This is a genomic window from Laspinema palackyanum D2c (genome assembly GCF_025370875.1).
GTDB classification, from domain to species: Bacteria; Cyanobacteriota; Cyanobacteriia; order Cyanobacteriales; family Laspinemataceae; genus Laspinema; species Laspinema palackyanum.
This window is the reverse complement of sequence record NZ_JAMXFD010000006.1, coordinates 205,802-263,472: the sequence shown is the minus strand read 5'-3', so window position 1 is coordinate 263,472 and position 57,671 is coordinate 205,802. Positions and strand designations below refer to the sequence as shown.

The window sequence follows — 57,671 nt, the reverse complement described above, 5'->3', positions numbered from 1 at the left end:
AACTGGTCAATATAGAAGGGTCTGGATTATGTTTCCGGTTCCCTTTACCTGAACCCGCCTCCACCGTCAATCCGACTCGGGCAAGCTGGGGTGCAACGGAGCAAACCGTGGTGTTTATGTCCGGTGCCAACTTCTACAAAATTATTCCCGAACTCACCGAAACTTGGGCCAAAATTCTCGCCGCCGTTCCCCATTCTATTTTGGTGTTATATCCCTTTGGTCCGGCCTGGAATTCCGCTTATCCGGCGATGCCGTTTTTGGAACGACTCCACCGAATTTTTGCCCAACATGGCATTGATAAACGGCGGTTAGTTCTGATTAATACTTTACCGAGTCCAGCGGATATTAAAGAATGCGTCAAACTCGCCGATGTTTATTTAGACTCCTATCCCTATAGTGGGGCAACTTCTTTGCTGGATCCGTTACAACTGGGAATTCCGGCGATCGCCTGGGAAGACAGTACCTTAAGGTCCCGCCAAGCTTCTGCACTCCTGCGGGAAATCTCCCTGGGTGATTTAATTGCCCAGGACGAACGGGGTTATATCCAATTAGCGATTAATCTGGCAACCAATCCTCAACTGCGCCAATATTATTGCCAGCAAATCCAGGGACAAATGCAGCAGAATCCTCCCTTTTTAGATAGTGCTGCTTACGGCCAAAAAATGGCGAATTTGTTTGAGCAATTGTTTCAAGGGAGAGAGAATTCGGGGACAATGGCGAGTGCTACCTCCACTCCCACTCCCGCTACACGGGTCTCTGTTTCTCAGGAATTTCTCAATCGCCTGGTTGGTTGTGCCAATCTGTATTATATTGATCCGTCTGATGAATCCATTCAACGTGAATTGCTCCAACTGCGGCGAGAATTTGCTGAGTTGTGGTTGCAGATACCTAGCGATCGCCTGCGCGAATGCTATAGCAGTGACTTGGGTAAAGCTCATCAAAGTGTCCTCAACAGTGGCATTCAAAATCATCCCTTACTAGAGACAGAACAGCCCTTTGTGCAAGAGTTAATGGCTAAATTGACCCGGGGACTAGATGCGCCATTAGGAATGAATGCACTCCTCGCGGTTCTGTTATATCAACATCGCGATCGCCTCCCTCTCTCCAACCAACCTTTACCGGATTGGGTGAATGGTTAATCGGAATTAATCGTCCCCCACTATAGAACCCGGGTTTCTTGACAAAAACTCTGCTCATTAGCAACAAATTCCGCTAGAAACTCGGGTTCTTGTCCCCGATGATTGACCTCATTGAATACTCTACCGATGTCCTCAGATTACATCCAATCTTCGCTATCACTATCTTGCGCTCGATAGACTCGCCCTTTCCGGTGAATCTCGCGGGTTTTTTCAAACAAATCCTCTTCAGTCATATTCCAACGGAATAACACTTTGTCAATGTCACTCCAGACATCCCGCGACCCTGGAAATCCTCGATAGCGAATTCGCAATCGAGCTAATTCTGCCAGATTATATTCCGTCATATCTCCGGCTAAAATTTTGTCCAGAGTCTCGCGATCCTTACGAGCTTGAGGATGTTGTTGTTCCTGTTTGATTTCAGACATAATTCTGGAGATCCTCCTTTATTAATTTAATGGATACGAACTTGCTGTTTTTTTAGGGCTTCAAAAATTTCATACATATCTTGAGCAAATTTAGCGGGATTCCACAAGGGAGATAGGTGTTTGGGTTGCTTAGACCGGATTAATTGATGGCGAATGTCTTGGCGAACTTTCAACTCCTGACCCAAGCGAACTCCCCACTGGATATACTCGTCCCAACTCCAGGCAATTCCACTCTCAATGCCTAGGGTGTTAAGAAAAGAATATCCCATCCGAGCCAAACAGAGTTCTCCCACTCGGGTGACAAGGGGCAGGTTAAACCACAAGGCTTCTAGGGTATGGGTGCCGCCATTGTAAGGATAGGAATCTAATAAAATATCCGCACATTCGTAGATAGTCCGGTGCTGTTCCTCGGTTTTACTTCGGGATATTAGGATAACCCGACTGCTGGGTACTCCCAACTGAGTACAGGCTTGTTGATAGAGCTCCAAAATCGCCGATCGCTCTCCTTCGCCTTTATGGATTAACACACTATTGGGGACCTGTTTAAGGATTGTAATTTGGGCTAAAACCAACTCCCAATTCAGTTTTTTACCCGGGGCGACACAGAGGTAAGCAATCTGTTTCCAACTGATTCCTAGGCTCAAGCGCACCACTTCTCGCTCGACGGATTGACGCTTAAATCCAGAAACCGCCACAAAGGAATCGGGCATTCGGAGTAACTGCTCGATGTACTCGGCTTCAATGCCTGGGGGATGGGTGTGCCGATCGCCTAAAAAGTAATGGGCTGAAGATAAAAAAGGCGCGTCAAATCCCAGCCAAGAGAGGCAAATCGGGGCAGGTTGACGGTACAAAATTTCTAACTGCTCATAACAGGTGACTGAATCTAAGTCTATTAAAATATCAATTTTGTCCTGGCGAATTTGCTCAAAAATCTCTAATTTGGCAGATTCAAAATTAGCACTTTGCGGTTGATAAAATTGGGTGGCTAGGTTTTTAAACTCTTGAGTTTTATCATCCGTCCCTTGATATTGAGTCACATACAGATAGAGTTCAGCCGATAGGGCCGCTAACTCGCGCAGAATATCTGCACTACACCATCCGATAGAATGGCGGCGGAAATGAGGAGAGAGGAAGCCGATTTTTAGATGGGGGAGAGTGGGGGGATGGGGGGGATGCGGGGAGGAGATTGGTTGTTGGTTGAGGCGGGCTTGATTTTTAGATGCGAGGCGTTTCGCCAAGGTTAGATTAGCCCTAGCATCATCGCGTAGATGGGGTTGAGAAAACATCAGGCGAGAATAAAGCAAGGCGATCGAGTCGAGGTCTAGGCGATCCAGGTCAGACTGAATCTGTGTTTCTAGGGTAAGAAAGGTTTCCAGGGCTAAATTGCTGTATCCCCCATGTAAACATAAGGAGAGATAGGGGAGGGCCGCTAACAGTCTGGTGGGGCCTTGGGCCCGGCTTAAATAGTCTTCAGCCGCTTGTCGCAGGGAGTCAAAATCGATGCCGAAGGGGTCTCGGGAGCGAATCAGATAGAACAAGGCATGGTGTGCTGAGATTAAGTTGGCATCGAGGCCGATCGCCTGAAGAAAGCAGTCCACGACCTCTTGCCATGCTGATCCACTGAGATTTTTATGCTGATGCCCTTGTTGTAGAAGGGCTTGACCTAAATTGTAATGAATCCCTGCTAACTGGGGGCTGAGGGATTGGGCAGTTTTCAGGGCCGCAATCCCACCCTCTAAGGCTCCCTGTTGGATTAGGGCGTTGCCGAGATTAGAATGCGCTTGGGAGAAATTGGGTTCGAGGGCGATCGCCTGTTGGTAGTGGTGAATCGCCTCCTCAACTCGGGCCTGGGTTAAGAGAGTATTTCCGATGGTTAAATGCCGTTCTGCGGTTCCCATAGACGGTTCCAGGCGTAAGGCATCTTGCCAGGACTCTAGGGCCTCCCCGAACCGGCCTAGATCCTGATAGAGCCTCCCCAGGTTCCAGTGAATACCCGCTTGGGAGGGTTCCAGGGAGAGGGCTTTTTGATAGCAGGCGATCGCTCGTTCCGACTCCCCCCGGTGATAGTAGAGGCTGCCCAGATTAGCATGAGCTGCAACAAACTCGGGCAGAATCAGCACCGCCTGTTGATAAGCGCGTTCCGCCGCTGCCCATTTTTGTTGGGATTGGAGGATATTACCCAGGGTCTTGTAAGCCTCGGCGGATTGAGGGGCCAGTTTGAGCGCCCCTTGACAGTGGGCGATCGCCTCAGTTAGTTGGCCCTGCCGCCAATAGATGTCTCCCAGTTGACAATAAGCCTCCACCGCATCCGGGTTAAAGTTTAGGGCTTCTTGATAAAGGGCGATCGCTTCGGACCACTGCCCCTTTGCTCTCAACTGATGGCCCCGCTGGATCCAAACCCCCGATTTTTCCAGATCACTCACTGACATCTCCTTGATCCCCACCGATTTTCGGTCTTGACTCCCATAGCAATCCTAAATCAAAACTGCTCCCTACCTCTACTTTGCCTTATGCAATGCAAGGGATAGCATCGTCTGGGTCTAAAGCAACAATTACAACTTCGTAATAATTAGCCGAAATTTATCCTATTGATAGCAATTCCCTATAGAACCCCTTCGGGGATCGTATAGAAGATTACAATAAAATCCCCTTCCGTAGGCTTTGCGCTCTTTTAGAATCGGAGTAGAGATCACAAAGGGTGGAGCGGTTAAACCGCTCCAGTTGAAACAATTAATAGAGAGAAAACAGATTTCGGGTCTGTTTAATCAATAATGTAGAGACGAGAGATTTGGGTTTTCTAAATCAAGCGCAGGGAATGGCCCCTAGGAGCCGAGCTGTCCAGCTTTGATGGTGTTGGGAGAAAAGAGGCGATCGCTTCTGGGACCCCGGGTTCCCTCACCCACCCGTCCCTGAATCCTTCCTACCTCCGTTAACCGGAGGATTGCAGGTCACAGCGATGATTTTCACTGGGTTCCCCCCATCTAGGCTTGGCCGACTGGCCCCCTATTTGATAAACTTTCCTCGGATCTGCCGGGTCCGAAAAAGAAAACGCAGAATAGAGGAATAAGAGCTGCCTGGGTAAGCATTTTGAGCCATTTTAAGGAAAGGGAACTCTCGGATTGGTATCATAGTCGTGCACCCCAGCATTGTCAAGCTAAAATCAATGAGCCATGCTAATCGGTCACAGTTGGAACAGCTAAAATTTTGCCATCTTGCCAGACTAGACATTAGCACCCAATTGGGCTAGACTTGCTGCTGACAGAAAGTCCAGACGACTCAACCAAAGTCAAGGGTTTCCTAGGTTAGCTGCCTGAGCAGACTTGACAAGGACGACACGAAACAGATGAGGAGTGAGAAACTGAATGGTTAGAATACTCGATACAAACCCGATAAACCCGAACGATACCCTAGATCTACTTTCGTTTGCCCTAGGCGCAGATACGGTTCTGGGCAGAACGGGAACCGATTTTATTACCACCGATACCCTCGGTGGGAGTTTAATTTTTGGGAATACCGAAAATGATTCCCTGACCTCTAGCGGCCCGGGAGATACCCTTTATGGGGGTAAAGACGATGACTTTTTGGTGAGCAAAGCCGGAGGAAGCGTCTTCTTTGGCGACTTAGGCCAAGACCGGTTTGAATCTCGCGGAAATACTCACAGAGGGGCCGACACAGTTTACGGTGGCACCGACAGCCAATCCGAGAACCGAGAACAAGATGGCGACGATATTTTCAACTTTGGTAACGGTCGGGGGGGCAACTTCGCCTTTGGAAATGGCGGCGATGACTTCATCAGTGGCTCCGGCTTCGGTGGAGATACCCTCTACGGTGGTATAGGCGACGATACCATCCAGGTGATTGAAATCGCTGGAGAGGGCGCGGGTGCCTCAGGTGGTGGCGCGGCCTTCGTCCCCGATACCGTTGCGGGCATTGGCTTCATTCCTCCGTCCACATCTGGCGGTGGATCGGGTGCAGGAGTGGGCGTCGTTCTCGAAGCAGGCGTACCTGTTCCCAGAAACCCCGGACGCAACTATCTCAGCGGTGACAAAGGCAACGACGTCATCTTTGGGATTGGCGATCGCGATAGCCTGATTGGGGGTGAAGGAAACGACTCCCTGTTCATGCTCAGTGCCAAAGCTACTACAGAACTCGGGTTATCTACCGAGGGGCAGAACACCGTAGTCGGTGCGCGAAGCGCACTCGCAGGCTTCCCTCGCAACAACTTGTTAGATGGCGGGACCGGGAACGATTACATCTACTCCTACGGCGGCGATCGCGGACGCCAGACCATGATGGGGGCGGAGGGAGATGATTCCCTGTTCAACCGAGGCAGTCAGGTCCTGGTATTCGGTAATACAGGCGTAGACTACTTAGAAACCCAGGGGTTCAGTCGGAGTACCTTATATGGTGGACAAGATAATGACACCGTGGTTTCCGGTCTCTCCCTGGTCACGGGTATCACAACCCTGGGTGGCGGCACCAACCTCCTGTATGGAGATAAAGGCAACGATACGATGCTCAGTACAGGTGTCCGCGATACCTTATATGGTGGCAACATCGAAGACAACGACACGATCGCCGGAAACAATCTGGACCGCATATCCCTAGGTGGAGCTTCCAGCATTGGCTTTGGTAACCAAGGTAACGACACCCTGATTGGTGCAGCAGGCTTCGTGTCTCTGTACGGTGGTCAAGATAACGATTTCATCACCGCATCGGGAGCCAATTCCTATCTGTCCGGGGACAAAGGGCTTGATACCCTGGTCCTGGGATTGACTGGCACAAACAGCACCTTAATCGGTGGCGAAGGCAATGACTCCCTCTATGCCCGGAACGGTGGCGGTAAAAATCTGCTCATGGCCGTCTCCGGCGATAACGTGCTGGTTGCTGGTAAGGCTGATGACACCCTGATGGGCGGTAGCGGGAATGACTTCCTCGTGGGGAGTGCAGATGTAATTGGAGATACCCTCCGGGGAGATAGTCCCGGGATTGATACCCTGGAAGGGTTCAAAGGGGCTGACAGCCTGATTGGAACTGTAGGAGCAACCGATGGCTTCCTCTATGCCAGCTTTGAAGATGGTGGTGGTATTGGTGCTACCGGAGACACGATTACTACCTTCGAGAAAGGTACCGATAAGCTGTACCTGAGTCGTTCCGGCTTCGCGTTTGTCCCGGAAGCTGCTTCCGGACTGCGGACGGGTATTGACTTCTTCTCCGTCGGAACCGATGCGGCTTACGGTGGTACATTCACGACCATTGCCAGCGGTCAGCAGACTCCTGCGATCATCTTTGATGCTCAGAATCAAGGTGGCTTCTTGCTCTGGGATTTGTCTGGCGCTGCACCTGCGCCCGCTGGTGCCACCCTTGATATTGTTACCCTTGCCGTTGTGGCAACCGGAACAATCACCCGTGACGATATCGTGATTTTCTAAATTTCAGTTAACTGAATCCAATAAAAAGAGCTAGAGATTTTGATCTCTAGCTCTTTTTGTTAGGGGATAGACTTTGCTCGGGGATAAATTGATACTAAATCCGGATTCCGTAGGAACTGTTCATTCTATCCGGGAGAGATATTAATGCCTCGACCGATTAGGTTGAGAAATGCGGTGCCAAAATGCTGAATCTCCAGGAAACTGGCATAAGCGGGACCGGGTTTATAGATTCTAAAAGTTCGCATGATGCCGAGAGTGGCTACGCTTTCCAAGGGGCCGATAAAACTGGTATCGCGGTCTAAAAAATAAGGCTGAGACGCCCAATAGGCCATCTGTTTGGCATTCAGAAAAAAGCATCCCGAATGAGGATTGAGCGCTCGTTGGAAGACTACAGGTTGCTCCATGATATTGCCCTTCAACTCTGGGCGGTCCTCCACCTTCTGAAACTGGGCCGTTGCCCTAGGTAATAAATCCCCATCAATATAGACCTTACCTACCCGACCGGGAGGCGAAATTTCATAGCGATTGGGTTGCAACAGATTCAAATCTCCCGCTTGGGAGGAAAACCAGTTTAATTTAATAAAAAACCAGGGGTCATGGAGGATGAGGTCATCTTCCAAATAGCAATAATAATCATAGCGACCCAAACTATCCCGCAACAGGGCGTGACATTCAAACCCCAGCATCAAGGGTTCTGCTTGGGTGGCGTGATGGTGGTAAATCTGATGGGGAACGGGCAACTTGTCTAAAACATGGCGGTTTTGAGTGGTACAAATCACGATGTCAATATCTAAGCCTTGACCCTGATTCGCGGGGATTGCTACAGATTTAGCGATATCCAGCAGACCTTGATATTTCCCTAAAATTGCGCCCAAGTGGGTTAAAGACTGACTCAATGCCACAATCCGCGATCGCGGGTCTTTGCTCAGAGATCCATGTTTCCCTCCGCCATCGGGATTGAAATAATGCGCGATCGTGACCAGTATTTTCATAGATATCAGTTGAGATGGGGGTGATGGGGAGATGGGGGAGATGGGGGAGCAAGTGGCAACACCCGCTGGGGGATTTATCCCCCACCCGCTGGGGGTTTTAACCCCCAGCTAATAGCTAAAGTCGGTTAAAACCGACTAAAAGTGTTATCCCGTGGTGTTTTCAGTCGGTTTTAACCGACTTTAGCTATTAGGTTTTAACCCCCGCCGGTTGGTGTTACCTCAAACAACTCCGGTAGCCGATCGCGCAATTCTTGATTCAACTGGGGGAGGCGATCGCGCAGGGACAAATACCACTGGTGACGTTCCCGATAATGCTGAGAAAGCAAGCGATTTTCAGCCACCCACTGATAAGCATTCTGCCCTAAACCCCTCCGCAAATCCACTTCTCGGATTAAAGATTCCAACGTTTTACCAAACTCCGCTTCTGAGCGATAAATTAACCCCGTTTCTCCCTCAATAATCGTTTTCTCATAGACCGTCGGACTTGCAACCACTGCCACCCCATGACCGGCACATTCCAGAAACTTTAAATCCGACTTCATACTATTAATCCGAGTCGGCGTCAAAGGCAGCAATGCCACATCACAGCTATGCAACACCTCCTGATAAGTTTCATAAGGAGAGAAGGGTAAAAACTCCTTATTCTTGACCTGTAGTTGCTCAAAAAACTGGCGATCGTGCAGCACTTTTACCCGGACTTGTTTCTTATATTTTTGCAGAACCCGATTCAACTCCGGCATAATCGGTTGCCAATCCGCCTCACGATTGAGCGCCCCAAAAAAGATAGTACAAGTCTGCTCATCAGAATAAGTTCGTTTCGGGGGTAAATAGCCCAATTGATTTTTAAAGACTGCCACATTGGGATTATATTGGCGTAAAAAATCCGCCAAGGGCTCCGTAGAAGTTTGCACGCCGTGACAACCTCGATAACTTAGAAACAGATTCTTTTCATATTCCGGACGACGCAGGGGATCATCATCAATTTCGGCTATAATTAAATAGCCGAGTTGCAACAATTGTTTGAGTTTGACCACATCTTCGGGATAGTCCATAATGGTCCGCTGCCAGATAAAGACTTTTTCCTCTTGAGGGAGTGCTGCATTCAAATTAGCCGATCGCACCTCGGAGATTGTTCGCACCCCTGGAATCGTCGCACTGAGGCGATCGGGTTCCAACACCCGGGGGCGATCGCACCCCGTTGGGGCCATAATAATCGTCTGAATTAATAACCGTCTCGGCGGCACTTCCGACTTAATCCCTCTCACCACATATTGAATCGCCCCCGTTTGAGTTTCAAACGTTTTCGGGTCAATTCCTAACCCTTGAACCACCGGGGCCATTAACTGCTGGAACTGCTGAAACGCCGGAGGTTTTCGTCCGCGAGTTTGGATTTCATAACTTTGTAACCCCGCCTGAAGGAATAACTTTTTCACCTCATCTAACGTAAAAAACCGTAAATGAGTGCGATCGAGCAACCCTTGGTCCTGATACTCCCAACTCCCTCGCAACAAATTAACAATCGCCGTCCAATGTTGAATATTTGGAATACAAGCCAAAACTTGACCCTCATCCTTCAACCATTTCACATGATGCTGGAGAACCCGCCAAGGATCACGCAAATGTTCCAACACATCCCCATATACCAAACAATCAACTGACCCTTCTTCAAACTTGAGCCGCCCATCCTCAAAATCCTCCACATTCGCAACAATTACCTCATCCAAACGTTGCCCCGCCACCGCTGCCGCTTCCTGATTAATTTCTACCCCAATATAACGCCCATGAGGATTAATCCGCTTATATTGCGCCCCCATCGCCCCTGCACCACAACCCACCTCAATAATCACCGCCGCATCTGCCGGTAAAACTTTCAACAAATCTGGATTCACCCGGTCATAATAATCAAAATCCGTCATAAAATCATCAATCCCTTCTTTCTATAAATCTCTTCCGTGAAAATTCGTGAAATCAGTGTTTCAAATATCCCCCTGCCACCTCACCAACTGACTAATTTTTTCACTCCAAACCCTCCCAAAATGCTGCACCTCCAAAAAATTAGCCATCGGAGGTGCAGGTTTATAAACCTTAAATGTCCGCATAATTCCCAGAGTCGCCGCACTTTCCAACGGACCCACAAACCGGGTATCTCGGTCTAAAAAATAGGGTTGCTGCACCCAGTATTCCATCTGGCGAGCATTTAAGAAATAACAGCCAGAATGGGGATTGCAAGTGCGATGAAAGGTGACTGCTGTCCCCATAATCATGCCGGTGAGTTGAGGGTGTTCGTGAACATTTTGATAGGATGCGGTAATTTTGGGGTGGAGTTCCCCATCGATGTAGGTTTTGCCGATGCCGGGGTGGGTGGATTGTTCATAGCGGTTGGGTTGGAGGAGATGGCGATCGCCTGCTTGTTGGGTAAACCAATTCAGCTTGATAAAAAACCAGGGGTCCTGCAAAATCAGGTCATCTTCCAGAAAACAGTAATAATCATACCCGCCTAAGCGTTCTCTCAAAAGGGCCTGACATTCAAATCCCAGCAGCAGGGGTTCGGCATTTGTGGGGTGATGGGTCCATAAATGGGAGGGGAGGGGCAGGCGATCGAGAATATGGTAGCCTTGGGTCGTGCAAATCACAATCTCAATGTCAGTCTGTAGGGATTGATTGGCGCTGATCGCAACCCGGTTGGCATAATCCGTGGCATACTGGGAGTTTCCAAATAACTGGTGCAATGCAGTGAGGTTTTGGGTGAGTGCTTGAATGCGCGGTGTGGAATCGTCGCGTTGAGCACCATACTTGCCAATCCCATCCGGGTTGAAAAAGTGAGCCAGGGTAAATAGGATCCGCATAGAAATTTTAGGCTTTAATCCGATGAAGTTTGAGGCTTGTTCAAGACAGTTAATGACGACCTTTGCCACAATTTTAGATCCAGAACGTCAGGGGACGGCGATCGAAATTGGGGTAGGAACCCAAGATTATTATTTTGTAGATTTTGTCAAAGCGGGGTTTCCCACCTTGGCGGTGGAACCCGCCCCAGCAGAGGAACTACAGGTCACTTGTCAGCGGTTGAATGTCCCCCTGGAACAAGCGGCGATCGCTGACAAAAATGGGGAAGTCACCCTGTATTTGGGGGAATACCAAGGTCAGATTAATGTCAATTTGAACTCCTTAAATCCAGATTGGTGGGGAGTGGCAAACCCTCAACAGTCGGATTCTCCCAGTCAGAATAGAACCCCGGCCAGCCTGAATGTGCCTGCTTTCACCTTAAAAACTTTACTACAAAATCGCGGAATTGAACGGCTTTCTATTTTAAAAGTGGATACAGAAGGCAGCGAATTTGGAATTATTAATGGACTGCGGGAGATTCCTGTCCAAACGTTACCGAGTTTGGTGCAATTTGAATATGGCGGGGGAGGCGATCGCGAGAGTCAGGAAGGGGGATGGAACCCTAAATATTTTCAGAGTACCCTGGATTGTTTAGAGGTACTAAAAGCCCTAGGATATGAATGGTTAGTGCTGATTGATCGGGATTTGCCGCGTCCCTGCTCCTTTGCACTTCAAGAGATTACTAACTTTGAAGAGATATTTCATCCTTTGTCCCATGTTGGCAATGCGATCGCCTGTAAAACTCACCACATCACCTCCCAAATCAACCTAGACTCTCTCTGTCAGCCTTATCTCAATTATTCTAACAAATTAGGCCAAAGTTTGGTCAATGTAGAGTCTTCTAACATTGTCCATTCCTTTAAATATATTCTGCCTTATGTCATCATTCATCAGTATAAAATCAAACGTCGTCCTTTACGAGTCCTAGAGTATGGGCCGGGATGTAACACCTCGCAGTTTATCAAATCATTAGTCTGTCAGCAAATCGTCTCTGTCGAACACAATGCCGACTGGTATGAAAAATTTACGCCCATCGTCAAATCGGCTCAAGGCATAGATATTGACTATCGATTAATAGAGGTTAAAAGTCAAGAAGGAAAAGCCTATTTAGGGGGACCTTGCTGGACTGAATCCGAGATTTTAGAGTATTGCAAATATCCCTTGAAATATGGCCCAGGCTATTTTGATATTATCTTTGTCGATGCAGGCGATCGCCAGGACGAAGTAACCATTAAAGATCCCACTTATCCCGGTTGTCCCGTTCGCCATCTCTGTTTAGAATTGGCCCATACCCTCTTAGCGGATCAGGGAGTGGTGGTTCTCCATGATCTAGCCGGTTCTTTTCCTACAATGAATCGGTCCTTAGTCGAACCCCTCCAAACATTTTCCGGGGTTAAAAGTTTCCCGAAAGTTTGCACAACTATTTTATCTAATTCCCTGAATTTGGATGAATTGGAAGGGTTTATTTCTAGTCTCTCTCCCCAGACTCTTCCCCAAGACTCTGTAAAAACGGAGATTCCCTCTAGTCGGAAGAGTTCCCCTCCTGACCCAAAAATGTTGGATTTATCCCAACTCTTAGAGGAGCATTCTATCACCCCTCGGGGAGTCATTCATGTGGGAGCGAATGAAGGCGAAGAACTCAAAACTTATCACGAACTTGGCATCAAAAAAGTCTTATTTATTGAAGCCAACCCTGCCGTTTTTCAGGTATTAAAAGGCCAATTGAGTGACGTTCCTAACCTGATCGGCGTAAATTGTGCAATCTCCAATTTTAATGGAACTGCAATCTTGCACGTCACCTCAATGGATGCAGCCAGTTCTATTTTACCCCTGAAACGGGTTAAAGAGTATTATCCTGAGATTCGAGAAACCCATCAAATTCAAGTCCAATGTAAAACCCTAGATACCCTTTTGGCAGAATTAGGGTTAAATCCAGCGGATTTTAATCTATTGAATTTAGATATCCAAGGTGCAGAATTTTTAGCCCTTCAAGGGGCAAAAAATCTGCTGCAACATATCGAAGCAATTAATACCGAAGTCAATTACGAGGAACTGTATGAAGGGACACAATTAATTGACCAAATCGATGAATTATTAGCCCAATTTGACTTTGAGCGCGTGGCAACAGTGACCCCCTATCATCCGTCCTGGGGGGATGCGTTTTATGTCAAAAAACCTTTAATCACCCTCTCCACCCTGGGTACTAATGGACGGTTTGCCAATCAACTGTTTCAGTATGGGTTTTTGAAACTTTACGCTCAAACCCACGATCTGCGAATAGAAACTCCGGAATGGATTGGACAGTATTTGTTTGGACATCAAGACCCCCCCTTATCTAAAAATTTACCTGAAGTTAAAGATATCAGTACCCAAGCCGATGACTCGCCGATTTTGCAACGGCAAACTCCTTTAAAAAATGTCGATATTTGGGGCTATTTCCAGTTTAATACTCAGTATTATTCTCAATATAAAGATGAATTTTGTCGCCTGTTTCAACCTGTCCCCGAGGTAAAACAACAACTCGACCCGGTACGCGATCGCCTGCTTGCTCAAGGCAAAACTATTATTGGATTGCATATCCGACTCAAAGATTATGGCTTTTCCTACTTTTTCATCGCCCCCCTTATCTGGTATAAAACCTGGTTAGCCCAAATCTGGAATACCCTGGATCAACCTGTCTTATTGATTGCCAGTGACGAACCGGAAAAAGTCCTACCTTATTTTGCCGAATATCAACCTGTTACCGCCAAATCCCTGGGGGCCAACTTACCGAAAGCCGACTTTTATCCAGATTTTTACTTATTAAGTCACTGCAATATTCTGGCGATTTCTAACAGTACCTTTTCCTTTGTTGCCTCCATGCTCAATCGGCGGGGAACCTGCTTCATGCGGCCCAAATTGTCCGCTCAATCTCTTATTCCTTACGACCCTTGGAATAGTGAACCGATTTTGCATGATGCCAAAGTGCCGAGGAAATATGAACCCGCCTGTTTGCGACCCTTGCGAGAGCAAATCGCCGATCGCTGGTTGAGTTTAACCGGCGATCAACTTAAACTCAGCTATTTGAGTGGCGTGGGTATCGACGCGAAAATCCTGCTCGATAAAGGGGTAAAAAATGAACCCTTGACGGACAGTGAAAGAGAGTTAGTCCAACAGTTAAAGTCAGAAATTACCCCCCGATTGGATCAGCCCAAAGCGATGCAATCTTTTCTCGTGGCGATGTTGTACCGGGATGCCTATCAACTCCCTTTCCCCTATAACGGCGCAGCAATTCCCAAGTGGTTTTTCGCGGATTTTTGGCAATTTTTATTTGCCGCACCCAGTACCTTTTCCGAACCCGGAGAACCAGAACAATACTTTCACTACATTCAGGGATTGGTCAATTATCTCCATTCCCATCTAGTGAAAAATCCCCATTCAGACCTATGGCGGTATATTGCCTTATGTTTTATCCAATCCCATAATTTTAAAGCCCTATGCGCTTGGGAAGGGAATGGGTTGAAAATTACCCAGAAACGGGGGGAAATTCTGGAATTGACCCTCAAAACTTTGGGGCAAACCCTGGATTATGACTTTCCCCCTCGTCCTCCTTATCGGGGTAAAATTCGCCTGGGAATTCTGCAACATAACTTTTTTGCGGCGAAGGAAACGGTGGTCACTTTGGCCGCCTTTGAGCATTTAGACCGACAGAAATTTGAGGTCCGGTTGTATGCGATCGCATGGCAAGAGACCCCCTTGCAACAAACCTGCCAAAATTGTGCGGATAGCTTCGTGAATCTGCCTCAGAAATTGAGGGACCAAGTGGAGAAAATTCGCGGGGATGATTTGGATATTCTGCTGATTGGTAGCGACATTTCCAGCAATACCAATGCGATCGGCTTATTAGCTTGCCACCGCTTAGCGAGGGTGCAATGTACCGGGGCCTGGGTGACAACTACCACGGGACTGCGCCAGATGGATTACTACATTACCGGGGATTTGATGGTAGGACCCCGGTTCCAAGACTACTATCAGGAACGAGTCGTGACAGTGGAAGGGTCCGGACTCTGTTTTAAGCGACCCCAACCCGGGGAACGAGCGCGAATCCAACCGACGCGCCACCGTTGGGGGGTTCCCGAGGAAACCATCATCTTTATTTCCGGGGCCAGTACCAACAAAATCGGTCCTCAGATTCGGGAAACCTGGGCCAAAATTCTGGCGGCAGTGCCTAATTCGATATTGGTGTTATATCCCTTTGGAGCAATGGGGGCCAAGTTTTATCGCACCAGTCCCTACGACAATCAGACCCAGATAGTATTCCAGCGATATGGAATTGACCCGACGCGGTTCGTAGTAATGGAGCAGTTGAATTCTGTACAGGAGCTAAAAGACAGTTTGCACCAAGCGGACCTGTATTTAGATGCTTACCCGGATACCGGGGATTTGTCCTTAGTGGATCCCTTAGAAGTGGAACTGCCGATGGTGGTGCGGGAGGGGGAAGCCCCTCAAACCCGGCGATCGTCGGCCCTATTGCGAGAGTTGCAGCTTGGACAATGGATTGCCCAGAGTGAATCTGCCTACATTGATTTAGCGGTGTCCCTAGCGACCAATCCGAAGCAACGGGAACAGTATCGGGAGCAACTTCACCGGAGTTTCCAAAATACAGTTCCCTGCCTGGATACCCGAGCTTATTCCGCCAAAATCGGAGCACTCTTAGAAAAACTGGTTCAAAACCAAATTTGAACCCAGTTCAAGGAAAAATAGCTCAGGGGGACATAAAGTTAGGATGACAGGGGTGAGTTGGGCAACCTGTTTAAAGAAACCAATCCCGGTTGACTAGCGTCCCCGGTAGTAGAGAGAACTCAACGGCGTATCTACTAAGATAGTAAATAGCTGTAAAATTTTTTTTCAGGGCAGCAACGGCAATGGGGAAGGGTCAGACAACAACAGGATCAACGATCAGCCAGAGGATGAGCTATGGACGGAATGTTCTGGGTGCAGTTAATCCTTCATCCTAACTAGCTTCCTTCATCTTGCCCGAAGGGGTAAGTTGATATCGACCGTTCCAAGAGTGCCATCAAGCGAGAGTTTGACCCGCTGTTTATGATGGGAGAGCATCACCCAATTGCCCGAAACCCAAACCAAAACTCAATTCAGGAAACAAAAAGTGCTGGCAATGCCAACTAGGATTGGTTATATTTGTGGTCTTGTAGAGGTTGAACATGAGTGACCTTTTCCAAGTTGGCGACATAACGATTAAAGCCGAAGACATACCGGCCTTATTAAAGCGGTATCAGTTAGATCTGCAATTTTGTCGGGGTGTCGTCCTAGATCAAGGAATAGCCGAGGCGAAGATCACGGCAAGCGATGAAGAACGCTTAAGAGCGCTTGAAGACTTTGCGGTGCAGCAAAAGCTCACCTCCCCTGAAATCCGGGAGGCGTGGCTCAAAAGCCAAGGCATGACGGAAGAACAGATGCAGGAGTCTGTGGTGCGACAGATATTGATAGAAAAATTCAAGACAACAACCTGGGGGCCAAAAGTTCAAAGTTATTTTATGACCCGCAAAAGCGACTTGGATAAAGTGGTTTACTCCTTAATTCGCACTCAGGATGCGGGTCTAGCCCAAGAAATCTATTTTCGGATTTCTGAAGGGGAACAAAGCTTTGCAGATGCGGCTGCCGAATACTCAAAAGGTCCAGAAAGCCGAACTGGGGGATTACTGGGACCTGTTGCGGTCTCTCAACCCCATCCCCTGATTGGTAAACTGTTGTCGATTAGTCAACCGGGGCAACTTTGGCCGCCTCGACAATTGGATGTATGGTTTGTGATTATTCGATTGGAAAAATTTATTCCAGCCCAACTGGACGACAGTATGCGTCGGCAATTAATCGACGAGATGTTTGAAAATTGGTGGCGAGAACAGGTGCAAAAAGTCGGGTCATTGCAGTCTATCGCGGGTTAGGCGCTTCGGAACGTTTCATCATGACATCAACAATCGATCTCTCTCAAATTTCAGAATTTTTAGGGAAAACGGCCCCCTTTAATCGCCTCAGCGATCGGGCCTTGGAAAATCTGGCCACCCATTGTGAATTGTTGCGGTATCGGACGGGTCAACCGATTTTTGAGCTGGGCAAAATGCCGACGCAAGTGGCGGTGATTTATGAGGGCCAGGTGCGGGAATTGGCCCATGACCAACGTAGCCAAACTATGGTCAGTTTGCGGTTAGCCGGTCCGGGAGAAATTCTCGGGTGGGGTAGCTTGGTGCGAGGAGTGCCTGTAGAGAGTGCGATCGCCTCTCGGGAAGTGATCTGTGTCTGCATCCGGGCCAGTACGTTCTTAGAACAGGTGAAATCGGAAAAAATCTTCCGAGAAGCCTTTGAGCAACAGGCCGCCTTGAATGAGGTATTTGAGCTACTCTCCGGGGAACTTCAGCGCCGAGCCGATGCGACTACCAATGCCAAAGACTTGACCCTGCAATTCCAACCCCGGGCAGTCGTCATCAACATCCCCAAAGGGAAAGCCAATCTAACTGAACTCGATCGCGAGCATCTCTGGTTTCTCAGTACCGGAACCATCGGCGAATTTAACAGAGGCAGCCGCCTGATGGTGGATGCCAACACCATTGGCAAGCTTCCTTGTCCGGACGGGGCCAGAGTTGTGGGCTTACCCCTGTTTGATATGGCGGGAACTCCGGTGACTCCCCAGGAGAATGGGGGTGCGATCGCCGATTCCCATAGCGCGATCGCCCCCACGCCGACCATCACCCCCACGGTGGTGGACCCCATCCCCTACGCCCCCGATCGGCCCCCAGAGATTGAAGCCGAAGAGAGCACCCCAAGGGGCAAAGTTAAATATCCCTTCATCCGGGGAAGAGGCCCGATTCAAGGGTCTTTAGCCTGTTTTCAAATGTTGGGGAAACAATACCAGATTCGGGTGCGCCGTGACGTCGTGCAGCGCGTCTTGGAAAATCAATATAACTCCCACGGCAAACTGACCCTACAATCCTGTGGGTCCGTAGCCGCCATGATGGGATTTAACGGACAGTTAGTCACCGTCCCGATGGAAGTCCTTCCCCGACTCAAAGCACCGGCGATGATTCGCTGGGAAAATAGCTTTGCCCTCTTATTCAGCGTCAGCGATCGCGAAGTCGTTGCCGCCATCCCCTCCAAAGGCATCATTCGCCGTAAACCCCAAAAATTCATCCAGGAGTGGCAACTCGTCACCCCCACCGAAGAAGGAAAAGAAGGCGCCGAACAGGTCCTCCTCCTCGTTCCTCCCGCCGAAGACAAACAAGACACCTTTAACTTCTGGTGGTTCCTCCCCGAACTCGGCAAATATAAAAGTGTCCTAGTCCAAGTCTTCCTCGCCTCCTTCTTCGTTCAACTCTTTGGGTTAGCCAACCCCCTAATCACCCAGGTGATTATCGATAAAGTCATCGGTCAAAGAAGCCTAGAAACCCTGGATATCCTGGGCTTATTAATGGTTTTAGTAGCCGTCTTTGAAGGGGCGCTCACCTGGTTACGGACCTATTTATTCGTAGACACCACCAACCGCATCGACTTGAGTCTCGGGTCCCAGGTCATCGACCACCTACTGCGACTCCCCCTCGGCTACTTCGATCAAAGGCGTGTCGGTGAACTCGCCGGACGGGTGAGCGAACTGGAAAAAATTCGCCAATTCCTCACTGGGACCGCCCTCACCGTCGTTCTCGATGCCTTATTTTCGGTGATTTATATCGCCGTCATGCTCTCCTACAGCCTCCTGATGACCGCCGTCGCCTTGGCAGTCGTCCCCCTGATGGCCCTGTTAATCGCCGGGGTGTCGCCCATTGTCCAACGGCTGTTACGCAAACGGGCCGAGCGATACGCGGATACCCAGTCCTATCTCGTCGAGGTCCTCTCCGGGATTCAAACCGTCAAGGCCCAAAACATCGAACTCACCTCCCGATGGAGTTGGTACGATCGCTATGCTCGCTATATCAGCGCTGGGTTTAAAACCGTCGTCACCTCCACCACCGCCAGTTCTATCAGTACCTTACTGAATAAAGGATCTGGACTCGCCCTCCTGTGGGTCGGTGCTCATTTAGTTCTGAGTGACCCTCCCCAAATGTCCTTGGGTCAGTTGATCGCCTTCCGAATCATCGCCTCCAACGTCACCGGGTCCCTACTGCGCTTTGTCCAAGTCTGGCAAACCTTCCAAGAAACCGCCATGTCTGTTGAACGTCTGCGGGATATCTTAGAAGCGCATCCCGAGGCAGATGACCAGGACCGCAGCAATATCCCCATGCCTGCGGTACAGGGGGCCGTCCGATTTGAAAACGTTTCTTTCCACTTTCCCCAGAGTAAATCTCTGCAATTGGCGAACATCAATCTGGAGTTTCAACCGGGTCAGTTTGTCGGCATTGTCGGTCAAAGTGGTTCGGGTAAGAGTACCTTGATGAAGCTGTTGCAGCGGCTTTATGAACCCACGGGCGGTCGGATTTTACTCGATGGTTATGATGTATCTAAGGTGGAACTGTATTCCCTGCGGAGTCAAATCGGTGTGGTCCTTCAGGATACCCTGCTCTTCAATGGAACAGTTCAGGACAATATTGCCTTGACCAATCCTGATGCCGCCACCGATGACATCATTGAAGCGGCCAAAATTGGTGTCGCCCACGAGTTTATTATGACCCTTCCCAATGGATATAACTCTATTGTGGGAGAACGGGGTTCTTCCTTATCTGGGGGTCAGCGCCAACGGATTGCGATCGCCCGGACGGTCCTCCAAAATCCCCATCTGCTAATTTTGGACGAAGCCACCAGCGCCCTAGACTACAATTCCGAGCGCCTCGTTTGTGAAAACCTCGCCGAAGCCTTTAAGGGTCGCACGGTCTTTTTCATCACCCACCGTCTGACGACAGTTAAAAAAGCCGATGTCATCCTCATGATGGACCAAGGCGCAGTGGTGGAACAAGGCACTCACGATGAATTAATGGCTCTCAAAGGTCTCTACTACTGTCTGTATCAACAACAGGAATCTCAAGTCTAGGAATGAAATGGGCAGAATGAGAGATGAGGGCAAAATCCCCCATCTCCCCCATCTCCCTTATCTCCCCCATCCCCCATCCCCCCATCCTTCATAAAACCTAGTCCTAAAACCCATGAAATCAGCAGTTTTCGACCAACCCGTTATCTTAGAACGCCCCCCGATTTGGTCTAGTGTCTTCATCTGGTTAATTATGGGGATGACCGCTTCCGGCGTCGCCTGGGCAGCTTGGGCGCAAATCGATCAATCCGTTGCCACCACGGGTAAATTAGAACCCCAGGGTGCTGTAGTTGAAGTGAAGCCCCCAACCAGTGGTGTGGTGCGGGAAATTCACGTTAAAGGCGGCGAGTTGGTGAAAAAAGGCCAACTCTTAGTGACCTTGGACCCGACCAGTCCGGAAGCTGATGTGGAGTCTCTCAAGCAACAACGAGACGCCCTGATGCGAGAAAATCAGTTTTTTACAGCAGCACTCAGTGGGAATACCGTGGGAGAAGCGGGTTCAGAACTGGAAAACCTGACCAAACTCCGAGCGAATTTAATTTCTGAAACACAATTTTTACAGGCACAGCTCAATGGGGCCGCTGTCGCCAGCAATGGAGGAGACTTCGACCTCAACCAGCAGCAATTGTTAATTGCCTCTCGAAACGAATCTCAGTCGCGGGAACAAGCGGTGTCATTAAGGGTAGATGAGTTGGAAAAACAACTCAACCAGGTGAACAACCAAATTCCCACGGCTCAAGGTCAAATTGCCATCTCCCAGGGACAATTAGAAACCGCCCGCAGACAATTAGAAAGCGCCCAGCGGCAATTGCCTAATGTGATCGACCAACTGGAGAATGCTAGACGGCAATATGTGGCCTCGCAACAACGGCTAGAAAATGCCAAACAAGACCTCCCCAAGGCTCGGGAACGGTTAGAAAATGCCCGTCGGCAGCTACCTAGAGCGCTGGAACAACTGGAAACCGCCCGTCGCCAAATCCCCACAGCTCAGGCGCAACTGGAAACGGCAAAACAGGGCCTCGCGGTGAATCAAAGCATTATGGGGCGGATTCAACCTGTGGTAGCAGAAGGGGCATTGTCTGAACTGCAAGAAGAGCGCCAGGAACAAGAAATTTTGCGCTCTCAAGCGGAAGTGTCTAATCGGGAAGCGGAATTGTTGAGTCGTCAGCAACAACTCGCCGCCCAGGAAGCACAAATTCTGACCCAGCAAAATGAAATTTCCTCTCGGGAAGCTGAGGTGCTGCGAAGTGAAGATGAGATTGCCCGACGGGAAGAGGAACTGTTGCGTTTTCGGAGTGAAATTTCGGCTCGGGAATCAGAAATTTTACGCGCTGAAAATGAGATTGCGGCACGGGAAGGCGAAATTTTGCGCCTCCAAAATGAAGTGCTCTCGCGCTCGGCTGAAGTCGATCGCCTCGGGAGTGAACAAGAACGGCTGAATGTGGCGATGACGCGATCGCGTCAAGAGGTCCAAAATACCCGCGCTATTTCTCAGCGCGATGTTTTAGCCCGCATTGCCGAAAATCAAAAACGCATCGCGGATATTAATGGACAACTCAGCCGCTTAAAGCTGGAAAATGACAAGCGCATTTCCCAAATTGATGGACAGTTAGCTAAGGCCAATTTGGAACTCCAGTATCAAGAACTCAAGGCTCCGGTGGATGGGTATGTGTTTGATTTGAAACCCAATTCTCCCGGATATGTCACCCTAGCCCAATCCCCGGATCCGCTCTTAAAAATCGTTCCGAATAATGAACTCGAAGCCTCGGTTTACATCCAGAACCAAGATATTGCGATGGTGTTAGATGCTCTGCGGAAGAGTCAAGAGGACGGACAGCCTGGGGTCCCAGTTGAGATTAGTATCGAAGCTTTCCCCGCTACGGAATATGGTACGGTGCGCGGTGTGCTAACCTCGATTGGTTCTGATGTGTTGCCTCCCGATGAAACCCGACGCTTTTATGCCTTCCCGGCAACGATTGTTTTAGATAGTGAAAAGTTCTTGTTGGATAATGGACTGCAAGTTAGTCTCCAGTCCGGTATGGCAGTGCAGGGTAATATTAAAATTGGCAAACGCAGTGTGCTCCAGATTTTCTTGAGCCGGATGACGAATAAAACCCGCAGTATTGAGACGGTTAAATAATGTTCCGTCTATTGGAGGAAGTGTCAAGCCGAAAGGGATAGGGTTGAGGCTTGACACTTCTATTCGGGTGCGCTTAGGACAACTGTTCTTGGGTGCGATCGCGATAAATCTGGGCGACTTTATCCTGGGGATTTTTGCATAAACACCGTTCAAAGAGTTCCTGAGCTTCCTCCGGTGAGTTCTGGTTGTAGTAAAATAAGGCAGTTTCAAAGTCCTGTTTTGTCTCTAGCTTGGAAACTTTTAAATCCGGTGGATCGGCATCAAAAACTTCATAGACGGTGACTAATTCTGATTTACCTTTGACTTTCACCGTATCGATTTGGCGAATTCCATACTGAGCGGGATTTTTTAACTGGGAAAAGGTCCGATCAGAAATTAATAAGGAAACATCATATTGTTTAGTGAGTCCTTCAATCCGGGATGCTAAGTTGACGGCATCTCCGATCGCCGTCCCATCCATACGAGTTTTTCCGCCAACGGTTCCTAACATCAAATCCCCGGTATTGATGCCAATGCCAATTTTAATCGGCTGTTCTCCCCTGGAGAGGCGATCGCGATTATATTCCCGGAGACTTCTTAACATCTCTATTCCCGCTTGTACGGCATCATCGGCTTCTCCATTAAATAAAGCCATAATTGCATCGCCAATATATTTATCAATAAACCCCTTATTCGCAGCGATCGCAGGTTCCATTCGTGACAAATAAGCATTAATAAACTTAAACGTATCTTCCGGCGTCATCCGTTCACTTAAACTTGTAAAATCCCGAATATCTGAAAATAAAATTGACATCGACTGATTGACACTATCGCTCAATTTAACATCAATAATGCTTTCTTTATTCAGCATTTGTAAAAATTCTCGGGGAACAAATCGACTGTAAGCTAGGTTAATATGCGAAAGTCGTAAATGCGTTTTAATCCGGGCCAATAATTCATTTTTGGAAATGGGTTTGGTCAAATAATCATTCGCCCCAGAACCAAACCCTTCCACCAGGACATCAATTTGAGTTTTAGCCGTTAACATCAAAATCGGGACTTCCGTCGCTGGAAACACATCCCGCAATTTTTGACAGACTTCTAACCCCGTCATTTTGGGCATCATCACATCCAGTAAGATTAAATCTGGCTTAAACCCGCGCTCAATCACCTCTAAGGCATCCATTCCATTAGAGGCTTGAGTAATGGCATAATTGTGTAGAGACAGATGATTCACCAACACTTGCAAATTAATCGGCTCATCATCCACAATTAAAATCTTAAATTGTTCCGAATTTTCATTGGCATTTAAGAGAGTCAAGGTTCCGATGGACTCCTCGGGGGATATGGGCGCTTTACCGGAGGAATCAAAGGCGATCGCCTGCGGTTCTTCCTTGATAATTTGCGTCGTAACCGATGGGTAACTCAACGGTTCCCCATTGGTTAACTCAACAGATGCGATCGGTAAAGTAAAGGTAAATCGAGACCCCACTCCCACCGTAGATTCAACCGTGATTTCCCCCCCATGTAACTCCACAAGCTGCTTCGTAATCGATAACCCCAATCCCGTGCCCCCATATTCCCGTGCCGTAGAACCATCCGCTTGTTCAAACGACTCAAAAATTCGCTCTAACTTGTCCTCGGGAATCCCAATTCCTGTATCCGAAACTGTAATCGCTAAATAGTCAGAATGATCTGGAGTATCCGCGACCAATTCGCGTAACTGCGCCGATACTTCAATGACACCTTCGGAGGTAAATTTAATCCCATTGGCAATTAAATTTTGTAAAATTTGCTGCACCCGATTTTCATCGGCAAGCACTAACGGAACCTCCGCAGGAATCCCATTGATTAATTGTAAATTCTTAGAGCCAATTAAAGGCTGACAAATAGAGACGGTAATTTCTGCAATTTCTCTCATGCCAATCGGCTTGAGTTGCAGTTCAATGGTTTTATGTTTTAACTTGGAAAAATCCAGCAGGTCATTCACCAGATGGACGAGGCGATATCCACAGTAAACAATCATCCCTAAATTTTTCTGTTGGAGGGAAGTCACGGTGCCTGCGGCCCCATCAATTAGCGACTCAGCTAAACCAATAATGCCATTGAGCGGCGTTCGTAATTCATGAGAGGTATTGGCTAAAAACTCATCTTTGAGGCGATCGAGGTGTTTTAAGTCCAAATTCGCCTGTTTGAGGGCTTCTTCACTATTTCTCAGGGCAGTGGTGGCGCGATTGACCGCATCCTGGAGTCTTGCCGGTGCACTCACCAAAATAAACACCAAACCCCCGGCTAATAGGGCTAATATAGAGCCTCCGGTCCATAACCAGCGGGAAAAGGGGGCGATCGCCGGCCATCCTTCAGCCGGGATTGCCGCTAACTGCCAGGATCCATTGGGCAGAATCACCGATAATAACACCGGACTTTGCTTGAAAATTTGGGGGTCCCCAAAAAAGACCCCTCCGGCAGCCCCCAATCCATCGTTCCCTCGGATGGCATATTTCAGTTGGGAATCCCTCCCCAGCAAACCCGCCTCGGTAAACAGAATATTGCGATCGATAATAATCCCCACCATCCCCCAGTAAGACCCGCTTCCGGGTTCTCCACCGGGAGGTGTCAAAAAGATCGGGGTGCGACTAATAAACGCCAGTCCTTCGGGAACCAGGTCCACAGGTCCAGCCAAAACCGTGCTGCGGGTATTAATGGCCCGCAGAATTGCTTCCCGTTCAGCAGGAATCGTCATCGGTTCAAACCCGATCGCCGCCTCATTCCCCGCGAGGGGATACATATGACTAACAATGGTATTTTCATACAGAGCAATACTGCGAATCCCCTCTTGTTTGGCGACAATCACCCGCGCTAGGTTATCAAACTGCTCGGGGTCAATGTTGGAATTGAGGGCGCTAATATAAGCGACTAACCCCCGTTCCAAAAACAGCCGCTGGTTTAACCCCTGTTCTAACCGGGCCCGGATGGCGCTGACTTCATTCAGGACATTGGCGCGATGCTGCTGTTTCCAGCGCTGTTGTTCAGAATAGTTGAGGATTGCTACTCCAGTTAACAGCAATCCCACGGTGACAGATGCGGCGAGATAGGGAAGCAGACGCACTTTCAGCGCCCAATTTACAGATCGGGTTAAAACGGTGTTTGGGAAATATTTATCAAACAATTGCATCACCATAGAGGATAAACGCAAAGGCGTTTAGGGAAACTACCGCGCTATAAGGAACGTACAGGATCTGAATTCTTGAGTCCTGGGGATCAAGAATGCGAGTGGCTACCCTGAACCTTAAATTTGATAGCACCCTCCATCCAGGCCCCTTTGTGTCCTGGCACCCGTTGGGGTGGCCACAGTTTCTGGATAGGTCTTCTTAAGCCACTGTACCCCTGAGTTTAACGGACTGGAAAATGAGTCATAAATTTTAAACCTCTCGGTTTAACGGTAAGCAATTCTGATAAATTGATGAGCGAGCTGAGTTTAAACCCAAAAACTCCCGGTTGCTATCCCTGACAGTTTTTAATGAACATAATTCCCACTGATATTCCTGATGTCGTGATTATCGAACCGAAAGTTTTCGGCGACGATCGCGGTTTTTTCTTGGAAAGTTATAACCAACGCACCTTGGCGGAAAAAACCGGCATCACCGCCGAGTTTGTCCAAGATAACCACTCGCGATCGCGCCAAAATGTCCTGCGCGGTCTACATTACCAGATTCAACAGCCTCAAGGAAAATTACTCCGCGTTGTCGTCGGTGCCGTGTTTGATGTGGCGGTGGACATTCGCAAAGACTCTCCCACCTTCGGACAGTGGGCCGGTTGTCTCCTCAGTGCCGAAAACCACCGTCAGTTCTGGATTCCACCCGGATTCGCTCATGGTTTTTTGGTGGTGTCGGACATGGCTGAAGTGCTGTACAAAACCACGGAATATTACGCCCCACACCATGAACGCTGTATCCTGTGGAATGATCCGGAATTGGACATCGATTGGCCCTTGAATGGGGCTACGCCGATTTTATCGGAAAAAGACCAAGCGGGTCTGCCTTTGAAAGATGCGGAAGTGTTTGCATGACCCAAATTTTATTAACCGGGATTACGGGTCAATTGGGACAGGAATTGTCTCCGATTCTGCAAGCGGTGGGAGAGGTGACTCGGTGCGATCGCCACACCCTAGATTTAGCTAACCCGGACTCAATCCGTCACATCATGGCAACGGTTAAACCTCAAGTTGTCGTCAATTGTGCTGCCTATACGGCGGTGGACAAAGCGGAAACGGAACCGGACCTGGCAATGGCGATTAATGGCACTGGGGTGGGAATTCTGGCCCAGGAATGCCATAAATTAGGGGCGCGATTGATTCATGTTTCCACGGATTATGTCTTTGATGGCACGCAGTCTCATCCCTATCAGGAAACCGATACCACCCATCCATTAGGACAATATGGTGCATCCAAACTCGCTGGGGAGGAAGCGATTCGCCAGGTGGGAGGGGATGCAATTATCCTCAGAACCGCTTGGGTTTATGGGACCGGGGGTTCGGGTAATTTTGTGAAGACGATGCTGCGCTTGGGGGCCCAACGGGAGGAATTAGGGGTGGTGACGGATCAAATCGGCAGTCCCACTTGGACGGGGGATTTAGCTGCGGCGATCGCCTCGATGATTCAGTTGTCGATTCCCTCGGGGACTTACCATTACACCAATAGCGGGGTTGCCAGTTGGTACGATTTTGCGATCGCCATTTTTGAAGAAGCCCAGGCCCTAAATTTTCCCCTGCAAATCCAACGGGTTAAGCCGATTTCTACCGAAGAGTATCCTACTCCCGCCCGTCGTCCCGCCTATTCGGTCCTCTCCTTGGCGAAAATCGCCGCAACTTTGGGAACTTATCCCCCCCACTGGCGACAGGGACTCCGACAAATGCTCCGGAATTTTAGCGGTTAATTATTGATATGAAAGCACTGATTTTGTCCGGTGGAAAAGGCACTCGCCTCCGACCTCTCACCTATTCCGGTGCTAAACAGCTCGTGCCGGTGGCGAATAAGCCGATTCTCTGGTATGGCATTGAAGGAATTGTGGCTGCCGGAATTACGGATATTGGAATTATTATCAGTCCAGAAACCGGGGAAGAAGTGAAATCCTTGACCGGCAATGGCGATCGCTTCGGTGCGAAGATTACTTATATTTTACAAGAACAACCCGCCGGTTTAGCTCATGCGGTGAAAATTGCTCGGCCATTTTTAGGGGATGCTCCGTTTATTATGTATCTCGGAGATAACCTGATCCAAAGGCCGCTGAATCCCTTTTTGGATAAGTTTAAAGCCGAACAACTGGATGCGTTAATTCTCCTGCGTCCCGTCTCGAATCCCAGCGCATTTGGGGTAGCAAAAGTGGATGAGAAGGGGAAGGTTTTAGCATTAGTGGAAAAACCCAAAGACCCGCCGTCTAATTTAGCTTTAGTCGGGATTTACTTTTTTTCTCCCCAGATTCACGAGGCGATCGCCAATATCCAACCCTCCACCCGAGGAGAGTTGGAAATTACCGATGCTATTCAACGTCTGATCGACTGGGAAACCTTGGTGGAATCCTGCACCCTAGAGGGGTGGTGGTTAGATACCGGAAAAAAAGATGACCTCCTCGAAGCCAATCGCATCATTCTGGATACTCAATTAGTGGCACAGAATCACGCCGAAGTTGATGAAAAAAGTCAGATTATCGGGCGGGTTCAAATTGGGGCGGGAACGAAAGTAATTAATAGTTCAATTCGCGGTCCTGTGATTATTGGCGAAAATTGCTATTTGGAAAACTGCTTCATTGGTCCTTATAGCAGTATTGCGGATCATGTTAAGTTAATCGAAGCCGATTTAGAACATAGTGTGGTGTTGCATAGCGCTCAAATCATCGGCATTCATCAACGATTGGTGGATAGTGTGATTGGCAGGCGCGCACAATTGACCATCGCCCCCCGACGACCCAAAGCACTCCGGTTTATGATTGGCGATGATTCTCAAATTGAATTACCCTAATCGGTTCGGATGAAGGATAAAAGATAAATCCAAATTGGGATAGGTTATCCTTCATCCCAGTTCAGTGGGTCAATTACTCGATGGAATCTCAATCCAGGTGCTTTATTTTGTAACGGTTAATTATTATTCTACCGAGTTAATTGAGCAATTAATTCAATCCATTGAGGACAGTTCTACCCTGGAATATCGGGTGATTATTGTTAATAATTCACCAACGGACGTCTCAATTTACCAGTTGGAATGCGAGTCTACGGTGATTTTGGAGTCTGGGGAGAATGTCGGATTTGGCGCAGGGTGCAATCTGGGACTGGATTGGGTGTATCAGCAAGACTCCCAAGGAATTGTCTGGTTAATCAATCCGGATACCCTCCTGGGATCGCATGGATGGGAACAAGTCCCGAATTTATTTGCCGCGAATCCCGAAGTGTCTATTTTAGGTACAATTGTTTATGAACCCACTGGGACCCTTTGGTTTGCCGGTGGGGTATTTATTCCGAGTCAGGGTGCGATTCTGGAAAAAAACCTGTTGAGTCTGGAGGCGGATGCCGATTATGTCCCTTGTGACTGGGTAACGGGTTGCAGTTTATTAATTAATTTAGGACAGTTTTCCGAATGTCCGACCTTTGACTCCGATTACTTTCTCTATTATGAAGATTTTGACTTTTGCCGACGCTATGCCGCCCAAGGACATATTATTGGGGTGACGCCCAAATTAAGCCTGATTCATGCTCCATCTTCGATTACGGATACCCAGGTTAAAGATAAATTCAAACACAGCACCTACAGTTATTTAAAAACAATGGAGAAATACAGTCCAAAACGAGTTTTAATGGTTCTATTTTTGCGGTTAATTGCTCATGCCCTAATTCTGAGTTTTGTTAAGCCGGAGATAGCCCGAGGAAAGTTTGCGGGATTGGCTCAGTATTGTCAGCGATCGCCTCTAGTCCAAGCCCTCCTCTCTCCCCTGAAACGGAGAGGTTCGGATGTTTACTTTGGATAAAACAATCGTGTTCGCTCTTGACCTGTAGTTGGACGTCACGCAAAAAATCCGAGGTGTACGCTCTTGTCTTCCCTGTCCATTAATCTGTCATTTTTGATTCCCAAACCTACGGGGATTACCACTTATGCTAACCAAATTGTTCCTTATCTGAACCCTCTGGAGCCGACTTTATTAATTGGGCGGGAATTAGCGCCTTATAATTGTTATTTAGTTCCGGAAGATTTAACCCCAGATTATGGCAAGAAAGGTCATTTGAAGCGCTTGTGGTGGACCCAACAACATCTGCCGAAAATTTATCAAAGCCTGCGATCGCAACTGCTGTTTTCTCCAGTGCCGGAAGCCCCATTGTTTTCAAACTGTCGGTCTGTGGTGATGGTTCATGATTTTATTCCCCTACGATTTCCCAATAAACGCTCTCCCTTAACCTATTATCATCGCTATTATATTCCCCTCGTTTTGCAGCAAGCCACTCATATTGTCTGCAACTCCATTTCTACGGCCCGGGATATCAGTAATTTTTGTAAAATATCGGCCGATAAAATTACCCCGATTCCCTTGGGATATGATGCGGATAATTTTAAAAATTTAAACCTGCCCGTTAGTAATTATTTTCTCTATGTCGGTCGCTGTGACCCCTATAAAAATCTGCATCGAGTGATAGCAGCATTTGCGAATATAGCTCAAGGGTCCGAGTATGAATTGTGGTTGGCCGGTTCCGCTGACCCCCGCTACAGTCCCGCCCTCCAGGAACAGGTCAAAGAGTTGGGATTAGGTGAACGAGTGAAATTCCTCGAATATGTCCCCTACGAGAAATTGCCGGTATTGATGAATCAGGCGATCGCCTTGGTCTTTCCGTCCCTGTGGGAGGGATTTGGTTTGCCTGCCTTAGAAGCAATGGCCTGTGGGACCCCGGTAATCACCTCAAATCGGTCTTCCCTGCCGGAAGTGACCGGGGATGCCGCAATCCTAGTTGATCCCTACAATATTCGCGAAATTTCTAGTGCCATGCTGGCGGTGGCCCTGGGTGTCACGACGCGATCGCGCCTCCGGGAACTGGGGCTCGCCCGTGCCAGTCAATTTAGTTGGTCTAAAACCGGAATCTCCACAGGAGAAATTTTAAAAGACTACCTTTAAGGATGAATGAACAAGGATGAACAAAATCCCCACAATTCATCCTTGTTCATTCATCCGTGATCCTTCTATCTTGAGTCTCTTAACCGGCTTAACTCCGGATTTCAGCTTTTTACTCTTGTTTAGTAGGATATTTCTGTGGAAATGCTATTCTCCACAGTGAATCTATATATTGGTGTGTGTGTGGAGTGAATAAATTTATGGTAACAACTCCAGCCTGGACGCAAGGCTCTGGATCAAACGGCTCATCCTTAACCCTCGCCGGGGTGAATGGGTCTAAATCGGTACAAAACCCCAAACCCATTGCGGGTAAAGAGGTCATCAATCGCCTTTCCGTGGTAGAAACCGGAATTTATCTGCCCAATACTCCCTTATTTGGGACCGATGGAATTCGCGGACGAGTGGGAGATTTTCTGAATGCACCCCTCGCCTTGCAGGTCGGATTTTGGGCAGGTCAGGTCCTGAAAGCCCAAAGTGGGACAACGGGTCCGATTATTTTAGGACAAGATTCTCGCAATTCTAGCGATATGTTAGCAATGGCCCTCACTGCGGGGCTGACTTCGGCCGGGTTAGAGGTTTGGAATTTAGGATTATGTCCGACCCCCTGCGTTGCCTACTTGACGAGCGTTTCTGAAGCCATTGGCGGGGTGATGATTTCAGCCAGTCACAATCCCCCGGGGGATAATGGAATTAAGTTTTTTGGAGCCGACGGGACGAAGCTACCGGCTGCGGTGCAAAAGTTGATTGAAGCCGGGATTCGAGGGCAGATGGACTCGGGGAATGGAACTGGGGCCTGGGGCCATCAATATTATAGGCCCGAGTTAGTAGCAGATTACGCGAAAGCGTTGCAACTCCCGTTGATTTATGGTAATGGGACTGAGGAATTGCCATTACAGGGAATGCGGATTGTTTTAGATTTGGCTTGGGGTGCAGCGGCGAAGTTGGCCCCGGAGGTGTTTCAGGCATTGGGGGCGGAAATTATCTGCTTGCACGATCGCCCCGATGGCGATCGCATTAATGTCGGCTGCGGTTCCACCCATCTGGATGTGCTACAATCCTCGGTCAAGGCTTACAATGCCGATATGGGGTTTGCTTTTGATGGGGATGCCGATCGCGTCTTAGGGGTGGATGATAGAGGCCGCCCGATTGATGGGGATTATATTTTATATTTGTGGGGACAGACCCTGGAACAGTCCGGTCAACTCCCGGACTCCACGATTGTGGCTACGGTGATGTCGAATTTAGGTTTTGAACGGGCCTGGGAAAAATTGGGGGGTAAACTCCTGAGAACTCCCGTCGGCGATCAGCACGTCCATGCAGAAATGCTGCGTACCGGGTCGATGTTAGGCGGTGAACAATCCGGTCATATCCTCTGTCGTCACTATGGGGTAACCGGAGATGGGGTGATGACGGCGATTCATCTGGCAACGGTGGTTAGACAACAGGGCGGTTCCCTAGGGCAGATGGTGGATGAGAGTTTCCAAACCTATCCGCAATTGTTACGGAATGTGCGAGTAGAAGACCGCGATCGCCGGATGGATTGGGAGAGTTGCGAACCTGTGCAAATTGCGATCGACCGCGCCACAACAGCAATGGGTGATCAAGGCCGGATTTTAGTTCGGGCCTCGGGTACGGAACCCTTGATCCGGGTGATGGTAGAAGCAGCAACTGCGGAACTGGCAAATTATTGGACAGATAATTTAGTTCGAGTTGTTGAGCAACATTTGGCCGCTTAGAGTTGAATTATCCCGTTAAGTTGCAGTCTTAAATCGGAATAAATTTAGAAAAGAAGGCGCGAGCGATCGGGTCTTCTTTTCTTTTTTCTTTGTTGGGGGAGAGTAGGACAGGAGTCTATTCGTTAAAAATAGGGGCTGTGGAGGGCTGCATGGGCTTCAGGACCGAGCACAGGGGTAGCTCAGCAGGGGTGCAATTTCTGGTGGTGTAATTCTCTATCTGCCCGGTGGTAATGGCGATCGCCATCCCTCCCTCGGAGTTGGATATAGCCGTCCCTGGAGATTTGATGTTATCACTAAGAAGTGATTAGTCGGGTTTGTGTGACTGTCCGTAGAAAGGCCCGTCGGTTCGAGGGTCTAATTCCTGGGGAAGATTCACCATCGGAATATGTTAAAAAGCAAGCAAAAATCTAAGAAAAAGTCCCAAACCAATCAGGAGGCACAAGCGCCTTCTGTGAGCAAAAAAGAACTGGCTGCCCAACAAAAGAAGGTGGATCGCGAACGCAAAGCGATGATTCGAGCGTTTCAGACCTATGGAGGTCTCGGTGCGGCGATCGGGCTCGTACTTTTTTTTGTGGCGGACTACAAGTTAGCGATCGCCGGTGGAGGTGGGGTTGCGGTTTTATTACTGTCCTACAAATATCCCCGTTTAGCGATGTGGGGCTTCATGATCTATATGCCGTTCTCCGGGACCATTACCTACTGGGTTGGCGGGGGAAATGCCATCTTTCAACTGGCTAAAGATGGGTTTTATGTTCCCGGGGCGATCGCCCTATACCGGGAGATCAAGGCCAAAAAACTCCCCTTTTTAATTCCCCCCCAACTGGGTCCTGCTTTGAACATCCTGCTCTCGGTCAGTCTGATGACCCTGGTCTTTGTCAACGGTGCTCAGGAGTTTGCCCCCCGACCCGATGGCAAGCCCTTCGCAATGGGACTACTGGGGCTGAAAGTCTTCCTCGGCTATCTTCCCTTGATCGGATGCAGCTATTATCTGATCCGTAACAAAAAGGAATTTCTGTGGCTGACCCGCACCCATGTCGTTCTGGCCCTAATCTGCTGTGGATTGGGTGTTGTGCAGTATTGGTTGCTGCTGACAGGTCGCTGTCCAGGCACTCGCGGCTATTCCGGCGAGGCCCTATTTAAAGCCACCCTTGATGCTAAATGTCTCGTCGGGGGTTCCCTGGTTTTTAGTCCCGAGCAGAGTATGATTCGCTTACCCGGGACCTTTGTTGCCCCCTGGCAGTGGGCTTGGTTCCTGATTGCTAACCTCTTTTTTACCTTTGCCTCAGCCTTTAACGACCCCTCATTAGTCTGGCAGCTTCTGAGTTTTTTGGGAATGGCCTTAGTATTTGTCAATTCCGTGATCTCCGGTCAACGAATTGCGTTAGCGCTTGTCCCTGTCCTAACGGTTATTCTGCTGGTCATCACGGGTCAAATCACCAATCTGAAACGGTTTGTGCCGATCGCCGTCGGACTCTCAATTTTGGGATTTGGGGCGATGGCCCTCTTTCCAGATGTGATTACGGAACGGATCGATAGTTTTGTCGGTCGCTGGAATGCCTCTCCACCTACGGATTTTATCGCCCACCAAGCCGAATTTACCTCAAAAGGACAGGATGGATTTTTTGGGAATGGTTTAGGCAGAGCCACCAACTCCGCTCGAATGTTCGGAGACACAAAGCTCATCGAAACCTACTATCCTAAATTACTCTATGAAATTGGCCCGGTCGGAGTGATGGGGTTTCTGATTTTCGTGACGACTCTGACCTATCTCGCCTTTAAAACCTATCGCTCTGTCAAAGATAAAAATCTCCGAGGCTATGGCGCATCCTATTGGGTTTTTATCTTGTTTATCAGCTATAACACTTACTATTATCCTCTGGATGTAGACCCGGTTGCGGTCTATTACTGGGTCTTTGCTGGGTTGCTGTTCAAGTTGCCTGACCTTGACCGAGAGGTTGCCCAAGAAAAACTTGAAGCGGAAGAACTGGGTTTACTGGATAATAAACGGTCCTCTAAAAAGAAGCCGAAAAAGAAATAAACCCGACCCCCCAACCGCCCGGTTCCCTTGCCGATCGCCTTCAACTCCTCTAAACTCTAAACTTTCAACCCTTAACTCCATGTCTTTGCCCTCGATTTCTGTGATTATTCCCACCTACAACCGGGAAAAGGTATTGCGAGAGACGATCGCCGATGTCCTCCAACAAGACTACCCGGATTTTGAGGTCTTGGTGGTCGATCAAACCGCCACCCATGAACCGGAAACCGATGCCTATCTGCAATCCCTCGCCGAATCCGATCGCATTCAGTGGTTGCGCCTGGATTGGGCGAGTTTACCCGGGGCTCGCAACTATGCCGTGCGCCGATCGCAGGGGGCAATTATTCTATTTCTCGATGATGATGTCCAACTTCCCCCGGGTTTTCTCCACGCTCATGCGCGCAATTACCTGGATAACCCCGAAATCGGGGCGATCGCCGGTCGGGTTTTTGATCGCATGAAACTCGCTGACTCCGGGGGCGGTTTAACCATCGAGGATTTACCCCCAGAAGCAATGGATCCGGGAATTGCCTGGTATTATATCGACCTGGTGCATACCGTCAAACCCCAGGAAGTTCTCTCTGTTCGCGGTTGCAATATGTCCTTCCGTCGCGAGATTTTCGACAAGTACGGATTGCACTTTGACGAACGCTTCCGAGGTAGCGCCGTCCGAGAAGAATCAGATTTTTGCTTGCGTTTGCGACAAACCGGATACAAAATCTGGTATGAACCGGACGCTCACTTAATTCATTTAGGAGAAGAAACCGGAGGTTGTCATGATATTAGCACTCGCTCAATTAGCTACCAAATCACCTTTTATCACAACCATTTTCTCCTGGGTTTAAAAAATCTCACCCTCTCCCAATGTCTGCGCTTTTTCGCTCGTTTATTCGACTGCCATGTTCTGGGTCATCCCCCCTGCAATAAAAGTGGGTCGCCGCTTAAAACCCTCGTGCGGTTTTGGTTCTATACCCTGGGATTTTTCAATGCCGTTGGCACCGTGTTCCAATCGAGCTTTCAGGATGGACAAATTTACAGCCAACAAGATGAACTCGCCCATTCTCAAAAACCCTGACCTATCAATTTATTGTAGATGCTGTGAAAATTCTAGTTGCCAGCCATACTTATATTGTTGATTTAAACCGGGAAAAGTTACGAAAACTAGCCCAACTTGCTCCCGGTATTGAAGTCACCGTGGTAGTTCCCCGGCGATGGCGTCCTGGTGGCGTTCAAAATCAACTCATCGAAACCCAATTCCTCGAAGAAGGTTCGTTTCGAGTGATGCCGATTTCCAATTTTAGCCAGAACAATCAAGGACTTTTGACCTTTGGCGCGGATTTGATTTCCCTGTTGCGGCAGTGGCGTCCCGATATTATTCAAGTAGAACAGGGTGCGAAGGCGATCGCCTACTCGGAATTTATCACTCTAAACCGCTTGCTGGGATTAAAAGCCAAAAATCTCTTCTTTACTTGGTGGAATCTCCCTTATCAATTAAAATTCCCGGTTTCTGTCTTAGAATCCTATAATTTGCGCCATACCGATGGCATTATTGTGGGCAATCAAGATGGGGCTGAAATTTTGCGCGATCGCGGCTATTCCGGTCCCCTCAAAATCATGCCTCAACTCGGCGTTGATGAAACCCTCTTTCGTCCCCATCCTCAACCGGAACTCCGCACTAAATTCGCCATTCAAACCGATGAATTCGTCGTTGGTTTTGTCGGGCGGTTTGTGGAAGAAAAAGGATTGCTCACCTTACTCCAGTCTTTATCTCATTTAGCCGAAAAACCTTGGAAATTGCTGCTATTAGGTCGCGGTCCTTTAAAAGAGATTCTGTTGCAAAAAGCCACAGAGTTTAATTTGCAAAATCGGCTAATTTGGATTGAAAGTGTTCCCCATGATGAGGTCCAGCGCTATATTAACTTAATGGATGTTTTGGTTCTCCCTTCGGAAACCACCGATAAGTTTAAAACCTTAACCTCTGCGGGATGGAAAGAACAATTTGGTCATGTTTTAATTGAAGCAATGGCTTGTCAAGTTGCGGTAATTGGGTCGGATTCCGGGGAAATTCCCAATGTGATTCAAGATGCGGGATTAGTCTTTCCCGAAGGGAATGCGGAAGCGTTGCAAGATTGCCTCTCTAAACTCATGGACAACCCTGTATTTGCGGAGGAATTGGCTCATCGCGGTTATCAAAGGGCAATGGAACATTATACCAATCAGGCTCTTGCTCAACAACAGTTTGAATTTTATCAGACAATTTTGGAGCAGTAGGGGTTAGGAGGGAAAGCCTCCATTTGAGCCTTCCTAGGTAGAGCCTAGGAACGAGGATGTAGGAAGGGATAAATATTCTTATAATTTTAGCCTCTTCCACCGTTATGATTTGCCTTTTTTTGGAGGGGTAGCATCTGGCTTGCTATTCCCCTCAAAGTTCTCCCTAAACCCGTTAAATTCTTATTTTAATCTATGAAAATTTTGCAAATTATTCCGTCTATTTCCCTGGTTTATGGAGGGCCGAGTCAAATGGTGTTGGGGTTATCGGCAGCCCTGGCACGACAAGGTGCTCAAGTGACAATATTAACGACTAATTCTAATGGAGATGTGGGACAAGCGCCTCTGGATGTTCCCCTAGACTCCCCAGTAGAACAGGAGGGATATCAAATCCGCTATTTTCCCTGTTCTCCCTTTCGTCGTTATAAATTTTCGGTGGATTTATTACGGTGGTTATCTATAAAGGGAAATGAGTATGATATTGCCCACTTACACGCCCTATTTTCTCCGGTAATTTCTGGGGCGGCAACCGTGGCAAGACTGCGGAAGATTCCTTATATTTTGCGTCCGTTAGGAACTCTAGATCCGGCAGATTTGCGGAAGAAAAACGCGATGAAGCAAGTTTACACGGCATTGTGGGAACGGGGGAATTTATCGGGGGCGGCAGCGATTCATTTTACGAGTGCAGAAGAGGCGAAGATTTCGGAACGGTTTGGGGTGAAAACCCGGGATTTAATTATTCCTTTAGGGGTGAGTTTACCGGGAATGGATGGAAAGTTGACGCCGGAGGAACGGCAGCAACGCGGGAAGAAAATTCGGGAGGAATTGGGAATTGCCAGTAATTGCCCCCTAGTTTTGTTTCTGTCGCGGATTGAACCGAAAAAGGGATTAGATTTATTGTTACCTGCATTAGAAAAGTTACTGGATCAAGGGTTAGAGTTTCATTTTGTGTTAGCGGGAAGCAACCCCCAAGATCCAGAGTATGAGGAAAAAATTAGATCCCAAATTGCTGCTTCTCCCTTGGCGGATTGTACGAGTTTGCCTGGGTTTGTGCGCGGAGAGTTTAAAGTAGGGTTGCTTCAGGCAGCAGATATTTTTGTGCTGCCGTCTTATTATGAGAACTTTGGGATTGCGGTGGCGGAGGCAATGGCAGCAGGAACGGCAGTTTGTGTTTCTCGGGGGGTTTATATCTGGGAAGATGTGCTGGAAGCGGGTGCAGGTTGGGTGGGGAATGGGACTGTCGAGGAAATCGCACAGTTGCTTTCGGAGGCAGTCGCCAATCCCCAGGAGTGTTTGAAGCGGGGAGAGAAGGGTCAGGAGTATGCGGCGATTCATTACAATTGGGATGCGATCGCCCAGCAAACCCTAGCAGCATATAGAGAGATTCTCGCGCAGGGATAAGGCGATCGCCCTATTCCCTGGGATAAATACCCTGAATCCCTCGAACTTCAGAACCCTTGAATTTATTCGCTACACTTGATAACAAACAGATTGATCTACTACAGTTGAGGGTTTGGGGAATGATTTATGTGGACTAACAGGGATTACAAGCAAACATTAGGGGTGGCAATCTTGCTATGTCTCGGGGTAACCCCCAAAGTGCAAGCGATCGCACCATCCATGAGAGAGCATTTTGAAACCTCTCAAATCCCAGGGGTCGTTTGGGTGGCGCAGGGAATGGAGGAATTCCCGGAAGCGGAACGGTATTATACCGAAGGCGCAAAACTCCAGGATGAGGGGAATTTAGAGGGAGCAATCGCTTCTTATCAGCAAGCGATTCGACTGAATCCTAATTTTACCGAAGCGCAAATCAATATGGGAGTTGCCTTAGTGAATCTAGGGCGAATTTCTGAGGCGATCGCCGCCTACCGAAATGCCATTGCTACGAATTCCCAATTAGCTGCCGCTCATTATAATTTAGCCAATGCCTTGGCACAACAACAGGACTTCGATGAGGCGATCGCTGCCTATCGAGAAGCCATTCGTCTCCAGCCTAACTATGATAAAGCTTACTATAATATGGGCAATATTTTAGTGAATCTCGGGGCAATTCCAGAAGCCATATCCGCCTATCAAGAAGCAATTGCCATCAACCCTAATTTTGCAGAAGCCTACGGCAATTTAGGCATGGTTTTATCGCAACAAGGCGCTCAAACGGAAGCGACTCAAGCCTTACAAACCGCCCGAGATTTATTCCAGAGACAGGGCAATTTTTCGGCAGTGAGTCGCATTGATCGCTTGTTACAACAACCGGGAACTCGTTCTAATTAATTTCATAGTTTGGGATTTCCAGCCTGTAGGCTCAGAAACTGGGTTTCTTGCCTCAACCTGGGCTAATCTACAAAATTAGTCACAGAAACCCGGTTTCTTAGTCCTGGGTAAAGCTTAAGAAACCGGGTTTTTTGCCTAAATCTGGGCTAATCTCCAAAACTTGTCGCAAAAACCCCGTTTCTGAAGTTGCTTTGTATCTAATAGCGAATTCGGGGGTCGATATAAGCATTCAGCAAATCAATTCCAATGCTGGCAATCACCACAATCCCTGCAAAAAAGACCACAATTCCCTGAACTGTCGGATAATCGCGTAAGGAAATCGCCTCATAGAGTCGATTGGCTAATCCGGGCCAAGAAAAGGTCACTTCGGTTAAAATTGCTCCCCCTAAAAGTGCCGCTAAGGTCAATCCCATCACTGTAATCACGGGAATCATAGCATTTTTTAAAGCATGAGCGATCGCAATTCGCGTTTCCGGTATCCCTCTTGCTCTGGCGGCTTCTACATAATCCGCTTGTAACGTTTGCTTCAAATTCACCCGAACAATGCGCTCAAAAATCCCACTAATCAGAATTCCCAGGGTCAACGAGGGTAGGGCCAAATAGTGCAAGGTGGTGAAAAAATTCCCCAGATTTCCACTGAACAAACTATCAATCAGGTACAGTCCTGTTGGTCCCGAGGGTGGAGTTTGGGTACTCGGAAAACGTGCCCCCACGGGAAACCACCCCAGTTGTACGCTAAAAATTAACTGCATAATCATCCCCACCCAAAATGCGGGGAGGGAATAGGTGATGATGCCAAACATCCGTCCTCCGACATCCCAGCCGGTATTGGGATTAGAGGCGGAAATCACCCCCACCCCAATGCCAACAATGATGGCAACAGCCATACTCACCACGGCGATTTCTAAGGTAGCGGGGAAATATTGACCGACGATTTCCCAGACGGTTTGTCCTCGGGTGGTGAGGGATGTGCCTAAGTCTAACCGGAGCAAATCTCCCATGAAACGGATGTATTGTAACCACAAAGGTGCACCTAAGCCCAGTTGCTCGCGCAACCGGATTTTTTCAATTTCTGGGGCTTTGGGGCCTAAAATTGCATCAATGGGGTCGCCTGGGGTGGCGCGCAACAGCAAAAAGACTAAGGTGGCGATCGTCCATAGCATCAAGGGTGCTAAGAGCAAGCGCAGGAGAATATAGGATTGAAGCGCTTTGGAACGGGACATGGGTGATATGTGAGATGCTAGGGTTGATGAGGGTCTGGAGGGATGAGAGGTTTTGGGAACCTCCGGCATCCCTCCATCCGGGGATGAACCTTATTTTTTCAAGGTCCAAAATGGCACGGCTTGAGTCGATTCCAGGGTCACACCTTGGATTCCCTGACGAGCAAACAGATATTCTTTCCCTTGCCACAGGGGAATAAAGGGCACATCTTCGACTAGAATCTGTTGGAGTTCGGTAAAAATTTGGCGGCGAGTTTCGGGGTTTTGTTCTTGGCGTTCACGAGCAATTAATTGATTGACGCGATCGCTATAGTAAAACGAACCCCACAATTTGGTTTCTCCTTCTTCACATCCGGTTTCGACCGACCCTTTCGCACAAGAAAGGAAAGGGTTAATATAGTTATCCGGGTCGAAAAAGTCCGGCGTCCAATCTAGGATAAACATGGAATAAACCCCTTTATCCAAATTATTGTAAGCGGTGGCCGCTTCCACACTTTGCAGTTCAATTTGAAGGGCCCCCCCTAATTCCTGTTCGGCTACGGCTTTGATGGTGGTGGCGGCATCAGCATTGGTCCGGAGATTGGACCGATACCAAAGCTGAAGTTGCAGAGGATTCTCGGGGGTGTAACCGGCTTGAGTGAGGAGTTGTTTGGCTTGGGCAAAATTGCCATCCCCATACTTTTCTTTAAAAACGGGCTGATAATACCGTTCTAAGGTGGTCGGGATTAAGCTATAAAGCGGTTCCATTTGCCCCTGGAAAATCCGCTGTTGTAACTGGGGACGGTCGATGATGGAGGCGATCGCCTTTCGCACTTCCGGTTTCTTTAATGCCTCATCTTTCATATTCAAAGTTAAGACATAAATCCCATTACTGCGATTAGAAATCACTTGCCACCCTTCGGATTCGGCTTGCTTTTCTAAACTGGTAATTTGATCCAGGTCTAATGTCCCGTAGGTGAGGTCCACGGCACCCCGACGGAAGGAGTTATAAACATTAGCAGGACTGGAAAACTGTTGAATATCAATGCCGGTATTGACCGGCTTTTCTCCCCAGTAATCCTCGAATACATCTAATTTGATGGAATCGGTTCCATAGTTCACTAATTTATAAGGACCTGTTCCCACAAATGTATCGGGTTTAAATTGACCCGCCCCAATTTGATAGGCTGTGGGAGAGATGGCGACTAAACCGGAAAAGGTCAACAAATCGGTAAAGGCAGCAAAGGGCTGTTTTAACTGAATGGTTAATTCAGACTCGCCGCTGGCTTGTATGGATTCAACGATATTGGATAATAAGGATGAAGGCGCACCCCCATTTTCCATGAATCGTTGCAGGGAAAATTTCATGGTTTCGGCATTGAAGGGAGTACCGTCATGATAAACCACGTCGGAACGCAGAGGAATGGTGTAGGTAACTCCATCGGCACTAATTTGGGGGAGTGCAGTGGCGAGTTGAGGTTTGAGGGTGGTGGTGCCGCTTTCGTAGGTGTAGAGGCGATCGCCTAGGTTGTAGAGCAACATTCCTGCTGCATTTTCGTAGGCATCAGCAGGGTCGATGGTTCTAATTTTGGCAGTGGTGCCAATGGAGATCCGATTCGGGTCGTTACTCTGGTTCATCCCGGCGCGATCGCCACAGCTAATCGCCAAAAGAGCGCAGATCGAAAACAATCCCACAAATTGAGCGAATTTGCGCCAGTGGCGACCTCCCATCACCCCACGGATGGATCCGGTAATACCGCGATAGTTTACTCCAGTTGTCTGATTCGGCTTCAATTTTTTTTCCCCTACAATTGATCAGCTTAAATTGGCAAGTTTCTCAAGTGACAAAAGCGATCGCCCATTCGTTTATTTGCTTTCGGTCAGATTTAGGGGTTCACCGGACAAGTTCCGGGTTGCCAAACCCCTCCCCTTTGTGTTTTCACCTCTGAATCGACTTGAAGTTTAGCATGGATTCTACAATAAACTGGCAGGACAATTTTTGGCCCCCGAGTACCCCCCCCATCGGAAAATCCAGGCAGCCTTCGGGAGGAAATATCCGGGTTTCCCCGGCAGATAGTGGCCCCTCGATTAACCCCGTTTCCCCCTCAGCCAATAGGTCAGCATTTCTCCTTTGCCTTTTACAGAAATTAGTCCCCGTTGTTCAAATTCAAATCGGTCTTTTAACCGTTCATAAACCGCCTCAGTTACCTGAATTTTCCCCGGCAATCCGCTGGATTCCATTCTTGAAGCCGTATTAACCGTATCCCCCCATAAGTCATAGATGAATTTGCTCATGCCAATCACTCCCGCAATAGCCGGACCGATATGAATCCCTATTCTCAGCTCAAAAGTTTGGCCAGTATGCTGATTTAATTGAGCTAACTCCCGTTGCATATCCAAGGCCATTTGAGCCACGGCAAAGATAGCATCGGCGCAGGGAACAGGTAATCCCCCGACGACCATATAGGCATCGCCAATGGTTTTAATTTTTTCTAAGTTATGCTGTTGTGCTAACTTGTCAAACCGCGAAAAAATCTTATTTAACAGTTCTAATAATTTTTTCGGCGTCCTATTGGCAGCAAACTCCGTAAATCCGACTAAATCAGCAAAGATTACACTCACTTCTTCAAAGTGATCCGCAATGGGATTTTCTCCTTTTTGCAGACGAGTCGCAATCGGTTGGGGTAAAATATTCAGCAGGAGCGCTTCGGTTTGGTCTTGTTGAAACTTGAGCGCTTCCTGGGCTAACTTGCGTTCTGTAATATCAGAAACAATACCTTCATAATAGAGAATCTTGCCATTGGAGTCTCTCACCGCACGGGCTGTTTCAGAAATCCAAATAATGCTTTGGTCTTTACAATAGACCATTGATTCAAATCCCGAGACTGAATTTTTGGCAGCGATCGCCTCTATAAATTCTTGGCGGCGATCGGGATTGACATAGAGTTGCGTGTTGATATCTTTTAGACTCTGTTGCAATTCTTCCCGAGAAGCATACCCATAGATCTTCGCCAATGCCGGATTGACACTCAAATACTCTCCCGCTACCGTGGATTGAAAAATCCCCGCTATGGCATTTTCTACGATACTATGATACCGTTCTTCTGCTATTTTTAAGGCTTCTTCTGCTTGCTTGCGATCGCTAATATCTCGGGCCACCACAATCACCGTATCTTCCCGCACCGGCGACACCGCCGCAGAAAACCACATCGGTTGACCGCGATCCTTGAGGCAGTAATCGAAATGCAGCGTCTCTCTAGTCTCTAACACTTGACCAATAATATTCAACCAGGTTTCTGCGCTATCTGGGTCAAACAACTGTTCAATCGTTTGACCCACGATGTCAGAATCCGGCTGATATAAACGCATCCAATTACTGGGTAAAATATCTAGATTGCCAATATTCCCTTCAGAGATGCTAATTAAGGCGATAATATCAGTCATAGCCTCAAAAACTGCCCGCATTTTCTCCTCAGCGGAGCGCAGTTTTCCCTCTAATAATTTTCTTTCATTAATTTCCCCTTGGAGTTGCAGATTTTGATCAGCCAGGAGTTGAGTCTTTTCTTGAAGTTGCTTTTGGAGCGCTCGTTGAGAGAGATGGGTTTCTAGCCGCGCCAGAATTTCTTCCATTTGGAACGGTTTGCTGACGTAATCAATCCCCCCGGATTTAAAGGCTTTGGCTTTATCAAATCCTTCCGTTAGCGCACTTAAAAAAATAATTGGAATATCCTTAGTCTGAGGATTATCTTTCAATTTTTGGCAAACTTCATACCCATCCATTTCTGGCATCATGATGTCCAGAAAAATTAGGTCTGGCTGTTTAAGTTCGACAAACTGTAAGGCTAAAGAACCATTAGTTACGGCTCTAACGTTATAGTTATTTCTTCTTAATAAATTTACCAATAATTTTAAATTATTGGGTACATCATCTACGATTAATATATCGGCTTTACATCCTGAATTATCTTGAAAATTCATTCGGTTAATTTCTGATGCACCTTGTTCGCCCATAGTATCTACTGAAATAAGATGTTGTCTCAATCATTCAATCGGCTTTTCAGACTGCTAAAATCTTAAAAAGATTCCCCTGACTTTGGGCAGTTCAACCCCTTGACCCATTACCCTGAAACTCTCGAACATCGCCGGTTTAACCCTAGGAACCCCACGGTCCCCCCAAAGGAGCAAACCCGAAGCGACTCTCCCAGGATAATAGGGCTCATGGCGAATCTACTCCAGCCGGACTTACCCATTGCCTTGCTCCCAGGGGCAGTGCATGAAAGGCTCCTATCGTATCGGATTGACATCCCTCTGAAGATCATAAGTTCTGTCGGTGGTTTCCAGAGGATATCTGCATATCACTTTACTATAGAGCGCTTTAATGATTTGTAAAATTTTTAATCCTTGATATTACCTCTCTCAACCCCTCGAAGGATCACGGATTACCTATTCGCTATCTGCGATTTTAAGATTACCACAGGTGTAGCGATGAGTTTTATTCATTTATTCCTCTATTCAACCTGTCGAGCAATGGCTCATCTCCAGATATTATCATCCGAATTTATTGGGCAACCTCAACTCAATCAACCGATGTTTTAAGCCCTATTTGGGATGATTCTGTTCATAGGCAATCATCTCAGGGGTAATAAGATTGAACGGGACAACGCCCAGCAGAAAGATTAATGCGATCGCCTCGGGATCGAGCAGATTATGCTACCTGGGGGTAGCCCGGACGAGATAGCTTGGAAGTTGCCAATCCCCAGTCTCAACCGGACCCGTGGGATGAATTCCTCTGGTCACCCGTCTGAGGAGAAAAGCAGCGATCGCCCTCTAAATTTACTACTCCATCTATATCTTAAGGCTGATGTATGTAGGCACAATCCCTTGATAACCTTAACTCAGATAAGGGAGGCCGAGAGGGTGCAAGACCTGCAACCCCCCATTCTTCCCATCCAATGGAAATTTTAGACCAGGAGAACCATAATATGCCGTCTATCAGCTTAAAATTACCGACTTTGCGTCCGCTACGCTTTTTGCTGGCTGTCTGTGTGTCTGCCCTACTCTTTTTCACAAGTGCCTTCCCTGCTTATGCAACGACGAGCAGCCCGACGAAAGGTGAAGATCAGATGCTAAAGATCGAGAAGAAATCCCTAGAGGCGATCGGAGATGATCCTTATACCCTAAAAGATGAGATTGATGAAACGAATCCAGGTTTGAATGGCGTTCAAGGGGCTGCCGATCAAGATAAAATGATCTCCCCACAAGATGCGAAGGCCGACGGTGCAACCTCGTTTATCGAGCAGGTTAAGAACTCAGTTGAAAACATCACGGGTAAGGATTAATCTCTAAGCCGAATTTGGGTATAAAATATTCCGAAAAATCCCAAGTTAGTACAAGGTAAATTAGGGTGCGTTAGTCCCTCCAGAGAAAGGCTTTTAATCCTTTCCCTGGAGGGACTAACGCACTTTTTCTAATGTTTAAAGTCTGTTGAGGGGACTCCAAAAAATAAAATCTTCTAGGCTACCCAATCCGGTACTCATAGCCAATCCGGGTAGGAAAAGTCTGTTTTCTTTAAGGGTTCGACATTAACCACAACTGCCAAAGTCGCAGTCGCAACTCGAACAATCCAGGGCGCTATCTTCAAGGGGACTACAGTCACTGCAAGTAATTCCACCACAACAATCCAACAGGTTTAGGCACTCTAGGCTGTCCGTACAGGCATCACAACCGACCCCTGGGGTTGATTCCGTACAGGCACAATCTCGGACGCGGTTGGGACTGGAACGGTTGGGCTTTTTTTGCCGGTGACTCCGGGCACCAACTTGGGACCGGAGAATGTGATGAGCTTCCTTGCAGGCAGCAAATCGGTGTTGTGATAAGGCGATCGCCCCGGATAAGCCCCTTTGAGCGATAGCGGTTTTGATGTATTGAGAACAGGAGTCCCCACCGTAGAGGATTCGATGAGCGCAGGAAAAGCCTTTATGGGGGGAGAGGTGTTTTTGATAGCCGGTAATCGAGGCGATCGCGATCGCCCTCAACCCTTGTGAATCCAGTAACAGCCGCGCATCCAGTCCATTCGAGTTCATGTTGCCCCAGGGAAAATGGCCCCTATTTGAAGTCCAAGTTTATTCTTTTACCCAGACTAAATTCCAGCATCCGCCAAAGCGGGCTAATTGTGTAGAAATATTAAGCTCTGTTTCATTTTCTTCACATATAGGGGGGTGACCCGACCAGAAGGGGATAGTCCGTGATACGATTGCTTTCCGTAACCGTGACAGATAGGGAGAACTTCTTTGGCACTACGGGTTGCTGTTGTTGGATCGGGACCGGCTGGTTCCTCTGCTGCCGAAACGCTTGCAAAAGCAGGGATTGAGACCTACCTGTTTGAGCGCAAGCTGGATAATGCGAAGCCTTGTGGCGGGGCCATACCCCTATGTATGGTGAGTGAGTTTGATTTGCCCGATCACATCATTGATCGCCGGGTGAGAAAAATGAAAATGATCTCCCCGTCTAATATCGAAGTCGATATCAATTTAGAAAAACAAGAAGAATATATTGGGATGTGTCGCCGGGAAATCCTCGATGGATTCCTGCGCGATCGCGCTGAAAAATTAGGCGCAAACCTGATTAATGGCACTGTTCACAAACTGGATATTCCCTCAAACAATACGGATCCTTATGTCCTGCACTATGCCGACCATTCGGACGGCAGCGTGGCCGGGGTCCAAAAAACCCTAAAAGTGGATATGGTCATTGGGGCTGACGGTGCGAACTCTCGCGTCGCCAAAGCCATTGATGCCGGGGACTATAACTACGCGATCGCCTTCCAAGAGCGCATTCGCCTCCCGGAAGACAAAATGGCCTATTACAACGACCTAGCAGAAATGTATGTGGGAACCGACGTTTCCCCCGACTTCTATGCCTGGGTATTCCCCAAATATGATCATGTCGCCGTGGGAACCGGCACCATGAAAGTCAACCAAGCTTTAATCAAAAAGCTGCAAGCTGGGATTCGGACCCGCGCCGCCAAACGGCTAGAAGGGGGCGAAATCATCAAAGTGGAAGCGCACCCGATTCCGGAACATCCCCGTCCGCGTCGAGTCGTCGGTCGTGTCGCCCTCGTCGGAGATGCTGCCGGTACCGTCACCAAATCATCTGGGGAAGGGATTTACTTTGCAGCAAAATCCGCTCGGATGTGCGCCGAAACCATCGTCGAGTTTTCCGAAGGCGGGACCCGCGTTCCCACTGAAGAAGAACTGAAAATTTACCTGAAGCGTTGGGATAAGAAATACGGCATCACCTACGCGGTCCTCGATATCCTGCAACGAGTCTTCTATCGCACCGATGCCACTCGGGAAGCCTTTGTGGAAATGTGTGCTGACATGGATGTTCAGCGCATGACGTTTGACAGCTATCTGTATAAAACCGTCGTTCCCGCCAATCCTTTCGTGCAGATGAAGATTACCGCGAAAACGATTGGTAGTTTGCTCCGGGGTAACGCCTTGGCCCCTTAGAACCACCCAGAACAGGATCCAGCTAGAGCCGATGAATCGGGAAAGTTGGATTCTGTTTGGAGTCTTCCGGAAACTGATCCTTGGGATCAGTCTTTTGGGAACTTGTTAGAAAGAGCGCTCTCCCGCGACATTAAGCAGTTTGGGGGAGCGTTTTTCTGTTTTTACTAGGGAATCATGAAACGACCTGGCTCACAGAGCAGCATCACCCCACAGGGTAGAACTTCAGGGAGTTTAAACAGCCGAAACTCCCCATCCGGTTCTTCCTTCCTTGTGGGGTGATACTATACGGCTTGTGGGTTGTCATTAGCCGGTGCAGTGCTTGGTAATTCTAAGCAATAACCGGCACCATAAACCGTTTTAATGTAGCGAGGATGTCGAGGGTCGGGTTCGAGTTTCGTCCTCAGATGTCTAACATGAACCCGAATTGTTTCGATATCATCATCGGGGTCATATCCCCAGACTTCTTTGAGAATTTCACTGGGAGAGACCGTTTGGCCGTGACGTTGTAACAAACAGTGCAACAGTTCAAATTCCAGGTGAGTTAACTTGACCGTGCGATCGAACCAAATGGCTTCAAACCGTTCCGGGACGAGGGTTAGGGGTCCATAGTTGAGAATCTCCGCGTGTTTGGCCGCTTGGGGGATGCGATCGGTGCGTCGCAACAAGGCTCTCACCCGTGCAAGCATTTCTTCAACTTCAAAGGGTTTAGTCAGGTAATCATCAGCGCCTGCATTGAAACCTTCGACCTTATCATGGGTTTGACCTAAAGCTGTTAGCATCAGGACGGGTATATCGGCAGTACGCTCATCACGACGAAGCCGTTGACATACTGTGAATCCATCCACCCGAGGCAGCATCAGATCGAGCATGATTAAATCGGGGATCAGTTGCAGTGCAAGCGCTTGACCTTTGATGCCATCTTCGGCTTGACTGACTTCATAGCCAGCCATCTCCAGATTGACGGCGACTAATTCTGAGATTGCAGGGTCATCGTCAATGACGAGTATCCGGGGCATGGTTCAAAATTGTGAAAGACTGGGTTGATTCCGGTTCATAAAGAACCATGTAGAGAATCGTAAAGATTCCTCTACAAATTATAAGCAACGATTCTAAAATCTTTCCAAAGAATTATTCCTGGATTTTAACGGGCTATATCCGAGGGGGGATCCGCCTTCCGATTCGGCGGATCATTGGTCATGGCATTGAGAATCTTTACCGGAATAAACCCCTTCTCCGGCCTTCTGCAGCAAGAGTCCCGGCGCTTCTCCCCCAGAACTTCCTGCTGCTCCCTCAAGGACTACAGTCCCCAGGATGCTCTGAATTAGGGGCGTGTAAATCTCCAGGCGTATTAAAATTTCTTAACATTCGGAATTCTGGAGTCCCTACCTCCAGGGGAGTAGCCCCAATCTGGGGTAACCACCGTTGAAACGATCGCCCCCCTTCCTCCAGAAACTGCTGCAACGGTTCGACGGCGCATCGCCGGTAAAATCCACACATCGGATGCCAAAGTGTTCCCTGTTGCGGAACCAAAGCCAGACTCTCCGGGGGTAAATTGGGCAGTTGGGAGGCCCACTGTTGGACGATCGCCGGATCTAATAACGGTAAATCACAGGCTAACAACAACACCCACTCCGCCTCAATCTGACTCAGCCCTTCCCAGACGGCCCCTAAAGGACCCCGTTTGTGTTCTGTTTCTCGCAGTGCCTGTACCGTCCTTCCCGAGAGAGGTTCCGGACTCAGCATGGACTCATAGCGTTCCGGCCAAGGCGTGATTAAATAAACTTGATCCGTACAGTGAGAGGCCACTTCACAGACCCGCTGGAGTAGGGACTTCCCCTCCCAGAGGATTTGGGCTTTATCTTCCCCCATGCGAGAACTCTGGCCTCCAGCGAGGACCAACGCAGCCAGTTGGGGAGGGGTGGGAATGGATTCGCTCATCGTTGGTTAGGGCCTGGGGACAGGGGTTAGAAAGCCGGTTTTTGGTCTATGGATCTGGACTGACAGCGGCTAATTCAAGGGCGATCGCGAACTCACCGCTTGAGTAATTTCCTGGAGTTTAGCAGCAACTCGACCGCTTTTAAACCCTTCACGGGCTTGAGCAATGCCGCTACTGAGGTCCCCGGAAACACCACAATGCCAAAGGTAAAATCCCCCACTCCAGACAGCAGACTCCATCAGTTCGCTGGGTTCACCCCGCAGGACTCCTTGCATTTGGTCGGGGAATGCTTCGGATTGAAATGGGACATTTTCCGGGGTAAATCCGTAGTCCCGAGGATGCAGAAGCAGGCGCTCAAACGGGTCGGCATGGGGAGACTCCGACTCGGAAACCGCCGGTGGGGGGGGAGTTTGGGCGGGATTGCTATATCCGATAATGGCGGTGCGTTCCCGAGGTAAATCGCAACTGCCTTCTAATCCTTTGACGGTGGTGAGGCGCGAATCCCCGCGTAATTTTAAAGCATCGCGAAACATCAGTTCCGTGGGGGGATGGACGAACCCAGCGACGAGGTGGCGATCGCCCTGATAGGGAGACCAAATCAGTTCTAAGGTGGCGACTGGCGGTCGTTTCCCCAATTGCTCCCGGTAGGGAACCAGACTCGCTGCCTCGGGAAACTGTTTGGGAAGATAGACGAATCCGATTCCGGTGGTTTCTAGGACGGACTGGAGTTGTTGGAGGTCGAGGGTTCGCCAGTTCACTCCCAAAGCATCCCAAATTTCCACAAAAGGAATGCCATACTTCGTCGGCATTTGATCGCCGCCGTGGAGGAGTACAGGTTGACCGTAACTGGCGAGGAGGATTGCAGTGAGGATGGTGACAGGTGCGGTTCGCGATCGCCCATCATAGGGACATCCCCAAACCATGACTGGGGACGAGGCGGCGATCGGTCCGAAGTTGGGCCCGATTTCGTCGTAAGCATCCAGCATCCCCGCCAATTCTTCCCCCGTCGGACGCTTGATGCGGTGAGCAATTAAAAAGGCCCCGATTTGGGCCGGGGTTGCTTCCCCTACCAGCATCATCCGCATTGCGTCGGCGGCTTCTGTACGGGAGAGGTTTTGGCTGGTGTGGGGACCGCTGCCGACTTTCTGGACAAATTCTCTAAACGCTGTGCTCATGAGTGAGAGGGGGAGTGAATAAAGGGGGAATAAAAAAGAAAAAACTGGGGAATTTGGGGTGGGGGTGAGGAATCAGGACCCATAAATATCGGAGAACAACAAGCTAAAATTGCCGACATTAACCCGATGAAACTTTGAGCGGCAAAAAGTCATGAACCAGTTGCCAAAAATGTTGAATCGGGGGAATTTGGAGGCGATCGCTCGTCGTGACAATTACCACTTGCCGATTCCAACAAGAATCCCCGCTCACGGTGGGGTAAATTCCGTTCAATGAGGACGGGGTGGAAGCAGAATCCAAATGTTCCACTCGCGGTAGAGAGCGAATCGCAACTTTCGGGTCGCAACGGGCTTCGACTAAGGCTGATTCGGGCAACAGCGCCACCATGTCGCCCTCCTGTACAACCCCCCGAAACGCATCGGGAGTATTTAACTCCAACACCGCACGCAAAGTCAAATTATGTTTCGCAAACATATCTTGAACCAACCGCTGCATTCCATAGCCATCTTTAAAAACAACTTGAGGATAGCGGGCTAATTCTTGCCAGGGTACGGGGTCATATTGAGCCAGGGGATGAGTGGCTGCCATTAACACTTGAATTGACTCATTGTAGAGAATGTCAACTACCATTTCTGCATTAGAGGTTAATAGGCGATTATTCATCACGATCGCCAGATCAACGAGGCCATCTTTGAGGACTTTTAAAGCGCGATCGCTGCCTAATGCCGTGACTCGTAACTGCACCTCTGGATATTGCCGACAAAATTTTCTTAAAATAGGCGGTAAATAATAAGCACAAACCGAGTGAATTGCAGCGACACAGAGTTCCGGCTGTTTCCCTTCTAATAAATTGCTCAGTTCTTCTTGTGCGGTGTGCCATTCCTGACAAATTTTGCGAGCATGGGGGAAAAATCGCTCTCCGGGCAAGGTTAATTTGGCCTGAGCACTGCGATGAAATAACTGTAAGCCCAGTTCTGCTTCCAGAGACTGAATTTGACGGCTAATTGTAGATTGGGTGACCCCGCATCGACGGGCCGCTTGTTGGAAACTACCCGTATCAGCAATTGCCATAAAAGCTTGTAACTGCTCTAGGCGCATATATAGAGAGACAAATAAGATTTTTCCGCATTTTTCATCTTACCTGAAAACCCTCAAATTTTTCGTACAAATTGATACCAGATTTTTAGGAATTTTCTTTATCCTTGCCTTGAGCTGGGGATGAATTGCAGGGAATGCGGGACAACTGCAGGGCGATCGCAGTGACCCGTGAAATCTCTTCCGGGTGAGACCCCACTATAATCCCCTCCCCTGGAGTCAGGGGAGAGGACCGCATAGAGAAGGGTGATCTGTTGATCGGCAAACAAGTCACCTACTCAATCTGGTATGGATCGCCCATCTTCAATCAGCCCGCCCGGACGGGCTTTATGTTGAAAACTTTTACCTTTGAAGATGGGAATAATTTAAAAGGTAAATGTGGTCCGGAATGTCCCAATGAAAACCTCACTATTTTCGTTATTTTGATTGGGAGCTGTCAACCAAATTAAGCCGGGAGTTAGGGAAATATTCGGAGTAATTTGATACTTGTAAAGCCCTTCAATATGAAAGGGAGTATCCTTGGAAAAATCCGGATTTCCCGGTACATCTAAATTGGTTAAATGGGGTTCAGCACCGACAATTAAGCTGGCAAAAGACCCCGGAGTTCCTAAATCCGGTAAAACCACTGTAGCGGCATAATTCCAAATATCCGCATCTCCCAATCCAATCAGTCGCGCACTGGTTTTGGCAATCCACCCGCCGACAATTAAATTCGGCGTAATTCGCAAGGAAGTATTGACACTATAGGAGTTGCTAACAACTGGGGTTGCGCGCAAGGAGGGACTGAGGGGATTAAGCGCCGCCGGAGAAAGATTCCCTAAATTTGTCCCAGTTCCACCGTAACCAAACCGGGGAGCAGAAGTCCCTTCATAAGCATGAACGTAGGTCAAACCGACCTGAAATCGACTGCCAAAAACAATCTGGCCGAGGGTAGAATAGTTGCCATCCAATAAACCCGCGCCTGATAGGGGAGTTTTGGCTTCATTGGCTAAGTAACCGGCATTAATTTCTAAATTATTGATGGGGGTAAATTTAACTCCTAACCCGGAACCGCCTAGGGTGAAGCGATAAATGGGATTGCGTTCAGCGAAGCGGGAGAATGCGCCGGTTGCACCGCCACCTGCTTCTAAAAAGGGGTTGAGGGTATTGGCATAGAAGTGATGACCTCCAGCATTGGCGAAAATCCGCACGCTTAACTGGTTGCCGAGTGGAAAGAAATAGTGCAAACGGTTGAGGGTAACGGTGTTGTTGTTCGCACCATCAAAGGCATAGCGCCCTTCATTGGTCCCTAAAACGGGCTGAAAGGAGTTGCCGATATTGCCCATTTCTAGGCGAGTGAAGAGGTTATCTCGTCCGGTAAAACTGGTAACGAAGTTGAGGCGAACGCGATTGCTGAAGACGGTTTCAGCGTCGGCATCATCGGTGAAGGCATCGGCGAGGATGAAAGCGGCTTCACCAGCGAGTTTTGTCGTGGGAGAAAACTGATTGGCTTCGATTTCAACGGTTCGCAGTTCGAGGTTGTCTACGCGACCCCGGAGGGTGGCGAGTTCCGCAGAAAAGTCCTGGGTTAAGCGGGTGAGTAGGTCGAGATCGCCCGTGTTTAAATCGAGTTCATTGATGCGAGCATTGATGACTTCGAGACAGGCGTTTAAACTGGTGGCAAATTCATATCGGGTCATCGCCCGATTGCCCTGATAGGTGCCATCGCCATATCCCAAGAGGCACTCATAGCGGGAGGCGAGGTTCTGGAGGGCTTGGAACGCCCAGTCGGTGGGACTGACGTCGGCGAGTTCGGAAACCGAGTTAACCTGTTCTAAAGGACCGAGGTCCAGATTGGCTTGGGAATAGAAGTCAATTTGTTGCAGACGGTTAGCATCCTCGTCCGTGGGGAGTTCCCGAGAGGGGAGGGCGATCGCCGAGGGTTCTGAGTCGAATAAATCCGGGTTGAGTTCCTGGGCGACAGGTTCGCTGACAGGGTCAGGGGACTGATTCAAGGGGACGGGTTCACCCGCAACCGCCCGAATGCCCAGTAAGTTGAGCCCCAGGAGGAGTGGGGTAGTCAGGATGAAGATTGACGAGAGTTGAGACATCATGGGTTGCAGATAGTCCTGAATGTAAGAACGAATCCCTGGCTGCAACGAATCCGACTTGATCCGGTGTTTGATCGGATTCGCGCGTTTGTTAACTGCGTCTTAATCTCTCAACAAATCTCATCCTCAAGCGGTGGGTTTTGTAGCGATCGCTGCAAAAAAACTGAGGTTTATGCGTAAATCCCCGAACTTTCATGCAAAACTTACATGAATAAATCCCTGGAGAGGGGGAAAGGCTGACGGCTGTTCTCCGGGGAATCCCTTGCCCAGAGGGTTCCACAGAGGAAGGGTCAAGGGCAAACCTAGGCCGATCGCCCCTTGTCAAAATTCCCTAACTTTTTACCCATTCTTCCAACGCGACTGCCACACCTTGTTTAAGGGAGGGATTGGCACTGGGTTGATGGGAGAGTTCCAGCAGTTGGAAATAGGCTTGATCCGGCGCAATCTGTTTCAGGGCGGCGATCGCATGAAACCGAACCCCCGCCTCAGAGGTGGCTAAGAGTTGAATCAGGGGTTCTATACTGGTTTTTTGTCCGAGATAACCCAACGCCGAGGCGATCGCTTGTTCCCTGCGCATCGAGTCTCTCCCCCCGGTTTTTGGCTGGCGGTTTAACAGTTCTATCAGCATCTGCGCCGCTTTTGGCTTCAACTCGGGCGCTTCGATCCGTCCCAGTAAGGAGATAATTTCTGCGATTACCTCGGGAGTAGAACTCTTATGTTCGCGGCTGACTAATGCTTTTTCTAAATAATCCAAGGCTTCGGGGGTTCCCATCCAAGCTAAGGCGCGAACCGCATTAATTTGTAAAGGGATAGGGGTCGCTGGGGAATCCAGAATTTCATCGAGGCAGGCTGCGGCTTTCGGCGTTGCCACCCGTCCCAAGGAAATCGCCGCCTGATGGGTGACACCGGGGTTAAAATCCCACAAACGTTCCCGCAGGAGTTCCTCAATTTCTGAGGCGATCGCCTTGTAGATGCCTTGGGTATCGTTTTTATAGGAGGGTCGCATGGCGCATAATCCTAAGCCAATGGTGGCTTCCCGACGGACCGAGGCATGGAAATCATGGATGGATTCCACCAGTACCGGGGGGATGCGCGGGTCATCATAGCTATTCAGGGCGGCGATCGCCTCGCAACGTACTTGGGGATCGCGATCGCCAACCACACTTAAAAGGGGTTCGATAATTTCGGGATTGCGGATTTTCCCGAGGGAGCGCACCGCTAAAGGACGGGAATTAGAGTCCGCTAACTGCTGGGTTAAAGCGGCGATCGCCGGTTCGCCCATTTGTGCCAACGCACTGGCTGCCATTGAGTTTAATTCTTCTTCCGGGCTATTGAGTAATTCAATCAAGGCAGCGATCGCATCTGGGGTATGAAACTCCCCGAGAATTCGACCCGCAAACCATCGTAATTCCACTTCCGCATCGGAGTCAGCCAGAATCTCCAACAGAGGGGCGATCGCCTCTGTTCCCAACCGGGGAAATACTTTGGCAACTTCCCATCGTTGTTGAAAATCACCGTATTCTAAGACTTGATCCGCCAAACCGAGTAAGGAGGAGGGATTCAATTGTGGCGATCGCCGGTTCGGTTCCTCCGTGGCAACGGATAGAGATTCGACTCTACCAGTTCCTGGGCTCGTGGCTAGTTTTTCCAAACATTGAGTCACCAATTGCCAATCTTCTTGTTTTGCGGCTTCGTTAGCTTGTTCTAACAGATTAGAGAGTGTTGGGGGCATATTGATGGGTGGGTTTTGAATGAGTCGGGGTGCAAGGGGTGCCAAAGTTACAAGGGTTCCAGTCTAACTTTTATCCCTTTCAATTTATCCTCGCTTGGGCTGGATGTGCTAGTAGGGTCCGGCCCATTGATACCTAAATCGAATTTGACTCATCCGTAAATTGCATTCTGACCTAACTTTGGTATCTAATTTGACCAAGTTGGTTTAAGGGATTTGACACCCCTGCCTAGAACGCCAATACCGTTTGAGAACCCAGGGACCAAAACCCGGTTTTGTGACCCGATGAGAGTCAGATTTGCCAGTTGCTGTAGAAAGAGACAACTGGTTTTTTCTCCTCTGGAGCTCATCCAAATATCACCACCCTAACTTTATGTTTTGCTTAAAACAAGATTAAATTTTCAAAGCGTATCAAATGCTGCTTAACACTGTCTTCAAAGATGCTATTAATCTGCCTGGAGTGCCGGTTGCTCCAGTGCAGCGCCTCGGGGTGTTTTCATTGGACGGTGATTGCGATCGCCCCCTTAATAAAACAGTCAAGCGTGAGAGGTAACAGTTAAATTCAGGGGTTTAGGGATCAAAGTGACGGATCTTCTCAAGAATAAACATTGCATCAATGCTGCATATAAGATAATGAATCAAACTAACAGGACGGACACTTCATCACCGCTTATAGATAGTAGAAAGGATTGATCTACGATACCGCCTACAGTGAGAGCTACATTCTCCCCTGGGTATCAGTCCTAACTCAAACAAAACCATTCCATGACATCTCACGGAACAACTGAAAACCGATGAAAGCCGACCATCCCGGCAGGATAGCCCCTCGTTATCAATATACCTCTTGCAAAATACCGGATAGATCCGCCCAACCCCCCTTAAAAAGGCCAATCGGCTTTTTAAAATTTTTCCTGAAGTCTAATATACCGAAACAGAAATTGATGTACAATCTGCTCTCCAATTCCTCATGCAGGACTTCCTATATTCCTATATAGGGAGATGTTGAGTGGGGGGATTGCTTTTATCCCGAGGGATGACTCCGGGTTGCCGGAATCTGGAATGACTTTAACCGGGTTAAAATAGCTTGTGCTGTTTGGGGGCGACTGTGCCAGTCGGGTGCCATCAAGTCATCGAGTAACTGTGCTAACTCGGGAGAGAGATCCCGAAGGTGACTGCGCCAGATGAGAGATCCTTGAGGAGTTTGGGGAAAGTCGAGGGGGGTTAACCCGGTTAAGGCATATAAACAAGTCCGGGCGATCGCGAAAAAATCCGATTGGGGTTGGGTATCCCCGAGGAGTTGTTCCGGGGGTGCATAACCCGAGGTTCCCACCCGGGTACTTCTACTGTGGCGATCGGCGGCACTGCCAAAATCAATCAGTTGCAATTGTCCATCAGGTGTGAGAATCAGATTGCTGGGTTTAATATCTCGATGCACCACCCCTTCTTGATGAATTGTGCGGAGGATCTCCATCAACTGTGCTAACCAGTTGCCCGCGACGGTTTCGTCCATAGGACCCTGTTGTTCAATCTGTTGTTCTAGGGTTTTTCCGGCTTTTTTTTCCATGACGAACCCCTGGAGGGATTTGCGATCGCCAAGGGTGAGGATAAAATATCCCCCCGGTTCCACCTGGGGTATCCTCGGATGTCGCAACCAGATTAAAACTCGTGCTTCTTGTTTAAACAAGCGGACAAAATCAGGTTGAGTCGTAAATTTAAGGACTTTCATCACCTTGGGGGTTCCCCATTCCTGTTCCCCCCAATCTTGGACTTCATAAATATCGCAGGGATAAGCCGGATTGGGTTCTCGCAAGGGGGTTTTGATGCGATAGCGATCGCAAATCAGCAAGGGAGAACCGCAGTTGCCGCAGTGACTCTCGGTATCCGGATTTTCCCGCTGGATGCAGTTGGGATTAATACAGTAACTCACAACCCATTTTAGAAGATGATTGGCTTGAAGATGAGTGAGGGGAAACTTGGCTTTTTTGCAACGGTGAAAGCATTAGTTTGGTAAAAGCTGTCTCCAAGAAGCCAAATTTCCCCCGGTTGGATTGGGTTCTCTAGGCGATCGCCTAGGGGAAACCCAGTTTAACCCGCCATAATTGCAAGCAAGTTACGAAGGTTAGTGCTGGCATATCCCACATCCCGTTGGGTTTTATCTTCAAGTTTTCCAGCAATGGCTTCAAGTTGAGCGATCAACTCATCATATCCCCCACTTCGCATCACGAAAAGTTGCAACTGATTTTTAATTTGTTGCACCATTTGAGGTTTTTGAGGAGCCGATTTACCTTTTTTGGCGGGAGTCTGCACTGCGCCGAGATTATGTTGGATTAAAATTCTTAAACTGGATAGTTTTTGAGTCTTCACCAACTGTTTAATCTCTTCACAAGCATTTTCCACTAATTTAGTGGTGACAAACTTCATCATCAAGGGTTGTAAGGTGAAGAAAATGTCGCTGGCGGTTTCTTGTTTTTCGATTAAAGCGC

General features: G+C 48.6%; 37 protein-coding genes (2 of these 37 running past the window's edge). 19 read left to right on the top strand and 18 right to left on the bottom strand.

All coding sequences use genetic code 11. The annotated features are described in order from the left end of the window. Positions 1–1,139, top strand: partial view of an O-linked N-acetylglucosamine transferase family protein gene (locus NG795_RS10560; RefSeq protein WP_367288628.1) — the 3' portion only. 2,650 nt of this gene lie to the left of the window's left edge; only the last 1,139 of its 3,789 coding nucleotides appear in the window; its start codon lies beyond the left edge, outside the window; it ends in the stop codon at positions 1,137–1,139. Positions 1,140–1,276: 137 nt separating this feature from the next. On the opposite strand, the gene NG795_RS10555 is transcribed toward NG795_RS10560, so the two are convergent. Together NG795_RS10555 and NG795_RS10550 are read right to left on the bottom strand one after the other, a co-directional pair. Continuing rightward, entirely contained in the window at positions 1,277–1,564 is a 288-nt protein-coding gene (locus NG795_RS10555; protein WP_367288627.1) for a DUF3288 family protein, read from the bottom strand. A 26-nt stretch (positions 1,565–1,590) separates the two neighbouring features. Then, positions 1,591–3,993 (bottom strand): O-linked N-acetylglucosamine transferase, SPINDLY family protein, encoded by a 2,403-nt coding sequence (locus NG795_RS10550; protein WP_367288626.1) that lies wholly within the window; start codon positions 3,991–3,993, stop codon positions 1,591–1,593. Between the two features lie 933 nt (positions 3,994–4,926). Here NG795_RS10550 and NG795_RS10545 point away from each other — a divergent pair. Further along, complete coding sequence (locus tag NG795_RS10545; protein WP_367288625.1) at positions 4,927–6,996, top strand: calcium-binding protein; 2,070 nt, start codon at positions 4,927–4,929, stop codon at positions 6,994–6,996. A gap of 125 nt (positions 6,997–7,121) precedes the next feature. Here the strand turns inward: NG795_RS10545 and NG795_RS10540 are convergent, their stop codons facing one another. The 3 genes from NG795_RS10540 to NG795_RS10530 form a co-directional block, all read right to left on the bottom strand. Next, positions 7,122–7,988, bottom strand: a complete 867-nt coding sequence (locus NG795_RS10540) for a calcium-binding protein (protein ID WP_367288624.1) — start codon at positions 7,986–7,988, stop codon at positions 7,122–7,124. 194 nt (positions 7,989–8,182) lie between these two features. Next, entirely contained in the window at positions 8,183–9,904 is a 1,722-nt protein-coding gene (locus NG795_RS10535) for a methyltransferase domain-containing protein (RefSeq protein ID WP_367288623.1), read from the bottom strand. Positions 9,905–9,964: 60 nt separating this feature from the next. Continuing rightward, a complete protein-coding gene (locus NG795_RS10530) occupies positions 9,965–10,834 on the bottom strand; it encodes a calcium-binding protein (RefSeq protein ID WP_367288622.1) in 870 nt (289 codons plus the stop codon). Between the two features lie 22 nt (positions 10,835–10,856). Between NG795_RS10530 and NG795_RS10525 the strand changes: the two genes are divergently transcribed. The 4 genes from NG795_RS10525 to NG795_RS10510 all read left to right on the top strand — a co-directional run bounded on the left by NG795_RS10525 (position 10,857) and on the right by NG795_RS10510 (position 22,018). Beyond that, complete coding sequence (locus NG795_RS10525) at positions 10,857–15,593, top strand: FkbM family methyltransferase (RefSeq protein ID WP_367288621.1); 4,737 nt, start codon at positions 10,857–10,859, stop codon at positions 15,591–15,593. A gap of 479 nt (positions 15,594–16,072) precedes the next feature. After that, positions 16,073–16,813 carry a peptidylprolyl isomerase gene (locus NG795_RS10520; protein WP_367288620.1) on the top strand — a complete coding sequence of 247 codons (741 nt, stop codon included), beginning with the start codon at positions 16,073–16,075 and terminating at the stop codon, positions 16,811–16,813. Positions 16,814–16,833: 20 nt separating this feature from the next. Next, positions 16,834–19,881: a peptidase domain-containing ABC transporter gene (locus NG795_RS10515; RefSeq protein WP_367288619.1), complete on the top strand. Its 3,048-nt coding sequence runs from the start codon at positions 16,834–16,836 to the stop codon at positions 19,879–19,881. A gap of 112 nt (positions 19,882–19,993) precedes the next feature. Beyond that, positions 19,994–22,018: a beta-barrel domain-containing protein gene (locus NG795_RS10510; protein WP_367288618.1), complete on the top strand. Its 2,025-nt coding sequence runs from the start codon at positions 19,994–19,996 to the stop codon at positions 22,016–22,018. 73 nt (positions 22,019–22,091) lie between these two features. Here NG795_RS10510 and NG795_RS10505 read toward each other — a convergent pair whose 3' ends face one another. Next, entirely contained in the window at positions 22,092–25,193 is a 3,102-nt protein-coding gene (locus NG795_RS10505) for an ATP-binding protein (RefSeq protein ID WP_367288617.1), read from the bottom strand. Positions 25,194–25,517: 324 nt separating this feature from the next. Here NG795_RS10505 and rfbC point away from each other — a divergent pair, with 324 nt between their 5' ends. From rfbC to NG795_RS10450, 11 genes are all read left to right on the top strand, one after another. Beyond that, on the top strand, positions 25,518–26,066 hold the full coding sequence (gene rfbC / locus NG795_RS10500) for a dTDP-4-dehydrorhamnose 3,5-epimerase (protein ID WP_367288616.1): 549 nt from the start codon (positions 25,518–25,520) through the stop codon (positions 26,064–26,066). Further along, positions 26,063–26,932 carry a dTDP-4-dehydrorhamnose reductase gene (gene rfbD, locus NG795_RS10495; RefSeq protein WP_367288615.1) on the top strand — a complete coding sequence of 290 codons (870 nt, stop codon included), beginning with the start codon at positions 26,063–26,065 and terminating at the stop codon, positions 26,930–26,932. Before rfbC ends, rfbD begins: the two co-directional genes overlap by 4 nt. Before the next feature lie 8 nt (positions 26,933–26,940). After that, positions 26,941–28,014, top strand: a complete 1,074-nt coding sequence (locus tag NG795_RS10490; RefSeq protein ID WP_367288614.1) for a glucose-1-phosphate thymidylyltransferase — start codon at positions 26,941–26,943, stop codon at positions 28,012–28,014. A gap of 97 nt (positions 28,015–28,111) precedes the next feature. Beyond that, entirely contained in the window at positions 28,112–29,014 is a 903-nt protein-coding gene (locus tag NG795_RS10485; protein ID WP_367288613.1) for a glycosyltransferase, read from the top strand. A 63-nt stretch (positions 29,015–29,077) separates the two neighbouring features. Further along, positions 29,078–30,148, top strand: a complete 1,071-nt coding sequence (locus NG795_RS10480; protein ID WP_367288612.1) for a glycosyltransferase family 4 protein — start codon at positions 29,078–29,080, stop codon at positions 30,146–30,148. A 197-nt stretch (positions 30,149–30,345) separates the two neighbouring features. Beyond that, positions 30,346–31,881, top strand: coding sequence for a phosphoglucosamine mutase (gene glmM / locus NG795_RS10475; protein WP_367288611.1), 1,536 nt, complete (start codon positions 30,346–30,348; stop codon positions 31,879–31,881). Between the two features lie 385 nt (positions 31,882–32,266). Continuing rightward, positions 32,267–33,919: a hormogonium polysaccharide biosynthesis protein HpsL gene (gene hpsL, locus NG795_RS10470; protein WP_367288610.1), complete on the top strand. Its 1,653-nt coding sequence runs from the start codon at positions 32,267–32,269 to the stop codon at positions 33,917–33,919. A gap of 79 nt (positions 33,920–33,998) precedes the next feature. Continuing rightward, positions 33,999–34,991 (top strand): hormogonium polysaccharide biosynthesis glycosyltransferase HpsN, encoded by a 993-nt coding sequence (hpsN, locus tag NG795_RS10465; protein ID WP_367288609.1) that lies wholly within the window; start codon positions 33,999–34,001, stop codon positions 34,989–34,991. A 23-nt stretch (positions 34,992–35,014) separates the two neighbouring features. Beyond that, positions 35,015–36,187 (top strand): hormogonium polysaccharide biosynthesis glycosyltransferase HpsO, encoded by a 1,173-nt coding sequence (hpsO, locus tag NG795_RS10460; RefSeq protein ID WP_367288608.1) that lies wholly within the window; start codon positions 35,015–35,017, stop codon positions 36,185–36,187. 192 nt (positions 36,188–36,379) lie between these two features. Then, positions 36,380–37,585: a hormogonium polysaccharide biosynthesis glycosyltransferase HpsP gene (gene hpsP, locus NG795_RS10455; protein ID WP_367288607.1), complete on the top strand. Its 1,206-nt coding sequence runs from the start codon at positions 36,380–36,382 to the stop codon at positions 37,583–37,585. A 126-nt stretch (positions 37,586–37,711) separates the two neighbouring features. Beyond that, a complete protein-coding gene (locus tag NG795_RS10450) occupies positions 37,712–38,455 on the top strand; it encodes a tetratricopeptide repeat protein (protein WP_367288606.1) in 744 nt (247 codons plus the stop codon). Between the two features lie 197 nt (positions 38,456–38,652). Here NG795_RS10450 and NG795_RS10445 read toward each other — a convergent pair whose 3' ends face one another. From NG795_RS10445 to NG795_RS10435, 3 genes are all read right to left on the bottom strand, one after another. Next, positions 38,653–39,678, bottom strand: a complete 1,026-nt coding sequence (locus NG795_RS10445; RefSeq protein WP_367288605.1) for an ABC transporter permease — start codon at positions 39,676–39,678, stop codon at positions 38,653–38,655. Between the two features lie 90 nt (positions 39,679–39,768). Beyond that, positions 39,769–41,385 carry an ABC transporter substrate-binding protein gene (locus tag NG795_RS10440; protein ID WP_367288700.1) on the bottom strand — a complete coding sequence of 539 codons (1,617 nt, stop codon included), beginning with the start codon at positions 41,383–41,385 and terminating at the stop codon, positions 39,769–39,771. A 357-nt stretch (positions 41,386–41,742) separates the two neighbouring features. Continuing rightward, positions 41,743–43,665 carry an adenylate/guanylate cyclase domain-containing protein gene (locus NG795_RS10435; RefSeq protein WP_367288604.1) on the bottom strand — a complete coding sequence of 641 codons (1,923 nt, stop codon included), beginning with the start codon at positions 43,663–43,665 and terminating at the stop codon, positions 41,743–41,745. Between the two features lie 941 nt (positions 43,666–44,606). On the opposite strand from NG795_RS10435, the gene NG795_RS10430 reads away from it, so the two are divergent. Further along, entirely contained in the window at positions 44,607–44,993 is a 387-nt protein-coding gene (locus NG795_RS10430; RefSeq protein WP_367288603.1) for a low temperature-induced protein, read from the top strand. 243 nt (positions 44,994–45,236) lie between these two features. Here NG795_RS10430 and yidD read toward each other — a convergent pair whose 3' ends face one another. Then, positions 45,237–45,737: a membrane protein insertion efficiency factor YidD gene (gene yidD / locus NG795_RS10425; protein WP_367288602.1), complete on the bottom strand. Its 501-nt coding sequence runs from the start codon at positions 45,735–45,737 to the stop codon at positions 45,237–45,239. Between the two features lie 207 nt (positions 45,738–45,944). Here yidD and chlP point away from each other — a divergent pair, with 207 nt between their 5' ends. After that, positions 45,945–47,165, top strand: a complete 1,221-nt coding sequence (gene chlP / locus NG795_RS10420) for a geranylgeranyl reductase (RefSeq protein WP_367288601.1) — start codon at positions 45,945–45,947, stop codon at positions 47,163–47,165. A gap of 281 nt (positions 47,166–47,446) precedes the next feature. Here the strand turns inward: chlP and NG795_RS10415 are convergent, their stop codons facing one another. From NG795_RS10415 to NG795_RS10380, 8 genes are all read right to left on the bottom strand, one after another. Next, positions 47,447–48,181, bottom strand: coding sequence for a two component system response regulator RpaA (locus NG795_RS10415; protein ID WP_367288600.1), 735 nt, complete (start codon positions 48,179–48,181; stop codon positions 47,447–47,449). 274 nt (positions 48,182–48,455) lie between these two features. Further along, positions 48,456–49,103: a molybdenum cofactor guanylyltransferase gene (locus NG795_RS10410; RefSeq protein ID WP_367288599.1), complete on the bottom strand. Its 648-nt coding sequence runs from the start codon at positions 49,101–49,103 to the stop codon at positions 48,456–48,458. Between the two features lie 69 nt (positions 49,104–49,172). After that, the gene (locus tag NG795_RS10405) at positions 49,173–50,276 is read right to left on the bottom strand and encodes an anthranilate phosphoribosyltransferase family protein (protein ID WP_367288598.1); all 1,104 of its coding nucleotides are present in this window, start codon (positions 50,274–50,276) and stop codon (positions 49,173–49,175) included. Between the two features lie 118 nt (positions 50,277–50,394). Beyond that, a complete protein-coding gene (locus NG795_RS10400; RefSeq protein ID WP_367288597.1) occupies positions 50,395–51,372 on the bottom strand; it encodes a LysR family transcriptional regulator in 978 nt (325 codons plus the stop codon). Positions 51,373–51,734: 362 nt separating this feature from the next. Beyond that, positions 51,735–53,462, bottom strand: a complete 1,728-nt coding sequence (locus tag NG795_RS10395) for an iron uptake porin (RefSeq protein WP_367288596.1) — start codon at positions 53,460–53,462, stop codon at positions 51,735–51,737. Between the two features lie 328 nt (positions 53,463–53,790). Then, the gene (locus NG795_RS10390) at positions 53,791–55,191 is read right to left on the bottom strand and encodes a HEAT repeat domain-containing protein (RefSeq protein WP_367288595.1); all 1,401 of its coding nucleotides are present in this window, start codon (positions 55,189–55,191) and stop codon (positions 53,791–53,793) included. A gap of 1,018 nt (positions 55,192–56,209) precedes the next feature. Continuing rightward, positions 56,210–57,115, bottom strand: a complete 906-nt coding sequence (locus tag NG795_RS10385) for a protein kinase domain-containing protein (protein ID WP_367288594.1) — start codon at positions 57,113–57,115, stop codon at positions 56,210–56,212. 158 nt (positions 57,116–57,273) lie between these two features. Next, positions 57,274–57,671, bottom strand: the 3' portion of a protein-coding gene (locus NG795_RS10380; RefSeq protein ID WP_367288593.1) for an NB-ARC domain-containing protein. Its footprint extends 1,294 nt past the window's final position; only the last 398 of its 1,692 coding nucleotides appear in the window; its start codon lies beyond the right edge, outside the window; the stop codon is at positions 57,274–57,276.

Bases quoted from the DNA above. Each gene is read 5' to 3' on its own strand.
- NG795_RS10445 (WP_367288605.1), bottom strand. From the start codon at position 39,678: ATGTCCCGTTCCAAAGCGCTTCAATCCTATATTCTCCTGCGCTTGCTC.
- NG795_RS10450 (WP_367288606.1), top strand. From the start codon at position 37,712: ATGTGGACTAACAGGGATTACAAGCAAACATTAGGGGTGGCAATCTTG.
- NG795_RS10510 (WP_367288618.1), top strand. From the start codon at position 19,994: ATGAAATCAGCAGTTTTCGACCAACCCGTTATCTTAGAACGCCCCCCG.
- NG795_RS10530 (WP_367288622.1), bottom strand. From the start codon at position 10,834: ATGCGGATCCTATTTACCCTGGCTCACTTTTTCAACCCGGATGGGATT.
- hpsP (WP_367288607.1), top strand. From the start codon at position 36,380: ATGAAAATTTTGCAAATTATTCCGTCTATTTCCCTGGTTTATGGAGGG.
- NG795_RS10515 (WP_367288619.1), top strand. From the start codon at position 16,834: ATGACATCAACAATCGATCTCTCTCAAATTTCAGAATTTTTAGGGAAA.
- rfbC (WP_367288616.1), top strand. From the start codon at position 25,518: ATGAACATAATTCCCACTGATATTCCTGATGTCGTGATTATCGAACCG.
- NG795_RS10435 (WP_367288604.1), bottom strand. From the start codon at position 43,665: ATGGGCGAACAAGGTGCATCAGAAATTAACCGAATGAATTTTCAAGAT.
- hpsL (WP_367288610.1), top strand. From the start codon at position 32,267: ATGTTAAAAAGCAAGCAAAAATCTAAGAAAAAGTCCCAAACCAATCAG.
- NG795_RS10440 (WP_367288700.1), bottom strand. From the start codon at position 41,385: ATGGGAGGTCGCCACTGGCGCAAATTCGCTCAATTTGTGGGATTGTTT.
- NG795_RS10410 (WP_367288599.1), bottom strand. From the start codon at position 49,103: ATGAGCGAATCCATTCCCACCCCTCCCCAACTGGCTGCGTTGGTCCTC.
- NG795_RS10430 (WP_367288603.1), top strand. From the start codon at position 44,607: ATGGAAATTTTAGACCAGGAGAACCATAATATGCCGTCTATCAGCTTA.
- NG795_RS10540 (WP_367288624.1), bottom strand. From the start codon at position 7,988: ATGAAAATACTGGTCACGATCGCGCATTATTTCAATCCCGATGGCGGA.
- NG795_RS10390 (WP_367288595.1), bottom strand. From the start codon at position 55,191: ATGCCCCCAACACTCTCTAATCTGTTAGAACAAGCTAACGAAGCCGCA.
- rfbD (WP_367288615.1), top strand. From the start codon at position 26,063: ATGACCCAAATTTTATTAACCGGGATTACGGGTCAATTGGGACAGGAA.
- NG795_RS10545 (WP_367288625.1), top strand. From the start codon at position 4,927: ATGGTTAGAATACTCGATACAAACCCGATAAACCCGAACGATACCCTA.
- NG795_RS10400 (WP_367288597.1), bottom strand. From the start codon at position 51,372: ATGCGCCTAGAGCAGTTACAAGCTTTTATGGCAATTGCTGATACGGGT.
- NG795_RS10395 (WP_367288596.1), bottom strand. From the start codon at position 53,462: ATGATGTCTCAACTCTCGTCAATCTTCATCCTGACTACCCCACTCCTC.
- NG795_RS10555 (WP_367288627.1), bottom strand. From the start codon at position 1,564: ATGTCTGAAATCAAACAGGAACAACAACATCCTCAAGCTCGTAAGGAT.
- NG795_RS10520 (WP_367288620.1), top strand. From the start codon at position 16,073: ATGAGTGACCTTTTCCAAGTTGGCGACATAACGATTAAAGCCGAAGAC.
- NG795_RS10415 (WP_367288600.1), bottom strand. From the start codon at position 48,181: ATGCCCCGGATACTCGTCATTGACGATGACCCTGCAATCTCAGAATTA.
- hpsN (WP_367288609.1), top strand. From the start codon at position 33,999: ATGTCTTTGCCCTCGATTTCTGTGATTATTCCCACCTACAACCGGGAA.
- NG795_RS10550 (WP_367288626.1), bottom strand. From the start codon at position 3,993: ATGTCAGTGAGTGATCTGGAAAAATCGGGGGTTTGGATCCAGCGGGGC.
- NG795_RS10405 (WP_367288598.1), bottom strand. From the start codon at position 50,276: ATGAGCACAGCGTTTAGAGAATTTGTCCAGAAAGTCGGCAGCGGTCCC.
- NG795_RS10525 (WP_367288621.1), top strand. From the start codon at position 10,857: ATGAAGTTTGAGGCTTGTTCAAGACAGTTAATGACGACCTTTGCCACA.
- NG795_RS10535 (WP_367288623.1), bottom strand. From the start codon at position 9,904: ATGACGGATTTTGATTATTATGACCGGGTGAATCCAGATTTGTTGAAA.
- glmM (WP_367288611.1), top strand. From the start codon at position 30,346: ATGGTAACAACTCCAGCCTGGACGCAAGGCTCTGGATCAAACGGCTCA.
- NG795_RS10490 (WP_367288614.1), top strand. From the start codon at position 26,941: ATGAAAGCACTGATTTTGTCCGGTGGAAAAGGCACTCGCCTCCGACCT.
- yidD (WP_367288602.1), bottom strand. From the start codon at position 45,737: ATGAACTCGAATGGACTGGATGCGCGGCTGTTACTGGATTCACAAGGG.